Consider the following 56836-nt stretch of genomic DNA (forward strand, 5'->3'; position numbering starts at 1 on the left):
AAGACCTCGGCACGAGGTTCCACGACCTGATGGAAGTCGTGGTGAGGCGGCTGCCGTTCGGCCTGTCCCGCGTCGTGGCGCCGAGCCTCCTCGGGTTCGCCCTGATCAACGGGTTCACGTTCGGCGTCGACCTGCTGCTGCTCACCGCGTTCCGCAGCGGCCTCGGCCTGCCGGTGCCGCTCGCGTTCACGATCGCCTACGTGCTCGCGTTCGGCCTGAGCTTCGTGCTCAACCGGGCGCTGAACTTCCGCTCGCACGCACCGGTCGGACCGCAGGCGGGCCTGTACGCCGTCGCGATCCTGATCAACTACCTGGCGTTCATCCTCGGCGTCGGCAGCGCGCTGACCGAGATCGGCCTGCAGTACCACCTGTCCCGGATCGTCGCCGGCGCGTGCGAGGCCGCGTTCATGTACAGCGTGATGCGCTGGATCATCTTCCGCGACGCGAAGGACTGACCTACTGCAGGTAGCCCTCGACCTCGCCGACCGAACGGGCCGGGACCTCCTCCGGGTCCTCGCCCTGCGACCGGGCCGAACGACGCCGCCGCAGCAGGTCCCAGCACTGGTCGAGGGCCTCTTCCAGGGACCGCAGCCGGGCGTGCTCCTCATCGGTGGAGATCTCGCCGGACGCGAGCTGCTCCCGCAACCTGTGCTCCTCGTCGACCAGCTCGTTGATGCGGCCCAGCACGTTCTCGTCGCTCATCTGCGCCCGTCCCGTCTCAAAGCGGCTGATCTTCCCGACTCTACGACGGTCGGACGGCGTTCGCCCGGGCCCGCGGCAGCGCTGCCAGCGACAGGCTGTTGCCGTCCGGATCCAGCACCTCGACGTGCCGCACCCGTTGGAGTACTTCTCGCGCTCCGAACTCATCGCACCAGGGGCGATTCGTCCGCTTGGTCCAAGCGACTGGTTCAACCAATTGTTTACCCTTGTGAACAGGGCCGCCGACCCGTCACGCGCACCACCTCCCCTGGGAAGTGGTCGCCACCTCCGCCTGCCAGGAGGCGTTGTGAAGACACGTGCCCGGCTAGCCCTAGCAAGCCTCTCCGCCACCACCGCGGTCGTCGTCGCGTTCATCGTCCCCACCACGCCCGCGATCGCCCACGGCACGATGTCCGATCCGGCCAGTCGGGTCTACACGTGCAAGAACGAGGGTCCGGAGACCCCGAAGTCCGACGCGTGCAAGGCGGCCGTGGCCGCCGGCGGCACGCAGGCCTACTACGACTGGAACGAGGTCTCGCTGCTCGAAGCCGGCGGGCGCCACCGCCAGCTCATCCCGGACGGCAAGCTCTGCAGCGCGGGCCGCGACAAGTACCGCGGTCTCGACCTGCAACGCGCCGACTGGCCCGCCAAGCGGGTCTCGCCCGGACCGCTGACCGTGACCTACCACGCGTCGGCACCCCACTCGAACAGCAACTTCGAGTTCTACATCACCAGGGACGGCTGGCACCCGACGCAGCCGCTGCGCTGGTCGGACCTCGTGCACGTCCAGACGTTCAACGGCCAGAACCCCAGCACGTTCACTAACTGGACGCTGACCCTCCCGAACCGCTCGGGCCGCCACGTCCTCTACTCGATCTGGCAGCGCGTGGTGGGCAGCAACGAGGCGTTCTACACGTGCTCGGACGTCGACTTCGGCGGCGGCACCACCACCCCGCCGACCACCACCACGACGACCCAGCCGCCGACGACCACGACCACCACCCAGCCGCCGGTGAGCGGGACGTGGGCCGCGGGCACGACCTACTCGGTCGGCAACCGCGTCACCTACAACGGGGTGAACTACGAGTGCCAGCTCGCGCACACCGCGATCGCCGGCTGGGAACCGCCCGCCACGCCCGCCCTGTGGCGACGCCTCTGATGAGGTTTCTCCTGCTGGCGCTCGCCTTCGTGGTGTCCGGCTGCGCGGCCACGCAGCCGGACGCCGTGTTGCGCGGCGATCCGCTGGACGTGATGTTCCTGCAGATGATGCTGCCCCATCACCAGCAGGGAGTGGAGATGGTCGCCCTCGCGCAGGACCGGGCGCAGAACCAGGAACTGCGCGTGCTGGCGGCCGCGATCGCGCAGACCCAGGCGACCGAGGCCGACACGATGAAGGGCTGGCTGACGGCGTGGGGTGAACCGCTGACGGCACCGCCGGACTCGCACACGGGCCACGGCGGTATGCGGCAGTCCGATCCCGAGGAGGTCGCGAGACTGACCGCGTTGCGCGGCGCGGAGTTCGACCAGCGCCTGCTCAACGTCATGATCGCCCACCAGGACGACGCCGTGCAGATGGCGCGGTGGGAGACGGGCAGTGGCGCCGATCCGGAGGTGAAGGACCTCGCGGACCGGATCGACAAGTCCCGCACCGCGCAGATCGGCATGATGAAGAAGTTCCTCGACCGGGCATGACGGGGTACCCCGTGGCGGACCGAAGGAGGCCGACATGCAACCCGTCCCGTTCGTCCCGTGGGTGTGGCGCGATGCTTCCTGGGCCGATGAGCCGGACCAGGATCAGGATCAGGACCAGGACCTCGCGGATCGCCCCGACACCGGCCTGATCGGCTACGAGGTCGAGGCCACCGACGGCGGCATCGGCAAGATCGACCAGGACAACGCCAAGGTGCCGCACGACTGCCTGATGGTCGACACCGGACCGTGGATCTTCGGCCGCAAGGTCGTGCTCCCGGTCGGCACCGTGCGGCACGTGGACCACGCGGAACGCAAGGTCCACGTCGACCGCACGAAGGAGCAGATCAAGAACGCGCCGGAGTACGACCCGGACGACCACGACAACTACCGCAAGCGCACCGACGAGTACTACACCGACAGCTATCGCCTGATGCCACCCATGCTCTAGGCGATCGGGAAGTCGAAGTACGTGTCCGGATAGGGCTCGTCGATCAGCGTGTAGTGCCACCACTCGCTGTCGTAGCGGCGGAACCCGCAGGCTTCCATGATCGAGCAGAGCTGCTGCCGGTTCGCCGCTGCGACCTCGCCGACCGCGGCACCGTGGTGCGAGATCGGGTCCATCAGGTCGTGGCCGCCGCCCATCTGGGCGAGCTCACCGGTGTCGAGGTGGTAGAGCGTGAGGTCGACGGTGCTGCCGCGGGTGTGCCCCGACCTCGCGGCCACATAACCCTGTTCGAACATCTCGGCCCTGGTGATGCGCGGGTGGTGGCGCGCCTTCGTGCGGCCGTCCTCGGGCTGTTCGGCCCAGCGCAGGAAGCAGTCGACGGCGCGTTGCGGGCGGTAGCCGTCCCACAGCAGGAGACCGAAACCGAGCGACTCGGCTTTCTCCTGCGCCATCGTCAGGGCCGCGACCAACGCCTTCGTGCCCACGATCCGGTTGACGAGGTAGCCGTCGACGGGCTTGCCGGTGAAGTTGTCCCACGTGGCGTACTTGGCGTCCCAGCGGATTCCGGGCACGTCCACGAAGACGAAGTCGGCGTTCACTGGAGCTTTCCCGTCAGCGCCAGGGACACCAGGCGGTCGATCACGTCGCCGAGGGACAGCCCTGCGGCAGCCATCATCCGCGGGTAACGGCTGTAGGAGGTGAGGCCGGGCATCGTGTTGACCTCGTTGAGGACCACCTTCCCGTCCGGGGTCAGGAACATGTCCACCCGCGCGAGGCCCGAGCAGCCCAGCGCGCGGTAGACGACCCTCGCCGTCTCCTGGACGAGCGCACGCGCCTCCGCCGTGATGTCCGCGGGCACGATGAACGTCGAGTTCTCCGACCCGGTCTCGGGAGTGCTCTCCTGGTGGATCCGGAAGAAGCCGTGGGTCAGCGCGACCCGGTCCAGTTCGCCGACGACCAGGTCGTCCCCCGTGCCCAGGATCGAACAGCCGATCTCGCTGCCCGTCACGGCCTCCTCGATCAGGACCTTCGAGTCGTACTGCCGGGCGACTTCCAGCGCGACGGGCAGTTCGTCCTCAGTGGACACCCTGGTGACGCCGAACGACGAGCCCGACCGGGCCGGTTTGACGAAGACCGGATAGGCGGGCGAGTCCGGCGTGCCGGTCCAGAACGCCGGCGTCGCGACCCCCGCGCTCCGAGCGACGACGTACGTGAGCGACTTGTCCATGCACAACGCGGAACTCTGGACGTCGCACCCGATGTACGGGATGCCCGCCAGCTCCAGCAGGCCCTGCACCGCGCCGTCCTCCCCCTGCCTGCCGTGCAGCACCGGGAACACGACGTCCAGGCCCATCGCCTCGAACCGGCCGTCGCCCAGGACGAGCAGGCCGCCGGGTGAGAGCGCGACCGGGCGGCCGTCCTGGGCGTCCGGGCCTGAGCAGAGCTTCCAGTCGCCGCTGCGCGTGATCTTGATCCAGCACGGGTCGTACTTCGCGGGGTCGAGGTTCCGCGCGACCTCCCCCGCGGACTTCACCGAGACTGGATGTTCCTCGAACGTCCCGCCGAAAATGATCCCGATCTTCACCTTGGTCACCGCATTCCCCCGTTCGCAAAGCTCAGACAATTGATGAGACTGTTTTCCACGGTGTCGCTCAGGGCGTGGTCCGTGTAATAGGCGGTGTGCGGAGTGATCAGGACGTTCGGCAGTCTGCGCAGTCGTAGCAGTGCCTCGCAGCCGATGTCGCGAGCCCGGCAGTCGGTGTAGAAGATTCCTTCTTCACCTTCGACGACGTCCAACGCGGCTCCGCCGAGATCGCCGTTTTCCAACGCCTCGACCAGAGCTTTGGTGTCGATGAGCGGGCCGCGTCCGGTGTTGATGACGACCGCGCCGTGTTTCATCAGCGCGATGCGGTCGCGGTCGAGGAGGTGATGTGTTCCCGGGTTCAGCGGGGTGTGCAACGTGACGACGTCGCTCACCCGCAGCAGTTCGTCCAGGGGCACGTAGTCGGCCGAATTGCGGGGCCTGCTGTCGTGCGCCAGCACGCCGCAGCCGAAGCCGCGCAGCCGGTCCATCACCGCGACGCCGATGCGCCCGGTGCCGATCACGCCGATCGTCAGGTCGCGCAACTCCCTGCCGCGCACCGCGTTCAGGCGGTAGTCGAGCAGGTCGGCGCGCCGGAGGACGGACCTCACGTCGCGCACGACCATCAGCATCAACATCACCGTGTAGTCGGCGACGCTGTCAGGCGAGTAGGCGATGTTCCCGACGGTGATGCCGAGGCTTTCGGCGTATTCGACGTCGACGTGGTCGAAGCCGACGCTTCTGGTGGAGATGTACCGGACCCCCACGCGCCCGAGCGCCAGAAGAGTGGACTCGGTGATGCGGGATTTGTGGCCGACGCTGACGCACTGGTTTCCGCGGGCCAGTTCGGCGTTGGCCTCGGACGCCGGTTCCTCGGTGATGGTCGGCGTCACTCCGCAATGGGGTGCCATTCTCCGGAACAGGGCGGCCTCGTCCTGCTCGCACCCGTAAATCGTGATGCCTGTTGCCATGCCTCCCAGTCAAGAAGACACGGCGTTGCCGGCCCGTATGCGGTTTTTGATATCTCCGCGATACGCGCCGTTATTCGGCCTTGGTCACCAGCAGGTCGATCACGGTGGGCAGCTCGGTGCGCAACCGGGCCACGGCGTCGGCATTTCCGGTGAAGTGGTGCAGCAGCGCCCGCTGGAAGATGCCGTCGAGCGTCACGTAGGTGGTGCCCGGCGAGGCGGCAGGCGTGCCTCCGAGGAGCTCGGCGTAGCGGGTGACGACCCGCCACACCATGTCCTCGCGGTGGCCGTCGATCTCCAGCACGTCGGCGCGGAACGACCCGTCGAACAGGCTCTGGTTGCGCAGGTCGTACCAGAGGCGGTGCAGCGGCGCGTCCCGGCCGAGGGTGTCGAAGAACATCGCCACGAACTCGGCGCGCAACTGCTCCGCCGTCGTCGACGTGGCCACGACCTCGTCGTAGCGCGTCACGCAGACGACCTCGTACTGGCGGACCGCCTCGGTGATCAAGTCGCGCTTGTCCTCGAAGTAGTAGTGCAGGACCCCGTGCGAGAACTCGGAGTTCTGCGCGATCTCCCGCAGGCTCGTGCGCGCGTAGCCCAGCTCGGCGAGGGTGTGCAGCGTCGCCACGGCGAGCTCGGTCCGCCGGGCGTCGAACTTGTCGACCTGCCGGCGGGCGAGGCGGTCCTGCTTGCGCGAAGCGACTTCTGTCACGCCTCGGATCGTAACGCGCACGGCGACAAATCTTGACCATTCGTCCAAAAAATCTTGGACAGTCGTCAAAGAAAAACTTGACGACTGTCAAGGAGTAGCTAGGGTGTGAGCCATCTCACCAAGGAGGCGACTCAATGACGAGTTATCAGCTGAGCGGGCGGAAAGCGCTGGTCACCGGGGGTGCACGAGGACTGGGCGCAGGCATGGCGCAGGCTCTCGCCGCGGCCGGGGCGTCGGTTCTGATCGGCGACGTCCTGGAGGACGAGGGCAAGCAGACCGCCCAGGCGCTGCGTGACTCGGGGGCCACGGCGGAGTTCGTGCCGCTGGACGTCACCGACGACGCGAGCTGGGCCTCAGCGGTGAGCACGGCCGTTGACGCGCTCGGCGGCCTCGACATCCTCGTGAACAACGCGGGCATCGAGATCACCAGCCTGATCACCGAACTCGAGCCCGCCGACGTCCGCAAGATGCTGGACGTGAACGTGCTGGGCACCGCGCTCGGCATGAAGCACGGCTTACGCGTGATGCGTCCGGGAGGAGCCGCGGGCAACGGCGGCTCGATCATCAGCGTCGCGTCCGTCGCGGCCACCATCGCCTTCCCCGGCATCAGCGTCTACTCGGCGACCAAGTCCGCCATCGACCGCCTGACCAGGGTCGCGGCCGCGGAGTCCGGCAAGCTCGGCTACGGCGTGCGGGTCAACTGCATCTACCCCGGCCTCACGCCCACCGCGATGGGCAACCAGCTGGCCGTCGACTGCGCCCAGCTCGGCCTCTTCCCCTCGGTCGAGGCCGCCGTCGGCGCGGTCGTGGAGCTCACGCCGCTCGGCCGGCTCGGGCAGGTCGACGACATGGCCGACGCCGTGGTGTTCCTCGCGTCCGACGCCTCGAAGTTCATCACCGGGGCGGGCCTCCCGGTCGACGGCGGAATGGGGATTTGACGCGATGCCCACGGACAAGCCTGTAGTCGTCTACGGGGCCTCCGGCTACACCGGACGCCTGATCTGCGAGTACCTGCGCGAGTACGGGATCCCGTTCCTCGCCGCCGGCCGCGATGGCAAGAGGGTCGAAGAAGCCGTCGACGCCGTGCCCGGCATCGACACGGTCTCCTACGACATCGCGGAGGTGGAGCACACCGAGGAGGCGCTGACCGAGGCGTTCACCGGCACCAAGGTCGTGCTCAACACCGTCGGCCCCTTCTCCCGCTACGGCCACGAAGCCGTGCGGGCGAGCCTGAACGTCGGCGCGCACTACACCGACACCAACGGCGAGCAGGACTGGATGATCGACGCCGACGCCCAGTACGGCGCCGAGTTCGCCAAGCAGGGCCTGCTGATCTCCCCCGGCATCGCGCAGATGTACACGGTCGGCGAGATCGCCGCGCAGATCTGCCTGGAGCAGCCCGGACTGGACACCTTGGACATCGGGGTGTTCTGGAAGGGCTATCCCACCGTCGCCTCCACCAACACCATCCTCACGAATGCCGCGTTCTCGAAGGCCTACTACCTGGAGCAGAACGAGTACGTGGAATGGCCGGCGGACGCGGGCCTCTACGAGCTCGTCGTGCCCGGCCAGCACGAACTGGGCCTGGCACTGCCGTGGGGCGGGACCGCGCATCCGGTGTGGTTCAAGAGGGATCCGCGCGTCGCGTCGGTGCGGGCGCTCGGCGGTGTGTTCAACCGGCCGCTGATGCTCGGTGTGCCGCAGATCGTCGCGGCGGCGCTGGAGCAGATGGAGGGCAGGTCGGACGCGGAGAAGTACGAGATCGTCGACGCGTTCTCCGCGCAGGTGCGCAGCGAGATGCCGCCGCGCGAGAACCCGCGGATCAACATCTCGCTCGACTCCGTGCACGCCTCGGGACCGCTGGGCCGCGCGCACTGCGTGATCCACGGCAACTGCAACTACAAGCAGACGGCGTTGCTGAACGTGCACGCCGCCGTGCACCTGTTGCAGGACGCGCCGCGCCGGACCGGGTTCGCGTCGGGCTGCCAGGCGTTCGGGCACCGGGAGCTGCTGGGCGCGCTGCGGTCGTTCGGGCTGGTGCTCGACCCGATCCTCGAAGTGCACCGCTGATGCGGCTCTGCGACTACCTGGACAAGGGGGCGTCGCTCGGAGGCGACGCCCCCTGTCTGACCATCGGCGGCTCCTCGCAGAGCTACGCGGAGGTCCAGCGGCTCTCCCGGACGATCGCGGGAGCGTTGCAGGGCAGCGGGATCGGCCCTGGCGACCGGGTCGCGGTGCTGTCGGCGAACGACCCGCTGGCGCTCACCTGCGTGTTCGGCATCTCGCGGGCCGGGGCGGTGTGGTGCCCGGTCAACCCCCGCAACGAGGCGGCGGAGAACCGCGAGCTGCTCGACCTGTTCGGGTGCCGTTGCCTGTTCTTCCAGGCCAAGTTCGCCCCACTCGTCGACCGCATCCGGGGTGACCTGCCCGCGCTGACCACGCTGGTGTGCCTGGACGGCGAGGTGGAGGGCGCGGTCTCGTTCACCGACTGGCTCTCGCGCTTCGGACGTGAGCCGGAACCGGTGACCGTGGCCGACGACGACCTCTGCGTGCTGGCGGGCACCGGTGGCACGACCGGGCGGCCCAAGGGCGTGCGGCTGACCGGCCACAACCTGGAGACCGCCACCGCGCTGACCCTGATGAGCTACCCGTTCGGCCACCGGCCGCGGTACCTGGCGCTCGCCCCGCTGACGCACTCGGCGGGCGTGCTGACGTTCCCGATCATGTCGCTGGGTGGCGAGACGGTGATCATGCCGGCGCCGGACCTCGGCGAGTTCCTGCGGCTGATCGAACACCACCGGATCACGCACGCGTTCCTGCCGCCGACGGTGATCTACGGCCTGCTCGACCACCCCGCTCTCGACTCGACGGACCTCGGTTCCCTGCAGTGCCTCTGGTACGGCGCGGCGCCGATGTCCCCGGTGCGGCTGACCGAGGCGCTGCACCGGATCGGGCCCGTGATGGGGCAGCTGTTCGGGCAGACCGAGGCGCCGAACATGATCGCCACGCTGGCCCCCGCGGACCACTTCCTGCCCGACGGCTCGATCGCGCACGAGCGGTTGTCGTCGGCGGGCAGGCCGACACCGCTGACCCAGGTGGCGATCATGGCCGCGGACGGTGCGCTGCTGCCGGCCGGTGAACGCGGCGAGATCGTGGTGCGCGGCCCGCTGGTGATGGCCGGGTACCACGAGAACCCGGCGGCCACCGCCGAGGTGAGCGCGCACGGCTGGCACCACACCGGTGACATCGGGTACCTCGACGCCGACAACTACCTGTTCATCGTCGACCGCGCCAAGGACATGATCATCACCGGCGGGTTCAACGTGAACTCGGCCGAGGTCGAGCAGGCGTTGCGGGCGCATCCGGCGGTCCAGGACAGCGCGGTGGTCGGGCTGCCCGACGCGAAGTGGGGTGAGCGGGTGACGGCGGTCGTGCAGCTGCGCGTGTCCGCTCATGCCGACGCCGAGGCGTTGATCGCGTTCGTCAAGGAGCAGCTGGGCGGGGTGAAGGCGCCCAAGCAGGTGGAGATCTGGCCGGACCTGCCCCGGTCCAAAGTGGGCAAGGTGCTGAAGGCCGAGATCAGGCAGCGACTTTTCGATTCGTGACAGCCCTCGCCGGGACCACGAGGACGACGGACACCACCACGAGAAGCCCCAGCAGCACGACGTTCAGCGCCCGGTCGAGCGGCTCGTACATGTGCAGCATCGTCAGGTGGTAGACGAAGTGCAGGGTGTTGAACACCAGCAGCGTGGCGCCTGCCAGCGGCACGACGGCCGGTTTCCCGGCGTGGGCCAGCGCCATCAGGCTCAGCGCGGTGAACGCGAGGTAGACCGCGCCGACGTCCTCGGCGAAGTGCTCGTTGTACGGACCGAGTTGCGGCAGCCAGCGCAGTCCGAACCCCGGGAACGTGTCGAACCAGGTCCTCGTGGCGAAGTAGGCGAAGATCCCGACGTACGCGGACGTGACCGCGATGAAGGCCAGGCTGATCCGGTCGAGCAGAAGTTTCACGAGACGGTCCTTTGTTCGCGTTGCGGGGCTTCGGCAGGTGGACGAGGTGGCGCTTCGATTCGTGACAGCCCCGCCCGAGATCACCGGGTAGCGTGCAGGCCGTGGAACCAGTCGCGCTGCCGTTGGGCCGTCCTCGCGAGGAGCGGGCCGATGCCGCGCGCAACCGTGCTCACCTGATCGAGGTCGCCCGCGAGATGGTCGCGGAACTGGGCGCCGACAAGGTCACGATGGACGGCCTCGCCGAACGCGCCGGGCTGGGCAAGGGCACGGTGTTCCGGCGCTTCCGCACCCGTGCGGGCATCTTCCACACCCTGCTGGACGAGGAGGAGAAGCTCTTCCAGCAACGGGTGCTGGCCGGGCCGCCGCCGCTGGGTCCCGGGGCGCCGCCGGCCGAGCGGCTGGTCGCGTTCGGACGGGCCCGGCTCGAGTTCCTGGTCGACCACATCGTCCTGGCACGCGCCTCGCTGGACCCCGGCCAGCCCGTTCCCGCCAGTGACAGTCCCTCGCTGTTCCACGTCCAGATGCTCCTGAGCGAGGCATGTCCGGACGAGGCCGCCAGCGGCAGCCTCGCCCTCCAGCTCGTCGCCGCGCTGGAAGGGCCGGTCCTGCTCTACCTGCGGACGCAGGACGGCGACGCGCCCGACCTGGGAGCCGTGGTGCACGACCTGATCACCAGCTGGCAGGTCCTGGTCGAGCGCGTCTGCGGCTAGGCCCTGGTGCGCACGGTGAAGCGGTCGATCGTCAGGGCGCCCGCGTCCAGCCGCAGGCCGAGAGCCGGTGCCCACCCCGCGACGACCGAGGGGTCCACGACGGACCCGATCGGTGCGGAGCGCAGCAACGTCCACCGGCCGGCGTGCTCCTGCCAGCTGGTCAGCTGACCGTTCTCGACCACGACGGCGAGCCGGTCGCCCGGCGCCCAGGCCAGGGTCGCGCAGCAGCCGCCGGTGGCCTCGTCACCACGGCGAACACCGGCCACGGTCACGTCCACGCCCGAGGCCCTGCCCGCGTTGTTGAACCAGGCCAGGGCGAAGTCGCGGTTCCCGGCGGTCTGGCCGAGGAACAGGCTGTCCTCCGGCGCCGAGCCCGCGAACGACCGCGGTTCGACGACGACCGCCGTGCCTCGGACGGCACCGGCGACCGGCGCGGCCAGCACCGCACCGGCACGCGCCCCGGCGCTCGCGGTCAGCACGCCGTCCGCGACCTTCAACCCCGGTGGCGGTTCGCCGAACGTGTCGTCCACTCGGTACGAGGCGAGGCGGTCCGTCTCGAACGTGTCGTCCCAGACGACGGAGGAGTAGGCGGCGGGATCGAAGACGGTCTGCGCGGAGCTCAACGCCGACGTGACGCCGCTGTCACCGGAAGCCGTTGCCAGCAACCGGATCGGGGCCCGTTCACCCAGTGCCAGGCCGTCAGGTGCCGTGACGCGCCACCGGGTGACGAGACTCCGGCCCGATCCGAGCTGGGCGGCGTAGGCCGGCGACAGGGGCACCGCACTCCACCCCGGCGGCACGGCCAGCGTCGCACGGACACCGCGCAACGGTTGCTGTGCCTGCAAGGTCGTGGTCGTCTCGACCGCTCCGGCGCGGACCGCGAGATCGTCCGGCACCGAGGCGCGCAGCCCTCGCACGGGTGACCGCCACGACGAGAACGACGTGATGCCGACAGCTCCGCCGTCCGCCCGGCGCGGCAGGATCCGCACCCGGCTGGTGGTCACCGCCGGTTCCACCAGGACGCGGTTCAGCTGACGCGCCACCGGTTGCGCGGGAGTTCGCCGCTGGCCGGGGACGTCCCGCCACTGGCCGTCCCAGTACTGCAGGTCGAACGTCGTCGGCACGCGCACTCCCCCGCCGTCGTCGTAGAACACGACGCGCAGATCGGAGATCGGTGCCGGCACGCCGAGGTCGACCTCCAGCCAGTCCGCGGAGTTCGGGCTGCCGTACGACGTCCAGCGCGTGCCGGGCACGTCGAGGTGGAAGTCCTGGCCGTCGATCGCCTTGGTCGGCGGGTCGGCGCTGTAGCTGTGGGACGCGCGGGCGGCCGGGAACCCCGTACGGCTGACGTTCGCGAAGTCGTCGACGAGCTCCGGCACGTCCGCGGAGGTGCGCGGCGGGATCGTCAGGCGCACCGGCGCCAGGCCGGCCTGGGAGTGCGTGAGCCTGCCGTCCAGCCAGACCCGCAGGCCCGCGCCCTTGCCGTAGCGGCTGCCGTCCCTGTCCCACAGCACGGTCAGGTTGTGCCCGTGGTACGGCACGTTCTCGGCGGCGAAGTGGGTCCAGGAGTCCGGCACCAGCGGCGCGATCGACACGGCGTTCCCGAGCTGCGGCCGGATGCCGAGCAGGCCGGACAGCACGTTGTCGTTGAACGTCGAGTGGTTGTAGTCCTCGCTGTGGCCCTTGCCGTCGTACAGCCAGCGGTTCTCGTCGGGGTGGTGCGCCTCGGCGACGTAGGGTTCGCCGTTCTTGCGTTGTGTCAACGCATAGCCGCGCAGCACCGCGAGGTAGTCGTCGCGGTCGACGTAGGACTGCGCCGGGTAGTCGATCAGCAGGTTCGCCAGCGCGGTCAGGGTCTGGCTGGTCGCGAACGGCCAGCTGGGGCCGTTCCAGCGGCAGCAGCCGTTCAGCGCGTCCCGCATGAACCACGGGCTGCGGCGTTCGGCGGTGGTCGGGCCGTACGGGGCGGCGAACCCCTGCGGGTCGGTCAGTTGTGTCCACGCCGCGCTGTTCGCCGCCGGTGGCATGTGGAAGTACCACGGCACGAAACCGATCGCCTCACGGTCGGCGAGTTTGGTGCGGCCGGGGTTGTCGTCGCGCATCACGTGCTTGTAGAACTTGCCCGCGTCGTCCCAGAGCCACCGCTCCTGGTTCGCCCGCAACGCATCCGCGGCCTGGTCGAACGGCCGCGCGCCGGCGGCGTCTCCCCGCGCCCTGAACAGCTGTGCGATCGCCCGCGCGTCGCCGTACTGGTAGGCGTTCAGCGTCGGCCGGAAGCCGTCGCCACCGTGGTAGGGATCGGGGCTCTGGTACGAGCTGACCGTGTACTCCATCGCGTCCCACACCGGCGTCTGCCAGTAGAGCCCCAGCTCCTCGTTGAACTGCGGCGACCAGCGCTGCCACTGCCGCACGAGCTCGGGCAGCCGGTCGGTGGCGAAGCGGGAGCGGCCGTCGACGGCGGCGCGTGCGGCCACCGCGTCGGCGGCCCAGAACGAGTACTGGTGGGCCCAGTCGGTGGTGTTCTCGTTGAAGAAGTCGGTCGCGGGCTTCGGACCGGCGCCGGAGCCGCGCAGCCAGTAGTCGACGTAGTCGTCCAGATAGCGGTGGTCGCGCAGCCAGCGGCCCTCGTAGACGTGGTGGCCCGCCGCGGCGACGATGCCGCCGTCCGGTGCCGAGTAGCCGACCGGGCCGAGGAACTCGGAGACGATCCAGCCGTCCTTCGGGCCGGTGTACTTGAGCGCCTCGCGGTAGGTCCGCCAGCGGTAGTAGTAGGTGTCGCGGATCTCCCGGTCCGGCAGGTCGACGAACGGGATGTTGGCCTCGTACCAGGCCGGCTCCGCGACGTTGCCCAGCAGCCCGGCGTGGTCGAGGAAGTTGGTGCCCGCACCCACCGCGGGGTACGGGTCAGGTGCCGCCGCGCGGTCCTGCCGTGCCACCGCGGGCCCTGCCGTCGAGATCGTCAACACTGCCACCACGAGCATCGTCATTGACACGCGCATGGACTCATTGAAGTGGGAGCGCTCTCAACGCGCAAGACTCAACGCAGTCCGACATACCTCCACAGGATCTCGAACATCGGCGATCGTCGCCGCTGCCAAAGCCGCCGCCGCGGCGAAGCCGGGGTCACCCAGCACCCTCGTCACGGCGTCCTCCAGGCCCTCCACAGTGGACGGCCGCACGACGAGTCCGCTCCCCTGCCGCTCGACCCGGCACGCCATCTCCCACTGATCGCCACCGCCAGGCACCACCACGACGGGAACGGCGGCCCGCAACGCCTTGACCAGCATCCCGTGCCCGCCACCGCACACCAGCACCGCGGCCTGGCGCAGCAGCGCGTCCTGGTCGCCAGGCCCGGACCGGGCCCACGGGGGCAGATCAGCCGGCGCGGGCGCGAACGTCGACACCACCGCCCGCACGCCCTTGTCCCGCAACGCCTCCAGCGTCATCTCCGCCATGCCCCGCGCCCCGGTCCACGCCGTTGACGGCGCGATCACCACCAGCGGTGCGTCCCCCGGCGGCGGGCTCAGCGTCTCCTTGCTCGCCTCCCACAGCAGCGGTCCGACGACGTGCGCGTCGCGCGGCCAGTCCGGCCGCGGCACCTCCAGCGCGGGCAACGTCGCGATCAACCGCGCCGCCGGGCCCGTTCCGCTGGCGTCGAGCCCGATCCGTTGCCGCACAACGGCACGCTGACGTTCACCCTGCCTGAGCGACCTCGCCGTCAGCACCCGCAGCACCGAGTCGCGCAGCCTCCCCCGCACGCCGGTCCCGGCGGCCAGCCCGCTTCCCATCGGCGGCAGCCACTTCGACGGTTCGTAGAGCGGATGCGGCGACAGCTGCACCCACGGCACGCCGGCCAGTTCCGCGGCCATGCTCGCGCCCAGGGCGAGGACGTCGCACACCACCAGATCCGGTTCCAGCGCGGCGAACTGCGGAGCGAGGGCCAGCGCCAGCGTCGCGGCCTGGTCGTGCAATGCGCGCCCGAGGTCCGGCGCTTCGTTCAGGTCGTCCAGCGACAGGCCGGGCACTCGCGACGCCGTGATCCCCTCGGCGAGGGCGGGCTCGACCCAGCGTTCCCCCGTCAGCAGGACCGGGGTGTCGCCCGCCTCCGTGAACCGCAGGCACAACGCGATGGCCGGCACCACATGACCGGGATCGCCCCCGGAGACAACCACGACTCGCACGGGGCAGATCTAGCCTTCTTCGCCCGGCCTGTCCAGTGTTCGTGTTGGCTGGACGGCATGGACGAGACCCGCTGGCAGAGGTACTGGGACCGCAAGTCGGCGAACTACGACGCGGAGATCGGCGTCCTGGACCGCCGGGTCTTCGGCGACTCCCGCCAGTGGACCTGTTCCCAGGCCACCGGGGAGGTGCTGGAGGTCGCCGTCGGCACCGGCCTCAACCTGCCGCACTACCCGGCTGGCGTCGCGCTGACCGGCCTGGACCTGAGCGAGCAGATGCTCGACCTCGCCCGGTCCCGCGCCGCGCAGCTCGGTTTGGACGCCGTGCTGCGGCAGGGCACCGCGCACGCCCTGCCGTTCGGCGACGCCTCGTTCGACACCGTCGTGTGCACGCTCGGCCTGTGCGCCATCCCCGACCACGAGACCGCGGTGGCCGAGATGGTCCGGGTGCTGCGGCCGGGCGGGCGGCTGATCCTGCTCGACCACGTCGCCGGCTCGTCCCGTCTCACGCGGGGTGTGCAGTGGCTCGTGGAGCGGATCACGGTTCCGATGGCGGGCGAGCACTTCCTGCGCCGCCCGCTGCACCTGGTCGAGGCCCGCGGCCTGGTCGTCGAGCAACGGCAGCGCTTCAAGCTCGGGGTGGTGGAACGACTCGTCGCCCGCAAGCCGGTCAGCAGCAGTGGTGACCCCGCCACGCCTCGCGACCTTCCCTGACCGCCACCGCGGCGATCACGAGCGCCGCCAGCGGATCGGCCCACCACCAGCCGAACAGGCTGTTCACCACGAGACCCACCAGCAGCACCGCGGACAGGTAGGTGCACAGCAACGTCTGCTTCGAGTCCGCCACCGCGCTCGCGGACCCGAGCTCACGACCGGCCCTGCGCTGGGCGTAGGACAGCCACGGCATGACCAGCAGCGACACCGCCGCGAGCACGATGCCGACCGACGAGTGCGCGGCCCGGTCCCCCTGCACCAGCGACAGCACGGACTCGACGCTCACGTACGCCGCGAGCGCGAAGAACGACACGGCGATCACCTTGAGCGCCGTCCGTTCGCGCTTCTCGGGGTCGCGCCCGGCGAACTGCCAGGCGACCGCGGTCGCCGACGCCACCTCGATCACCGAGTCCAGCCCGAACCCGATCAGCGCCGTCGACCCCGCCACCGTGCCGGCCGCGAGCGCGATGACCGCCTCGACCACGTTGTAGGTGATCGTCGCGGCCACGAACATCCGGACCCGCCGCTGGAGCACGAGCTTGCGCTCGTCCACGACGGGCGCGCAGCAGGCGTCACTCATCGACGCAGTCCGGTCCGGACTCGACGGCCAGCACGACGTCCAGGAGCTCGCTGATCGCACGCTTCAGGTGCGGGTCCGCCAGCTCGTAGCGCACCTGACGACCCTGGTAGGTCGCGACGACCAGGCCGCAGCCGCGCAGGCACGAGAGGTGGTTGGAGACGTTCGACCTGCTCAGCTGCAGGTTCTCGGCGAGCTGCGCGGGATAGCCGTGGCCGTCGAGCAGCGCGATCAGGATGCGGCAGCGCGTCGGATCGGCCAACGCGCGGCCGAGCCGCGCGAGGGCCGTTTCCCGCGTCTCACAGGTCAGCATGAATCGAACTGTACAGCCAGAGCTGAACAGTTCAGCGCACGCGGTCCGTTGCGCAGCCGACGAGGAGCATCACCAGGACGGCTGCGAGCGCGTGGTCACCGCTGAGCGCGCAGGCGCAAGCGAGTGTGAACCAGAGCACAAGCCTCATGAACCGAGGTTAGGGACCGTACGACGAAGACCGCATCTCATTTGGGCAAGGCTTGATGGTCCCTTAAGCAAAACTGAAAACGTGACGACACGGGAGTTCTGGGACCGCCACGCCGCTGCGTTCGACGACGAACCAGACCACGGGTTGCGCGATCCGCGAGTGCGCGACGCCTGGGCGCGGCTCCTCCTGCCACTCATCCCCTCGGCCTCCTCCGTTGTCGATCTCGGGTGCGGCACCGGCAGCCTGTCGGTCCTGCTCGCCGGAGCCGGCCACGAGGTGCACGGTCTGGACCTGTCCGAGGAGATGGTGAAAGCCGCGCGGGCCAAGGCGGCGGCCGCGGGCGTGGCCGCCGAGTTCAGCGTGGGCGACGCGGTTCACCCACCGCACCCGAAGGCCTCGTTCGGGGTGGTGCTGGCGCGGCACGTGCTGTGGGCCTTGCCGGATCCGGCCTCGGCGCTGGAGGAGTGGGTGTCGTTGCTGGCGCCGGGCGGCGTTCTCCTGCTGGTGGAGGGCCGGTGGTCGACCGGGGCCGGGCTGACCTCCTCGCAGACCCGCTCGCTGGTGCTCGGCGTGCGCGCGGAGGCCGTGGTCACCCCGTTGACGAGCGACGACCTGTGGGGTCGTCCGATCGAGGACGAGCGCTACCTCGTCGTGAGCCGGCGGTAGTCGGCGTCGACGTCCTCGCGCGTACCTCCGGTCGCGGAGCGCGCACTAGGCCGAATTACTCCAGAAAGTTCTTGCAACGCTTTGCCCGGTGTGCGCGCGGATGCTACGACCTTCAGTGAACCCCTGCACACAAGGAGACAACGTGGTTTCCTCGGCTTCGCGCACCCTTCTAGCGGTGCTGCTGATCGTCGGACTGTCCACACCGGTGCAAAGTCTTGCGGCGCCACCGGGCGCCAAGGACGTCACCGTCACCCTGTTCCAATGGCCGTTCGCCCGCGTGGCGGCGGAGTGCACGAACGTGCTCGGCCCCAAGGGCTACGGCTACGTCGAGGTCTCCCCCGCGACCGAGCACGTCCAGGGCCCGCAGTGGTGGACCAGCTACCAGCCCGTCAGCTACCGGATCGCCGGGCGGCTCGGTGACGAGAACGCCTTCCGCAACATGGTCAGCACCTGCCACAACGCGGGTGTGAAGGTCATCGCCGACGCGGTGATCAACCACATGAGCGCCGGATCGGGCACGGGCACCGGCGGTACCGGCTACTCCAAGTACAACTACCCCGGCGTGTACAGCGACTGGGACTTCCACTCGTGCCGCTCGCCGATCAGCAACTACCAGGACCGCTTCAACGTCCAGAACTGCGAGCTCGTCGGTCTGTCCGATCTGAACACCGGCAGCGAGTACGTGCGCGGGGCGATCGCCGGGTACCTGAACCGCCTGATCGCGATGGGCGTCGACGGGTTCCGCATCGACGCGGCCAAGCACATGGCCGCCGCCGATCTCGCCGCGATCAAGGGGAAGCTGAGCAACCCCAGCGTGTTCTGGGTGCACGAGGTGATCTACGGAGCGGGCGAGGCCGTGCAGCCCGGTGAGTACACGGGGTCGGGTGACGTGGACGAGTTCCGCTACGCCTACGACCTCAAGCGGATCTTCCAGAACGAGAACCTGGCCTACCTGAAGACGTTCGGGCAGCCGTGGGGCTTCCTGCCCAGCGGTCAGGCGCGGCCGTTCGTCGACAACTGGGACACCGAGCGCAACAACTCCACGCTGACCTACAAGGACGGTTCGACCTACACGCTGGCGAACGTCTTCATGCTGGCGTGGAACTACGGGGCGCCGCAGGTGTACTCGGGTTACGAGTTCAGCGACAAGGACGCCGGTCCGCCCGGCAACTCGGTCTGCTACAGCGGCTGGAAGTGCCAGCACGCCTGGACGCAGATCGCGAACATGGTCGCGTTCCGCAACACCGTGGCGGGCACCGACGTGAACAACTGGCAGGACAACGGGTTCGACCTGATCGCGTTCGGGCGCGGCAGCAAGGGTTTCGTCGCGATCAACCGCGAGACGTTCGCGGTGACCCGCACGTTCCAGACCGCGCTGCCCGCCGGGAGCTACTGCAACGTCCAGGAGAACGGCTGCGTGCGCGTGACCGTCGACTCCTCCGGCAGGTTCACGACGACGCTCGGCGCAGGGACCGCCCTGGCACTGCACGTCAACGCACGTTGAGACGAACCCCGGCTGTCCACCGCTTCACGCGGTGGACAGCCGGGCGTTCTCATCAGGCGGTGTGCAGCCTCAAGCCGTAGACGTTGAGGATCTCGTTGATCGGCTGGAACCACGTGCGACCGCCACTGGTGCAGTCGCCGTAGCCGCCGGACGTGACGCCCTGGGCCTGGTCACCGGTGATGAAGGAACCACCGGAGTCGCCGCCCTGGGCGCAGACGCTCGTGCCCGCCATCTGGTGCACGTCGCCCTGCGCGTAGCGGATCGTCTCGTTGCGGCTCTGGATCACGCCGCAGTGCCACTGGGTCGTCGAACCCGAGCGGCAGACCGAGGTGCCGACCGGTGCCTCCCACGAACCGCGCACCAGCGCGTCGGGCACCCGGCCCCAGCCGAGCACGACGGGCACGGTCCACCAGCCGCCGCCGGTGCGCACCCACGCGTAGTCGTTGCCGGGGAAGGAGGATCCGGCGAAGTTGCCCTGGTAGGAGCGGTCCCAGCCGTAGACGGCCGCACCGTTCCCGCCGCAGTGGCCCGCCGTGACGTAGCCGCCGTGCACCGAGAAGCCGATGGAGCAGCGGACGTTGCCGGTGTAGTACGGGTCGCCGCCGACCGTGCCGGCCGCGAACGGCTGCGGCTGCCGCACACCCTCGGTGCGCACGGTGATGGAGCCGAGCTGACGTGCCTTGTCCAGGAACGAGGCCACCTCAGCGGTCTGCTTGCCCGCCTCGACGTTCACCACGACGGTTCCGGTGCGCGGGTCGGGGTGCCAGCTCGCCACGGCGGACGGCACCGACCCGGACGCGGACAGGGCGTCGAGGCGGTTCTTCTGCGCCGTCATCGAGCCCGCCGAACGACCGACGACCACGGCTTCGGCACCGGTGGCCTCGACCTTGCGCGCGGCCGCCCGGTCCGTCACGGCGACGACCAGGCGGTTCTTCGTCTCGTCGAACCAGCTGCCGGCGAGCGCGGCACCGGCCTCGCTTTCGGCGCGCGGCGCGATGGCCGACGCGCGTTGTTCCTTCTCCAGACGCAGCCGCGCCTGGGCCTCGGTCAGCCCGAACGCCGAGCTCATCGCGGTGAGCAGGCCGGGTGACATCGCCTTCTCCGACGCCTGGGCAGGCACCGTGAACGTGGACCCGACCAGCACGAGTGCCAGCGCGGGCACGATTCTGGGCATGGTGAAGCGCATGCTCATCTCCTTGTCCGTACAGGGATCGCTGCCCGCCCCGTTGCGGGAAGCGGCGAACATGAGAGCGCTCTCACCGTGGCGCAGACAGCCTGCGGTGGTCAACAGGTGACACCGGAACTGTCCTGCCCGATTCGTGCCCGGACGGGCTGAACCGGGCATCACTCCATGACGACCACCTGACGGACGGCCTCTCCGGAAGCGAGCTTCGCGAACCCCTCGTTGATCTCGTGCAGTCCCAGCCGCCCGGACAGCAGGCCGTCGACGGGCAACCGTCCCGCGCGGTAGAGGTCGACGAACCGCGGCACGTCCCGGCGGGGCACGCACGAGCCGAGGTAGCTGCCCTTGAGCGTGCGCTCCTCGGCGACCAGGTTCAGCGCCGGGAGGCTCACGGTGCGGTCGGGGTGCGGCAGGCCGACGGTGACGGTGGTGCCTCCGACGGCCGTCGTGGCGTACGCCTGTTCGAGCACCGCCGCCACACCGGTCGTGTCGATGACCTTGTCCGCGCCGCCACCGGTCAGGTCCCGGACGTGGGTGACGACGTCCGGCCCGCCCGCGGCCTCGTGGGTCGCGCCGAGCGTCAGGGCCAGCTTGCGCTTGTGTTCGACCACGTCCACCGCCACGACCTGCGTCGCGCCCGCCGTCACGGCCGCGAGCACCGCCGCCAGGCCGACACCGCCGAGCCCGAACACCGCGACCTTCTCCCCCGGCTTCACCTCGGCGCTGTAGAACGCGGCGCCCGCACCGGTCAGCACGGCGCAGCCGAACAGCGCGGCGACGTCGAGCGGCAGGTCCTTCGGGACTCGGGTGGCCGACCGGCCGGAGACCACGGTGTACTCGGCGAACCCGGACACGCCCAGGTGGTGGTGCGGACGCGTGCCGTCCGGAAGGGTCCAGCGACGCTGACCGCTGAGCAGCGTGCCGTCGCGGTTCGCCGCGGCACCGGGCTCGCACAACGCCTGGCGGCCCGACGCGCACCGGCGGCAGGCACCGCACGCGGGCACGAACGACAGCACGACGTGGTCGCCCACCTCGAACTCGGCGTTCGGACCGGTCTCCACGACCTCGCCCGCGGCCTCGTGGCCGAGCACCATGGGCAACGGCCGGATGCGCGAGCCGTCGATCACCGACAGGTCGGAGTGGCAAAGGCCGGTGGCGTGCACGCGCACCAGCAGTTCGCCGGGACCGGGCGGATCGAGTTCGAGATCCACGATCTCGAGCGGCCCGCCGACTCCGGTCAGCACCGCGCCTCGCGTCTTCACGCCACCACCAGACCTTCCATCGCCGTGCGCAGGTGCGCGGGGATCTCCACCGGTTTGCGGGTCTCGCGGTCCACGAACACGTGCACGAAGTGGCCCTCCGCCACGACGTCCTCGCGTCCCTCGAAGAAGAAGCCGACCTCGTAGCGCACGCTCGACCGGCCGAGGTGCCCCACGCGCAGTCCGGCGTCGAGCGCCTCCGGGAACGACACCGAGGCGCGGTAGTTGCAGTGCGACTCCACGCAGAGCCCGATCTGCTGCCCGGCCTGGATGTCCAGCCCGGCGCCGATCAGCCAAGTGTTGATCACGGTGTCCATGAACGCGTAGTGCACGACGTTGTTCACGTGGCCGTAGACGTCGTTGTCCGCCCATCGGGTCGGAATCCGCTGCCAGTGCCGGTACTGCTCGCGCACGCGACCTCCATCGTCAATCGAGTCTCCTGGTGAGCTCGACCCTCGACCGCACGCCGAGCCGCGCGAAGATGTTGCGCAGGTGGTGCTCGACGGTGCGGTGGCTCAGGAACAACCGCGCGGCGACCTCGCGGTTCGTGGCGCCCTCGGCGACCAGCCTGGCGATCTGCGCCTGCTGCGGCGTCAGGCCGGGGTGGTCCTTGGGCTCGCTCGTGGAGTCGCCGGCCGCGCGCAGTTCGGCGCGGGCCCGCTCGACCCAGTGATCAGCCTGGTAGGACTGGAAGATGCGCACGGCGTCGCGCAGGTGTTCGCGCGCGGCCTTGGGCTTGCGGCCGCGCCGCAGCCGGTTGCCGTACAGCAGCTCGGTCTTCGCGAGTTCGAGAGCGGTGCCGCTGGCGCGGTGCAGCCGGATCGCTTCCTCGAAGTGCTCGTCGGCGGTGCCGCTCTCCAGCAGGCCGTGGCAGCGGTGCGAGAGCGCGAGGCGGGCCGCGCTCCCCGTCGTGCCGGCCCACTTCTCGAACGGTTGCAGCGCCCTGTCCGCGGTGGACGGCTTGCCGCACGCCACGGCGGCCTCGACCACGTGCGGTGCGGCCATCACCTTGATGCCGGCGTGTCCCGGTTGCAGCCGCAGCCGGTCCAGCGCGTCGGCGGGCCGGTCGCGGGCCAGGTCGACGCACGCGAACGCCCAGGCGCCGAACGTGCCGGGCCGCGTGAGACCGCGCTGGGTGATCTGCTCGGTGGCGGCGTCGATGCGGTGCAGCGCCGTGTCCGCGTCGCCCCTCAGCGCTGACAGCAGCGCGAGGATCGTCAGGTGGTCGACCACGGCGTTGTGCTGCCCGATCGCCGTCGCCGCGTGCACGCCCTCGGTCGCCGCGGTCAGCGCCGCGGCGTGCTGGTCCAGCAGCAACGCCGACAACGCCCGGTACACCAGCGCCCACGGGACCAGCGCGGTGAAACCGCTCTCCCGCGCGGCCGTGACCGCGCTGGTCGCCATCTCGTGCGACCTGGTGGCGTCCCCGAGCACGTAGGCGGCCTGGCTCGCCCAGATGCGCGCCTGCGGTCCGGGGACCTGGTCGGCCAGGTCGACGACGGTGCGCAGGGCGAGCAACGCCTCGTCGTGGCGGCCGTCGAACGTCGCCAGCATGCCGGTGAGGTGGTCGAGCGTGATCCGGGTGGCCGGCGGCTCGTCGCCGCGGCGGATCTCCTTCGCGAACTCGGCGACGGCGGTGTAGCGGCGGTGGTCCCCCGCGATGTTGGCCGCCTCACCCGCGAACCCCAGCGCGGCCACCGCGAGCTCCCGCCGGGTGCCGACCAGACCTTTCGCGGCGCGGATCAGCCGGTCCGCCGCCACGTCGGGGAGGCTCTCGCCGAGGTCGATGCCGCCGACGACCAGGTCCATCAACGCCCTGAGTTCCGGTGTGTGGGTCATCCTGGTCGCGGTGCGCAGGACGGCCCGCGACCGGTGCGGCGCACCGTGCGCCCAGTGGTCGGCGGCGGCCTTGAGGAGGTGGCGCGCCTTCTGCTCGGGATCGATCGTGAGGCGGGCCGCCCGGCCGTGGTCGCGGGCGGCCGTCGCGAAGTCGCCGCACCGTTGCGCGTGTTCGGCGTGGACGGTGAGCACGTCGACGAGCCCGGCGTCCTGCGTCGTGACCGCCTGGTGCCACGTCCGGCGCGCACCCGGCGGCAGGGTCTCCGCCAGAACGGCATGTGCCCGGCGCCGCAGCGGTAGCGGCACGTCCGCCTGCAGCGCGGACCGGACCAGCCTGCGCGAGTCGAACAACGGCCCTGCCTCGGTCACCGCGTCGAGGTCGAGCGTCTCGGCGTCGACCTCCTCGTCCACCGCCATCATCGCGACGACGTGCTGCGCCTCGGCGGACAAGGCGGCGAAGCGGGCTCGCCACCTCTGCCGCAGGGAGCTGGTCTCCGGCAGCACCTCCGGCGCGGGCGCGACGCCTCCGAGCTGCGCGGACGTGAGCGCTCCTGCCAGCTCGACCAGCGCCAGCGGGTTCCCGCACGCCAGCTCCACGAGGTCCGCGGCGAGGGCGGAGGGCAGGCCGGGCACGAGGTCGTGCAGCACGCGGACGCTCGTCACGGCGTCCAGTGGATCAAGCCTGACGCTCGGCAGCCCCCGTGGTACGCCCTCGGTGGCGATGAGCAGAGCGCCCTCCGTGCCCGCCACGTCCCGCGCAAGCTCCAGAAGATCGTCATCAAGCTCCGGGACGTCCACGCACAACAACGCGTCGTAGGTGTCTCTCACCGCGTCGAGCAGCGCAGTCTTGCCCGAACCAGCCTCACCACACACCACAAGCACTCCGCCGCGCCCAACGCGCGCACGGTCGACCAACGCGTCCACGGCGACGCGTTGCCGCTCTCGGCCACGCAGCATCAGACCAGTCTTACGGCGGTTGCGGCTCCTCCGGAAGGGGTAAGGGCCAAATTCACCTACCACCGTTAGTTTTGCCACCGAAGTTGTTCACCGAGACCGGTGGTTGCACCGATGCGCACTCGGAGGCCGTGGTTGCAGGGTCGAGTCGTTCCTCCCCCTGTTCCCTGCCGAATGAGGTGTACAGCGCTGTGCAACTCCGCACCCTGATCCCCATCGCGCTTTCCATGGTGCTGCTCGGCGGCACCGTGGCCCAGGCCGCCGACAACCCGTACGAACGGGGCCCTGCCCCCACCAACTCGAGCATCGAGGCAAGCCGCGGCCCGTTCGCCGTGTCGGAAACCTCGGTGTCGTCACTGGTGAGCGGCTTCGGCGGCGGCACGATCTACTACCCGACCAGCACCTCCGCCGGCACGTTCGGCGCGGTGGCCATCTCCCCCGGCTACACCGGGACCCAGTCGACCATGGCGTGGCTCGGCCCGCGCCTCGCGTCCCAGGGCTTCGTGATCTTCACGATCGACACGAACTCGATCTACGACCAGCCCGACAGCCGAGCCTCGCAGCTGCTCGCGGCCCTCGACTACCTCACCCAGCAGAGCTCGGTCCGCTCCCGGATCGACTCGTCCCGCCTGGGCGTCATGGGCCACTCGATGGGCGGCGGCGGAACCCTGCGCGCGGCCAGCCAGCGCCCGGCACTGCAGGCGGCGATCCCGCTGACGGGCTGGCACACCACGAAGAACTGGTCGTCCGTTCGCGTCCCGACCCTGGTCGTCGGCGCCGAGAACGACTCCGTGGCCCCGGTCTCGTCCCACTCGGAGCCGTTCTACACGAGCCTGCCGTCCACTCTGGACAAGGCGTACCTGGAACTCAACAACGCCTCGCACTTCGCCCCGAACTCGTCCAACACGACGATCGCGAAGTACAGCATCTCGTGGCTCAAGCGGTTCATCGACAACGACACCCGCTACGAGCAGTTCCTCTGCCCGGCGCCGGGACGCAGCACGTTGATCGAGGAGTACCGGGACACCTGCCCGCACTCCTGATCCGCTGAACTCGGGTCGCGGCGCTGACCGAGCGCGGGGCGCCGCGACCCGATCCAGGTCATTCGAGCACTCTCATCCGCGCGTAGGGCACGGACGCCTCTGCTGAGGTGTCCGTGCCCTACGCGCGGTCGCGGTACTTCTGACCACGCAGCACGGGCGACACCCAGGCCGTGACGACGCCTGCCGACAGCACCACGAGGCCGGCCCCGATCCCGGCTCGCGAATCACCGGCCGCGACCGACAGGGCACCGGCCAAGGCGGCGCCGAGAGGCCGGCCGAGACCCCATGCGATCATCCGCGCCGTGGTGTTGACCCGCGACTGCAGCTCCTCCGGACACACCTCCTGCCGGTAGGTGATCCCGTTGATCACGACGACGGCACCGGCGACGCCCCAGTAGGTCGCCGCCGCGCACGCCACCAGCCAGTGCTCGCTCACGAGCACGAGCACCCCGCCCAGCAGGGAGAGCGGCAAGGCCACGAGCGCCACCCTGGCGCTGCCCCAGCGAGCGGTCACCCGCGGCAGCAGGCGGGAGGCGATGATCGCGCCCAGTCCCCAGCAGCTGAACAGGGCCGCGAGCCTGGCGTCGCCTTTCGACGCCACGCCGAGCACCTGGTCGGCGAACGGCACGAGCAGGGCGATCCACGCACCACCTGCCACCGAGTGCGTCGCGCCGACCAGGGTGAGGATCCGGATGACAGGTTCGCGCCAGAGGAACCGCAGCCCTTCTCGCATGTCCGCGACGAGTTCCCTCCCGCCTCGCACCGGCCGTGGGGTGGCCATGCTGCTCGTGATGGCGCGCAACAACAGTGCCGACCCCACAGCCGTCAACGCGTTCACTGCCAGCAGTGCCGCCGGAGCAACGGCAACCACGAGCAGGCCGGTCACACCCGGCACCACAAGTTCCACCACGGTCGTGCGCCCGAAGACCTTCGAGTAGGCGGCGGTCAGCTTTTCCTTGCCCACCAACGCCGGCAGCGCGCCGAAGTTCGCCGCGTCGAAGAACACGAACGCCGTCTGCGACGCGAACCCCACCGCCACGACGTGCGGCGCGGTCAGTCCGCCCGCCAGCCACGCCAGAACTACGCTCAGCAGCACGGCGGCGACCGTGAAGTCCATCGCCACCATCATCGAGCGGCGATCCAGCCGGTCGGCGAGAGCGCCGGCCGGCAACCCGAACACCAGGTACGGCAACGCCTCCGCCGCCGTGACGGCCGACGTCCAGCCCGCCGAGCCGGTCAGCTGGTAGACGAGGACGGGCAACGCCACCGTGGACACCACGGCGCCGACGACCGAGAGCACCCGTGCGTTCAGGTACCGGCTGAAATCGCGCTCGATGCTCACCGGACCTCGCCGTACCGGGCGGCGACCGAGCCGGCCCGATCCCTCAACGCGGCACGCAACCACTGCGGTTCAAGGACTTCCGCGCTCGTGGAGAGCTGCCACAACGCCCACTCAGCGTGCCGCGCGTCCTGGAACGCGACCTCCATCCGCAGCCAGCCGTCGTCGGTCTCCTCGGCGAGCACGGCCAGTGCGGTGCCCACCAGTTCCTCCCGCCGCGCCGGGTGCACCCGCAGCACCACGGCGACCTGGTCACCACCGGTCCGGAACCGCGTGCTGCGTTCCTGCCAGGCCCGGTCGAGGTCGACCCGGTCCGGCCGCTGCGCGGGTTCGTCGAGTTCCTCGGCGGCCAGGATCCGCGACAACCGGTAGGTCCGGTCCTCCCCCGCCTTCGTGGCCAGCAGATATCCCTGCTCCCGCACGGTGACCAGACCGATCGGGTCCACCGTGCGCCACTCCGCCGCCTTTCCCTTGGCCTCGTAGTGGATTCGCAGCCGGTGCCCCGCGAACACCGCGCGACGGACCTCCGCCACCACCGCGTCCGGCAACTCCTCCTCCACCGCACGCCGGGAGAGTAGGTCGATTTCCGGATCGATGAGCAACCGTTCCACCGCACCGGCCGCCGTCTGCCGATAGCTCTCGGGCAGCGCGTCGACCACCTTGAGCACGGCCGAGGCGAGCGACGAGCCGAGCCCGAACACCTGCGCGCCACGTCGTGAGCCGGCGACGAGCAGGGCGAGCGCCTCGTCGTGGTTCAGGCCGGTGAGCTCCGTCCGGAAACCGGGCAGCAGCGCGAACCCGCCGTGCCGGCCGCGTTCGGCGTAGACCGGAACGCCGGCCGCGGACAGCGCCTCGATGTCGCGCAGGACCGTCCGGGTGGACACCTCGAGTTCGCGGGCGAGCGTGGTCGCCGACAACTGGCCGTGCCGCCGCAGCAGCAACACCAGCGAGACCAACCGGTCGGCACGCATGCGAAAACCGTACGGGAATACGTGACACAGGATGTCGTGTATTGCTTGCGAGGCTGACGGCACTGTCGAAGAGATCGAATGGAGCTGTCGTGGCTGTGGGACGAACGCCGGTCAACCCGTGGACGTGGTCGGCGGAGCTGGGCTACCACCAGGGCGAGGTCGTCACCGGGCAGACCAGGACGCTGTACTGCGCGGGCCAGACGTCGATGAACGGCGACGGCAAGCCCGAGCACGCCGGTGACATGGGGGCGCAGCTGGCACTGAGTCTCGACAACCTGGAGGCGGTGCTGGCCGAGGCGGGGATGTCGCTTGCCGATCTGGTGCGGCTCAACGTCTACACCACCGACGTCGACCTGCTGTTCCAGCACTACGGCGTGCTGGCGGCGCGGCTCGGCCGGGCGCGGGTGGCACCGCCGACGACGATGCTCGGGGTGAGCAGGCTGGCGCTGCCCGGCCTGATGGTGGAGCTGGAAGGGACGGCCGTGGCGTGACGCTCCGGGTGGTGACGATCGGCGTGTACGGCTTCGGCGAGGAGTCGTTCCTGCGCCGCCTGCGGGACGCGGACGTCCGGCTGCTGCTCGACGTGCGGCAACGGCGCGGTGTCCGCGGGCCCGAATACGCCTGGGCGAACTCGCTGCGGTTGCAGACGGCGCACGCCCGTGCCGGGATCGTCTACGAACACCACCCGGAACTCGCCCCGACGACCGAGTTGCGGCAGGTGCAGTACGCGGAGGACGAGCGGCTCGGTGTGGGCGAACGCAGTCGTCGCGTGCTGGCCGCGGAGTACGTCCGCCGGTACCAGGCGGAGATCCTCGGCAGTGCCGACCTGGCTCCCGTCAGGTCGGCGCTGCCGAGAGGCGCGGCGCTGCTGTGCGTCGAACGCGACCCCAGGGCCTGCCACCGCTCGTTGATCGCCGAGCGGCTGGGCGTGCCGGTCGAGCACCTGCTGCCGTAACGGGTCAGCCGAGGCTTATGGCGGCCCCAAGACGTCGACAGACACGCCCTTGGGCGCCATGCCCCGAAGTCCCGACCGGCCACTTCGGACGCCGGAGGTCATGCGGTCAGGGGTGCCGGTCGACACGTGCCGATGCGTCCCGGATCATCTCGTCGACGTGATCGGTCGCCACGTGCGCACGAGTCAGGAGCTTCCGGGCGCGGCGCAGACCAGTCAGCTCACCGTCCCGATCGTTGGCACAGCGGGCGAGCACGATCAGGGCTTCGGCTTGACCGGGTCTGGCTCCCGCCTGACCGAGGATCAGGTGCGCCGCCGTCGCGTGGGTCTGAGCGGTGGCGCGGTCACCGAGGCGGAGCATCGCGGCGGCCAGAGTCGTGAGCGCCTGGGCGTGGTGCAGGCGGTGGCCGGTCTGTCGGGAGCGGCCGGCCGCGGTGGCGGCGTGCCGGCGAGCGGTCTCGGCCTCGTCGTTGCGGAGGCAAGCTTCCGCGATGCCGACGAGCGCGTCGAGTTCAGCGCGTGCGTGGTGGCGGGCCTGGGCCAGTGAGGTGCGGTGTTCGGCCAGCGCCTCGTCGACGCGGCCGAGATGGCGCAGTGCCGTGCCCCTGTGGTTGCGCACGTCCGCGGCGAACAGCGGGTGGCCGTCCGCCAGTTCGGCGGCGCGGTCGAGCAGGTCGAGGGCCTGGCCGGGTTTACCGCGCAGCAGCGTCAGGCGCGCCCGCACCTCGAGCGCCAGGGCGTGGTCGTGGGCGTTGGGACAGTCGAGATTCCACTCCAGGGCGCGGTCGATCTGCTCGTCCGCGGCGGCGAGGTCACCCCGGAACAGGTGCACTTCGGCCAGGCACACCATCGCCAGCGCACCCGCGTTCGCCTCGCACGCTCCCTGGAAGCACTCGACGGCGTCGGCGAGGCGGGCCTGACCGAGCCTCGTCCCGCCGAGGTTGATCAGGATCGAACCGCGCAACCGGGTGTCGCCGGTGCGCGCCCCTGCCCGCATGGCCTCGACGAGGAGGTCCGCGGCCTCGTCGAGCGGGCCGGTGCTGGTGCGCACCAGGCCGAGGTTCGTGGCCGCGGTGATCTCACCGGGCGTCCACCCGGCTTCGCGCGCGTGGGACAGGGCCGCGCGCAGGTGTTCGTCGGCGGCGGCGAACCCGCCGCGCGTCCAGTTCAGAACACCGAGGCTGCTGTGCATCGCCGAGAGCGCGGCGGCGTCCCCGGCGACCTCGGCGGCACGCAGACCCGCGCCGGCGACCGCCTGCCAGTGGACGCCGTTGGTGCGCAGGAAGTAGCCCCTGAGCGCGTCGGCGATCAGCCAGGCACGGCCGTCCGGTCCGAGCAGGTCGGCGACGGCGGCGAGGTTGGGGCCTTCGGCGTCGAGCCACGCCGTCGCCGCCTCCGCGTCCGCGAACGCCCGCGCGATCGGCGCGGTGTCGCCGGGCAGTCTGGGACGTGCGGGGTCGACGGCGTTCGCGGCGGCGCGGACGGCCGTGGTGTACCAGTCGAGGAGCCTGTTCACGCAGGTGGCGACGTGGGCGGGATCGTCCTCGGCGGCGGACCGCTCGGCCGCGTAGAGGCGCAGCAGGTCGTGGAAGGTGTACCGGCCGGGCGCGTGCTCCCGCACCAGGTGCGCGGTGCACAGGCCGTCCAGGCCTTCCGCTCCGCCGGCGAGGACCGCCGCGGCCTCGGCGGAGATGTCGATGCCGGGCATGCGGCCCAGGAGCCGGAACAACGCCCTGGCGCGGCTGGGAAGAGCCGTGTAGGACAGCGCGAAAGCAGCCCGTACGGCGGTCGTGGCGTCTCCCGGCACCGCCAGCGCCACGAGCCGGTCGTTCTCGCGGAGCAGACGGTTGTAGTCAGCGATCGAACGGTCCGGCCGGGCGAGCAGGGCCGCCGCGGCGATGCGCAGTGCCAGTGGCAGCCGCGCGCAGAGTTCCACCAGTTCGGCGGCCGCGTCCGGTTCGGCGCCGACGCGGGCCGGTCCGAGAACACGGACGAGGACGGCGTGGGCGTCGGACGGCGTGAGGACGTCGAGGACGATCTGATCGGCACCCTCGCGGGCGACCAGCCCGTCGAGGCGCGCCCGGCTGGTGACCACGACCAGGCAGTTCGGCGTGCCCGGCAGCAGCGGGCGAACCTGGTCCGCGTCGAAGGCGTCGTCGAGCACGACGAGCACCCGGCGTCCGGACAGGACGGTGCGGTACGTCGCTGCCGCGTCGTCGACCTCGGCGCAGAGCGAGTCGCGGTCGACGCCCAGTGCCGTCGACAACCGGGTCAGGGCGTCCAGCGGTGTCACCGGCACGCCGTGGCCACGCAGGTCCAGGTACAGCTGCCCGTCGGGGAACTGCGAGCGGACGCTGTGCGCCCAGTGCACGACCAACGCGGTCTTGCCCGCCCCGGCCAGGCCCGCGACCACGCAGATCCCGCCGCGACCCGGCAGCCGGTCGAGCGCCGCCACGGCATCGGCGCGACCGGCGAAACCGGCCGGGGCGACGGGGATCTGGGCGGGCCGCCGGTGGTCCCGGCGCGCGTCCAGGTCCTGGGCCAGCACCCTGGCCTGCACCTCGCGGAGTTCCGCTCCCGGCACCAGTCCGAGGTCGCGGTCGAGCAGCGTCCTGCCCTCGTCGTAGACGTCGAGCGCGTCGACCTGACGACCCGCCTGGTAGAGCGCGGTCATCAGCAGGCCCCGCGACCGTTCGCGGAACGGGTGCTCGGCGACCAGCCCGCGCAACGCGGGCACCACTTCCTCGGCGAGCCCCAGCCCGATCCGTGCCTCGGCGAGGTCCTCCTGGGCACCCAGCCACTGTTCGGCCAGCCGCACGCGCGCGGGTTCCGCGTCGGCGAGGCCCAGACCGGGATACGGCTCGCCCCGCCACAACTCCAATGCCCCTTCCAGGGCCTGCGCGGCGTCCTGCACCCGACCGGCCCGCAACGCCTCGCGGCCGTCACGAACGCGGACCTCGAAGAGTGACGCGTCGAGTTCGTCCCGGCCCACGAGGATGCGATAACCGCCCGGCCCGGCCTCGATCCGGTCGCCGTCCAGGAGGCCGCGCAACGTCCACACGTACGTCTTGACGAGCCCCGGCGCCGAACGCGGCGGGCCGCCGGGCCACACGGCCTCGATCAACCGCCCCACCGGAACCCACTCGTTGGCGTTCAGCAGCAACGCCGCCAGCAACGCCCGCGGTTTGGCCGCCACGCCCAGCCCGCTGCCGTCGGAAGCGACTCGGTCGACAGCGCCGATGACCCGGAACATCCCCACCCCCGCCACGACCGTATCCCATGATCAGCAGCCTCGGCCCGGCCTGCTGAACCTCGTCTGGACCTCGATTGGACCCGCTCGTTCCAGTCTTTCCACCACAAAGACGCGTGCCAATGGACGTCTTTCACCGGAATTGCCCAGAAAGGTACCGAGATGTCTGAGATCACCACCTCGTCCGCGAGACAGAAAGCACCTCGGCGTTTGACGAAAGCAGTCGCGCTGTCGCTGCTCGCCGCGACCTTCTCCATTCTGACCAGCACGATCTCTCCCGTCGCGGTGGCCGGCGCGTCCGACACCACTTCGGTTCAGATGACCGAAACGCAGGTGCGCGCCGAGATCGCGGCGGTCACCAGGTGGCAGCTCGAGAACCCCCGGCCGTACAAGACGAACTGCACCAGCGGTGGCACGATCTACCAGAGCGTCCCCAGTCTTCCCTGGTACAACTACCTGGGCAGGAACGACTCCAACGCGAACTGCAACATCTGCAACGGTTACAACGGCCAGGAGTGGTGCGGTCACTTCGCCCGATTCGTGTGGGACAAGGGCGGTGCCTACGACGTCGCCCAGAAGCCGTCCAACTACGCCAGCTCTCAGGCATGGCGAACCGGTGTCGGCAACCGATTCCACGCGTACTCGACCTCGATTCTCCCCAAGCAGGGTGACGTGCTCGTGTGGAGCAACAACTCCGATTCGAGCCGAGGGCATGTCGCGGTCGTGGTCGCGGTCAACACCACCAACCGCGCCATCACCTACATCGGTGGCAACGAGGGCGTCAACGGCAACTCGGACAGCATCGTCCTGCACAGCGACTACTGGACCAACATGGACGTCTCGATGAGCGGCAAGACGTTCCGCGGCTTCGCGAGCCGCTTCTGAGATCTCCAGCGCGAACTTCGAAGGGGTGACGCTGCGGAGTGTCACCCCTTCGGCCTGTCTGCCTCAGCCGATGTCGTCGGCCTGCACACCGACGACCTTTCCGCCCTGCCGCACGGTTTTCGCTTTCACCGTTCCGGACACCTGGCCGGACCTGACGGTGCGCGCCAGGACCGCCGTCACCTCACCCGCGACGTCGTCGATCTCGACCTGGCCGAGAACGACGGGCCTGGACTCCGGACGCGGTTCCCCCTTGAGCGTCATGCGCTGGCCGTGAACGGCCTCGATGATCTTCCTCAGGGAATCGGTGGTCTCCAGCAACGCCGTGTTGGAGGCCTCGACGACTCCGATCCCCTGGGCGTAGGGACCCAACGCGCTCCACAGGGCCGGCAGTTCGTCCTTGAACTTCTCCACGACCTCGAAGTCGGCGGGCGTCTGCTCGACCTCTCCCTCGAACACGTCCGCGGGAGGTGCCGGCAGCACCGCTTGGCTCTCGTCCTTCTTCTCGCTGCGCTCACGACGTTTCTTCAGCAGTTCCCCCGCCTGCCCGTAGAAGAACTTGATCCCCTCGGTGACGACCGGCGCACTGACGACCGCGAGGCTGGTCGGCTCCATCTCGTTCGGTCCTCTTCTCTGTTTCCGGGAAGCCGGTGCCGCACCCGTCGTGGGGATGGGTGTCTTGAAAGCGGACGTCACGAGGCATCCCCGGTCTCACGCAGAATTCGGAGCCACCGCGCGGGTTCGACCGCCACCGCGGCCGACGGCGCGGCGAACACGAGGCGTGCCAGCGTCGTCGGCGCGGCGCCGCGTCGGCCGAGTGCGTTGGCGCACAACACCATGAGCATGTCCTGTCGCACGGGGGTGGCCGGCATTCGCTCCGCCACCTCGGCCGCGAGGGCACCGCGGTCGCGCGCGCCCGCCAGCAGGAACCGCAGCAGGTCACCGAAGCCGCACTCCGCGGCCGCCCGCGCGGAGATGAGCGTCCGGGTGTGTTCAGTGGCGCCCCCGATCGTCCACATCGTGTGCACGTGGTGCGGTAGGGACGTGCCGCCCAGCCCCGCCATGCCCAGCACGACGTCCCGGGCGACCTCCCGGGCCCCGCCGCGCACCAGCGCCACGGCGAGTTGCCGGTCCGCGTCGAGCACGGTGGCGGCGACGTTGTTCTCGAACGCGTCGTAGGCGGGGTCGTCGTGGTCGACGTTCAAGTACGGGTTGCCACCGACGGTGATGTTCATCCACCGGAACGAATCGACCAACTTCTCGTAGGCGGCAGTCGCCGCGTTGTGCGTCTTGAGCGCCGCTTCCGTCTGCCCCGTGCTCGCCCGCAGCCGAGCCAGGAGGTAAGACACCACCGCCTTGCTCCGCGCGTCGGTGCGCAGGCCCTTGATCCGTCGTGCCGCTTCGTCGATCGCCTCGCGGACCTGGCGCTCGAAGCGCTCGTCGCCGTCCAGGACCTCCAACGCGTCGTGCAAAAGCCCTGCGCGCGAAATGGGTTCGTTCGTCTTCGCGAACTCCAGGACAGCGGCGGCACCACCGGCCCGGGCGGCGGCCCTCATCCGAGCACTTCCCAGCGCCGCGGACCAGTCGAGTTCGCTGTGCGCGGTCACGGCTTCGGCCGCGGCGAGGTGGTCTTGTTCCGCCAGGCGATCGCGCAGTGCCAGTACGTGGTGGCGCGGAACTCGCTTCGCGCCGCTCTCTTCCAGCAGCGCGAGCGCCCTTCGTCCTCCCGCGGCGGTGCCGAGGAACTCGAAGGCCGACCAGTCGCCGTCGTCCTTCGCACCGCTGCCGGCGATCTTCACCAACTCGGCGGCGGTGGCGGGATCGGGGTCGAAGGCCTCCGTCAGGGCGGCGGCCAGCGCACGGATCGTCCAGCCCGGCTCTCCGGCTCCGCCCGGCAGGACGCGATCGACCAGCGCTCCGGTCATCACCCGCAGGCCACGGGCAGCGAGTGCGGTGAACCGCTCGGAGTCGCCCCGGAGGTCCCGCAGCGCGACTCCGGCGCAGAACAGCTGCGCACCCGCGTCCTCGCCGTCCAGGTGGTCGCCCAGCAACGCGGTGAGGCGAGCCAGCACCTCGTCGGCCAGGCCGTCTTCCTCCGCCGCCACCATCCGTTCGACGAGGTGCACGAGCACCGACCCGCCGTCGACCGCCCCGAACCGGATCAGCTCCGCGGCCAGGTCCTCCGCCAGGGCGAAGTCCCGCACGGTCGCGGCCTCCATCCCCATCAGCAGCACCAGTCCCTGCAGACAGGGACCGTGCACCGCGTCCAGGTGGTTGCCCGCGACGAACGCGCCGTCCGGGGCGGAGTCGAGCCGCGGCATCCGTTCGCGCAACGACCGCAGGATCCGTCGAGCCTCCACCGGATCTCCGTCCCTGCGCGCCGCGACGGCGCTGTGGTAGGAGATCCACTGGTCGTTCGGGTACGAGCTGTCGCGCAGCAGTCCGGCGAGTTCCGCCCGTGCCCTCGTCCTGATGTCCTGGTCTTCTGCAGCGTCCGGACGGCCCCGCGCGGCCAGCGCGTCCGCGTGCAGGACGCGGTAGTCGCTCAACCGGGCCAGTGCCTCCGCGACCCCGTCGACCGCGTTCCAGGACGCCGCCGCGCAGAAGGCCAGGTCCTCGAACAAGGTCGGGCTCGCCGACCGGTGCACGTGCCGGGCCACCTCCATCGCGCCGGCCGGGTCGCAGCGCTTCTCCGCCAGATCGACGGCGTAGCGGAGCACGCCGTAGCGGTAGTGGTGCGAGTCGCTGATCTCCGGCTCCTCCAGCGCGGCGGTCGTCGCCCCGCGTTCGAACAGGTGCCGCTTCAGGAAGCCGACGCCCACGTCGTCGAGCAACGCGTGGCACAGGCCGCGCACCGGCCCGTCCGGATCCGCGACCCGCAGGTGTGCCAGCAGGCCGCAGATCGGGTACTGCCAGTCTCCGCCGAGGCTGCGGGTGGCCCAGCCCGCCAGGTCGCGGAGCCTCGCGGCCGCGGCCGCGCGCTGTCCGTCTTCCACCTCCTGGCATGCCCGGACGAGCTGCCAGATGACGCTGACGTCGTAGTCGCCGAGCTGCACCAGGGCGTCGGCGGCGAGACGGTCGACGTCCTGGGCGGCCAGGTCCGGATCGGCGCCGTGCCGCTGCGAACGCAGTTCGAGGTCACGCACCATCAACCTGACCATGCACTCCGGGCTGTCCAGCGCGATGGCCGAGTCGCAGGCGGTGAGCAGCGTCGTGAACCGGACCGAGAGCAGGACTCCGGTGCGCTGCTCATGTTCCTGCCACCGGTCAGCGGACGTGGCGTACTCGCACAACTCGCGGTGCATGCCCGCGCCGTGGAGGTGGTACGCGAAGTTCTGGAGCAGGTACTCCGGTGCGCTAAGGGGGCCAGACGCGAGAAACGCCTCGCCCAGCACCTGATGCGCCTCCTCGGATCTGATCCGCAACGCGTCGTCGGCGAGCAGGAACGTGCGGAACGAGTCGTGGAAGATGCCCCACCGCGACGTGCGGGGGTCGGCCCGGAGGAACTCGCTCAGGTCGTCGACGGTGTCCTCCACCGCCGACTCGGGCAGCCGGAGCACGGCGACCAGGTCGCCGACGGTCAGGCCGGGTTCCCGTGCCACCGCGAGAAGTCCCAGCACGGGACGGTACCGGGCGCGCCAGTCCCGTCCGCCCAGGTCGTTCGCGACCCTCCTGGTCAGGTACTCGCGGTAGACGTCGCCCAGCCCGGCCGGCAGCTCCGCCGCGTCCAGTGCCGCGCCCGGCTCCCTGAGCAGGCCGATGGCGTACTTGGCGTACAGGTAGTTGCCCTCGGCCTTTGCCGCCACCAACTCGGCGCGGTCGTCGGGCTGGGAGCCGGTCGTCGCGAACCGTGACCGGCAGAAGAGCAGCATGTCGTCGCCCGCGCGCGGCTCGTCGCGAACGAGGTCGACCACCTCGGCAACGAGGTGGCGGAACTTGTCCTGCTCAACGGTCCGGCAGGTCAGCACGAGGCGGAAGTCGAGCGGCGAGTTCGCCAGTCCTCGCAGTGCGGCGGTGAGCAGCAGCACGAGCTCGTTGTCGAGGCCCGGCGAGTTCGTCTCGTCGACGGCGTCGACGATCAGCACGACCCGGGGCGGGTTCTCGATCGACTCCAACGGGGCCTGAACGCACCGGGAGAACATCGAGCGGGGCGATTCCAGGCCGAGCTGCAACGTGCCCACGGACACCGCGGAGATCTCGCTGCTCACCGCGTGGCCGACCGAGATGTCCGACCTGATCTCGACACGTCTGCCCAGCGTCGCCGCGAGGGCCTCCGCGTACGGGGCCGAGCGGGCGCACAACTCCCGGACGATCGTGTCGACCAACCGCCAGGGCAGCAGCGTGGCGTCGTCGTTGGCGTGGCATTCGTGCAGCACCGCGACGGCTTCCGCCGTGTCCAGCGACTGGTGCACGCGGCGGGCGAGCGTGGTCTTGCCGGAGGCGGGAGGACCGTGCACGAGAAGTGTCCGCCGTGCAGTCCTGACGGTGCGCAGGCACCGTTCCACCGCCCACTCGCGGCCCACGAATCCCTCGTCCGCAGGCGAACGCCCCGCGGGTTGCGCAGCGACCACGAAACTCCCCCTGTCCGGCCGGCAGTCACCATGTCGCTCGTCGACCTCGTTTGGCTAGCGATGCAGGTCGTGCGCAGGTCAGTTCTCGTGCACCTTCTGGACGGCAGGTACCGCAATCGACTCCATGGCGGCGGCCGCGAGAGGAGCCGCCGTCCCGGCGTAGCGGGTGGCCAGCGACTGGAACAGCCGCTCCGCCTCGATCGCGGGCCAGTCGCCGGCCAGCAGCTCGGCCGGCAGGTGGGGGTCCTGGCGCACGAGGTCCAGCCAGTCGCCGTGCAGCACCAGCTGGCGGGCCAGGTCGTCCGGCAACGAGGCGTCCGGCTCGCGCCACTTCGCGAGGAAGTCCTGGTAGCGCGCGGCGATGGCAGCCGTGTCGAACGCGCGGCGGGCCAGGTCCGCCGCCTCGGTCGGCTTGGCGTGCTGGGCTGTGAAGACCGTGACGTTCTCCGCGAGCCCCTCGACCAGCTCGGTCACGTCGCGGGCGCCAGGGGCGATCCACAGGCCGTTCTGCACGGGGCCGAAGCCCGCCCACTGCAGCTGCGAGCGCAGGTCGTGCCGTTCGCCGCGGCGGCCCTCCGGCAGGGAGAAGCCGACCAGGGTCCAGGTGCCGTCCCAGTCGCGGTTGACCGCGCCGCGCTGCCAGATGCGGCGCTCACCGTCCTGCAGCACGGCCGTCGCACGGGCGGTGAGTCCGAAGTAGACCTTGCGGCCGTTGCGGTGCTTGGCGAGCAGGCCGCGCGACGTCATGCGCGTCAACGTGGAGCGCACCGCCTCCTCCGAGACGTCCACGCGCCCGAAGACGTCGATCACGCTGCCCGAGTAGACCGCGATGTCGCGGCCCAGCACGTACAGGCCGAGGAAGTTCAGCATCAGGGACTGGGGCGTCACACCTCTCACGATACATGTTGGGCAGCATCTAGACGAGCGTCATGAATATGCCCTACTTTGGATCGCGACCCCCACGGAGAGGACTCGCCTGATGGAGCTGTCGGGAAAGGTCGCGATCGTCACCGGTGCCGGTCGCGGGCTGGGCCGGGCGTACGCGGAAGCGTTGGCGCGCAACGGGGCCCAGGTCGTCGTCAACGACGTGGACGAGGTCGTCCACGAGGTCGCGGCGAGCATCGGCGGACGCGCGGTGATCGCTCCGGTCGGGACGGCCGAGACCGCCCAGTCGCTCGTGGACGCCGCCGTCGAGGAGTTCGGCCGGCTCGACGTGCTGGTCACCAACGCGGGCGTCCTGCGCGACCGCGTGCTGTGGAAGATGAGCGACGACGACTTCGACACCGTGATCAACGTGCATCTGCGCGGCACCTTCACCTGCGCACGCGCCGCGGCCGTGCGGATGCGGGAGCAGGGAACGGGCGGCAGCCTCGTGCTGGTCTCGTCGCCCGCCGGGCAGCGCGGCAACTTCGGCCAGACCAACTACGCCGCCGCGAAGGCCGGGATCGCCGCCATGGCGCGGACCTGGGCGCTGGAACTCGCCCGGTCCGACATCGCCGTCAACGCGGTCGTCCCCGTCGCCGCCACCGAGATGACCCGCACGATCCCGGCGTTCGCGCCGTTGATCGAGGAGTCGGAACGCACCGGCGCGCCGCTGCCGGAGTGGGTGCGGCGCGACGAGGGCCTCGGCACCGTCGAGGACGTCGCCGGACTGATCGTCTACCTCGCCTCGGACGCGGCGAAAGGCGTGACGGGACAGGCGATCGGCATCGGTGGCGACCGGCTCGCGCTCTGGTCGCACCCCGCCGAGAAGCAGGTCCTGCTCGCGGACGGCGGCTGGCAGGCGGACTCGATCGCCGAGCGGTTCGGCGAGTTCGAGGCCGAGACCTACGGGATCCCGCAGCCGGTGGCGCGATGAACGCTCCCAGAATGGATGTGGACAGCCTCGTCGCCATCGACGTCCACACCCACGCAGAGGTCTCCGCCGACGGCCGCAGTTCGCTCAGTCCCGCGCTGCTCGAGGCGTCCGCCAAGTACTTCAAGGCCGCCCACCGCCAGCCGACGATCGCCGAGACGGCCGAGATCTACCGCGAGCGCAGGATGGCCGCGGTCATCTTCACCGTCGACGCGGAGCACGCCACCGGCCACCCGCGCATCTCCAACGAGGAGATCGCCGCGTCCTGCGCCGAACACGCCGACGTGCTGATCCCGTTCGCGAGCGTCGACCCGTGGAAGGGCCGCACGGCCGTCCGCGAGGCCCGCAGGCTCGTCGAGGAGCACGGCGTGCGGGGCTTCAAGTTCCACCCGAGCCTCCAGGACTTCTCACCGGACGACCGGATGGCGTACCCGCTGTACGAGGTGATCGAGGAGCTCGGCGTGCCCGCGCTGTTCCACAGTGGACAGACCGGGATCGGGGCCGGCGTGCCCGGCGGTGGCGGCATCAGGCTCAAGCACTCCAACCCGATGCTCGTGGACGACGTCGCCGTGGACTTCCCGCACCTGCGGATCGTGCTCGCGCACCCGTCGTTCCCGTGGCAGGACGAGGCGCTCGCGGTGGCCACGCACAAGCCGTTCGTGCACATCGACCTGTCCGGCTGGTCGCCGAAGTACTTCCCGCCGCAGCTCGTCCGCTACGCCAACACCCTGCTGCAGGACAAGGTCCTGTTCGGCTCGGACCACCCCGTCATCACCCCCGACCGCTGGCTGGCCGACTTCGCGAAGCTGGAGATCTCGGACGAGGTCCGTCCCAAGATCCTCAAGCACAACGCCGCCCGCCTGCTCGGACTCGTGAAGGAGGACGCGTGACCATCTCCGTCGAAGGAATCGCAGAACTCAGGGCCCTGTCGGGACAAAGCCTCGGGTGCACCGACTGGCTGCAGGTCGACCAGAGCCGCGTCGACACGTTCGCCGCCGCCACCGACGACCACCAGTGGATCCACGTCGACCCGGAACGCGCCGCCTCCGGCCCGTTCGGCGGCACGATCGCGCACGGCTACCTGACGCTGGCGCTGCTCATCCCGCTGATGACCGAACTCCTCGAGGTCTCGGGCGTGCGGATGAGCCTCAACTACGGGCTGGACAAGGTGCGGTTCCCCGCGCCCGTACCGGTCGGCGCCAAGATCCGGCTGCTCGGCCAGGTCGCGTCCGTCGAGGACGTGCCGGGCGACGGCGTGCAGCTCACCGTCGACTTCACCGTCGAGATCGAGGGTTCCGCGAAGCCCGCTTGCGTCGCACGTGCCGTCTACCGCCACTACACATGAGGTGAAGTCATGGCGCCAACAACGCAGTTACGCCGTGCAGTCGCGTCGAGCTTCCTCGGCAGCGTGATCGAGTACTACGACTTCCTGCTCTACGCCACGGCCTCCGCGGTCGTGTTCAACAAGGTCTTCTTCTCCTCGCTCGACCCGCTGGTCGGCACGATCGCGAGCTTCGGCACGTTCGCCACCGGCTACCTCGCCCGGCCACTCGGCGGAATCCTCTTCGGACACTACGGGGACCTGCTGGGGCGCAAGAAGATGCTCGTGCTGACCATGAGCCTGATGGGCGTGGCGAGCTTCCTGATCGGCCTGCTGCCCACCTACGCCCAGGTCGGCTGGCTCGCGCCGGCCGGGCTGATCCTGCTGCGCGTCGTGCAGGGCATCTCCGTCGGCGGCGAGTGGGGCGGCGCCGTGCTGATGTCGGCCGAGCACGCCACCTCCCGGCGCGGGCTGTGGGCGAGCTTCACCAACGCCGGGGCGCCGTGCGGCATGGTGCTGTCGACCCTCGCTCTGAGCGGTACCGCGGCACTGGTCGGCGAGCAGGCGTTCCTCGACTGGGGCTGGCGGGTGCCGTTCCTGCTGAGCCTGGTGCTGCTGGGCATCGGCCTGTTCGTGCGGATGAAGGTCGAGGAGACGCCGGTCTTCAAGGCGGAGCGCAAGCGTGGCTCGATGCCGTTGCTCGACGTGCTGCGCAACCACCCGCGCACGTTGGCGCTCGGCATCGGCGTCGGCCTCTCGGCGTTCGTCGCGCAGTCGACCCTGACGACGTTCGTGCTCGCCTACGGCGTGCAGGCGGGCAACAGCAGGCAGATGATCCTCAACGCGCTGACGCTGTCCTCGGCGCTCGCGGTGATCGGCATCATCGGCTGGTCGGCGATGTCCGACAGGGTCGGGCGCCGGCCCGTCGTGCTCGTCGGCGCCGTGCTCATGGCGGCGTTCGGGTTCGTGCTGTTCCCGATGGTGGACAACGGGTTGATCGTCGTCGCGCTCGTGCTCGGCCAGGCCGTGATCCACCCGATGATGTACGGGCCGCTGGCCGCGCTCTACAGCGAGCTGTTCAACACCGGCAGCCGGTACACCGGCGCCTCGCTCGGCTACCAGCTGGCGGGTCTGGGCGCGGGGCTCGCGCCGTTGCTCTTCGCGCAGGTGCAGAAGACCTCCGGCACGGGCGCGATCCCTTACATCCTCGCGGCGTTCTGCCTGCTCACCGTCGTCTGCACGGTGACGCTGCACGAGACCAGCCGGACCAGCCTGACAGGAGACAGGAATGCGCAACGCGGGACTGGGCAGCTGGCCGCACCGCCGAGCACGCATGGCGCCGAAGCGTGAGGCGTTCACCTACGACGGCGTCTCCACGTCGTACGGGGAGGTGGCCGTCCGCACGACCCGGCTGGCGTGGCGGTTGCGGGAGCTCGGGGTCCGGCACGGCGACCGGGTCGCGTACCTCGGCCCGAACCACCCGTCGTTCGCCGAGACCATGTTCGCCGCACACCAACTGGGCGCCATCTTCGTACCGCTGAACTTCCGCCTCACCCCAGCGGAGATCAACTACCAGCTGGCCGACTGCGGCGCGCACGTGCTGGTGCACGCGCCGTCACACCAGGTGGAGCACCCGCGGGCGGTGTCGCTGGCCACGTACGAGGATTGGCTTCTCCAGGGCTCCGACGAGCCGCTGGACGAGCCGGTCGGCATCGACGACACCGCCCTGATCCTCTACACCTCCGGCACCACCGGCAGGCCCAAGGGCGCGCTGCTCAGTCACGCCAACCTGCTGTGGAACACCTTCAACCTGATGATCGGCGTCGACATCGCCTCGGACGACGTCGCGCTGGTCAGCGCACCGCTGTTCCACGTCGCCGCGCTCGCCCAGACGTTGCTGCCGACGTTCGTCAAGGGCGGGCGCAGCGTGATCACCTCGCGCTGGGACGTCGCCGAGTGCGTCTCGCTGATCGAGACGCAGCGCGTGACGTGGATGTTCGGGGTGTCCACGATGTACGCCGACCTGGCCGCCTCCCCGTCGTGGCCCGCCGCCGACCTGTCGTCGTTGCGGGTGCTGCTGTGCGGCGGGGCGGCGGTGCCCGACGCGGTGATCCGCACCTACCAGGACCGGGGCTTGGTGTTCTGCCAGGGCTACGGCCTGACCGAGACCGCGCCCGGTGCCACGTTCCTGGAGGCCGCCGACAGCGTGCGGAAGGCGGGTTCGGCCGGTCCCCCGGTGTTCTTCGGTGATCTGCGGCTCGCCGACACCGGCGAGATCGAGGTGCAGGGCCCGAACGTCACGCCGGGCTACTGGAACGACCCGGTCGCCACCGCGGCCGCGTTCACCGAGGACGGCTGGTTCCGCACCGGCGACCTGGGACGGCTCGACGACGGGCACCTGCACGTCCTCGACCGGCTCAAGGACATGTACATCTCCGGCGGCGAGAACGTCTACCCGGCGGAGGTGGAGAACGCGATCACCTCGCACCCGGACGTGGCCGAAGTCGCCGTCGTCGGGGTGCCGGACCCGCGCTGGGGCGAGGTGGGGCGGGCGTTCGTCCGGCCTCGCGACGGTGCGCTGGTGGACGCCGCGGGGCTGCGGGAGTTCCTGGTGCCGCGCCTGGCGAAGTACAAGATCCCGGTCCACGTCGAGGTGGTCGCCGAACTGCCGCGCACGGGGTCCGGGAAGGTCCTCAAGCCCGCGCTGCGCCGGTTGCCGCTGTGACCGCGTGGCGGGCCAGGACCGTCTGGACCGCCTCGTCCACCGAGTGGGCCATGGCCTTCTCGGTGGGCGCCCAGTTCACCAGCAGCATGCGGGGCCAGAACGCGAAGTTCGAGATCATGCCGAGGAACTGCGTGGCGGCCAGGACCGGGTCCTCGACGGTGAGCGTGCCGGCCTCGTGTTCGGCGGCCAGGTAGTCGCGCACCGCGTCGAAGAACGGTTGCTTGCCCAGCTTGAACTGGGTCTGCCCGAGTTCGGGGAAGCGGGGCGCCTCGGCGATGACGATCCGGAACAGGGCGACCATGCCCGGCCGTGTCAGCAGCGCCACGTACCGGTTGCCGAGCGCGGTCAGGCCCTTCTCCGGGTCGCCGGGCCGCGGGGTGAGCGCGCCGTCCTCCGTGCGCCAGTAGTCGGTGACGATCGCGTCGAACAGCTCGGCCTTCGTCGGGAACTGCTTGAACAGCGTCGCCTTCGACACCCCGGCCGCGTCGGCGATGCGCGCCAGTGAGGTCTTGTCGTAGCCGGACTCCAGGAACAGCCCGGTGGCGGCCTCGACGATCGCCGTCCGCTTCTGCTCCGCCATGCGCTCGTGGTAGGTCGGCACGCCCTCCAGTATGCCATGAGGTGAGTCACTTGACTCACCATGCCGTTCGTGTCTACGGTTCCGAGGCGAGTCACTCAACTCACCTCTGGAGGACATGATGGGACGCTTCGACGGCAGGACGGTGTTCGTCACCGGCGCGACGAGCGGGATGGGAGCGAGCCACGTGCGGGGCTTCCACGCGGAAGGCGCACGGGTCGTGATCGCCGCACGCGACCTGGACGCGGGCTCGAAGGTCGCCGACGAACTCGGTGAGCGGGCGTTCGCCGTGCGGCTCGACGTGACGGACGAGGACGCCTGGGCCGAGGCCGTCCTGGCCGTGGAGGAGCGGTTCGGGCCGGTGTCGGTGCTGGTGAACAACGCGGGCGCGCAGCACGCGGCCGCGCTGATCGAGGACACCTCGCGCGAGGTCTGGGACCGGACCCTGGCGGTCAACCTGACCGGGCAGTTCCTCGGCATCAAGCACGTCGCGCCATCGTTGCGCAGGGCGGGCGGCGGGTCGATCGTCAACATCGCCTCGACCATGGGCAACGTGGGTTCGCCGTTCTACGCGCCGTACGTCGCGAGCAAGTGGGCGCTGCGCGGGCTGACCAAGACCGCCGCGCTGGAGCTCGGCAGGGACGGGATCAGGGTGAACTCGATCCACCCCGGCGTCGTGTCGACGCCGCTGATCAACGAACCGGTCGCGGCCGGTCAGGCCGCGATCGGCGACCTCTACTCCCCCGCACCGTTCGCCGTGCCGCGTCTCGGCGAGCCCGGCGAGTTCACCGCACTGGTGCTCTACCTGGCCTCGCAGGAGGCGGCGTTCGCGACCGGGTCGGAGTTCGTGCTGGACGGCGGTCTGCTGCTCGGACCGGCACTAGCCGCTGTCTGACAATTCCGTCGGACGACACCGCCCGCGGATCTCTCACCCGCGCCTCTCACCGAACGAAACTGTCAGACACCGCCTAGCCGCGTAGGTAGTCCTTCACCGGGCCGAAGGTGAACAGCCCGGTACCCGCCACGAGCTCGTTCTCGGCGGGCAGGAGCAGCGCATGTGCGCGCTCCGCGAGTTCGTCGTCCCGCAGCCTGGTCGCCGCCATCGCCAGCAGGCAGGCACGGACCTCCGTGAGCAGGTCCGCCGGCCCGTCGGGAAGAGCACGTGCGGCCTTCACCGCCTCGCCGTGCGGCAACGCCAGCGGGCGCACCCACTCCAGGTGGGGACCCCAGTCATCGGTGAGGTCCACTGTGGACGGGCCGTGCAGGCTGAGCAGTGCCAGCGGCAGGAGTCCGCGTTCCATGCCCCACATGCCGGTGCCCTTGACGCGGCCGGCCGCGGCCCGGTACGCGCTGTCGGCTTCGGCTGTCTTCCCGGCTGCCGCGAGCTTCAACGCCGCGTACCAGTCGGTGAAGAGGCCGACCAGCGGCAGGTCGTGTCGTCGTGCCAGATCGTCGGCCGCGGCCGCGTGCTGGTCGGCGGTGCCGAAGTCGGCCAGCGCGGAGCAGGCCTGGACGAGGATCAGGTGGCCCAGCACCTCGTGGGTCACCAGGCGGCCGGACGCGACCTCGAGGAGTTCCCGGCCGATCGCGGCACGTTCCGGAGCCAGGCCGGTGCGGTCGAAGGTGTGCATGAAGCGGGCGTTCAGCGCGAATGCCAGCAGTTCGGGGTCGCCGAGGGCATGAGCCGCTGCCTCGGCTTCCCGCGCTTCACCGAGGCGGGCGCCGGTGCCCCGGTCCTCCATCGCGATGGTGGCGAGCAGGCGGGCACGGGTGGCGGTCGGACCGGGGAAGGCGGGCAGGATCCGTTCCGCGGCGGCGACGAGTTCGGCGGAGTGGGCCGGGTCGTCGTTGGTGGTCCAGATGCCGGGGACGTCGAACGACCCGATCACCTCGGCGACCTCCCGCGGGCCGGCGGCGATCCGCAACGCGGCCGAGCGCTGCGCGCGGGCCGCTTCCAGGTCCCCGCTCACGGCCAGCGCCCTGGCCAGGCCGGTCAGCAGGCCGACCCGCGCCGAACCGGCGGCCTCGACCGCCGCACGCCACAGCGTCACCGCCTCGCGCGGTGAACGGGTGACCTCGGCGGCACCCGCCAACGCGCGGACCGCGGACTCGCTGCGCACGCCCGCGAGCCGGTAGTGGTGAGCGAGCAACGGCACGTCCTCCGGATGCGCCGACTCCACCGCCGACGCCGCGAGCGCGTGCCACCGCGCCCTCCTGGTCAGGGACACCTCCTCGTACAACGTGTCGCGCACCAGCACGTGGGTGAACCGGGCGAGACCGGGCGCCACCTCCACGAGGAAGCCGGCTTCCAGCCCGAGGTCCAGCGCGTCGAGCACGTCGGCACCGGCGATCGCGGCGAGCAGGTCCACCTCGACGTCCCGCCCGAGCACCGATGCCTGGTGCAGCACCGTCCGCGCCGCCGGCGGCAGTCCGGCGAGCCGGTGGCGCAGCACGTCGCGCACACCCGGTGGAACGGCACCGAGGTCACCGCCGGACTCGACCAGCCTGACCAGTTCCTTGACGTAGAACGGATTGCCGCCGCTGCGCTCGTGGATCGCTCGCGCGTCGAGGGATCCCACCAGAGCGGCGACCGACTCCTCGTCCAGGCCGGCCAGCTCGACGCGGACGGGTTCCGCCCGCGCCAGCGCCTCCAGCGGCACGGCGGTGCGCGAGGTCGCGACGATGAGCACCCGGCCGGACAACCGGCCCGCCGTGAACGCGGCCAGCACCGCGAGGGTCTCCTCGTCGGCCTGGTGCAGGTCGTCCAGCACCACGAGCACGGGCGCCGCCGACTCCACTGTGGACACGACCGCCCTGCGCAGGTGGAACCGGTCGGCCGCGACGAGCTCCTCCCCCAACGCCTCGACGACCTGTTGCCACGGCCACGCCACCGGCGCGTCCTCGGGACAGCGCGCCCAGACGGTCGTCCAGCCGCGCGCGCCGAGCACGGTGCTGAACTCCTCGGCCAGCGCGGTCTTGCCCACCCCGGCCTCGCCGGTCACCACCGCGATGCCCAGCCCCGCCTCCGGTACGGCGGCGTCCAGCGCGGCCAGTTCGGAGGACCGTCCGACCAGCCGTGACTCCGTGGCACCCAGCAGGCGGGGCGACTGGGCGAGGATGTCCGCCTCCAGCGCGCGGAGTTCCTCACCCGGATCGACCCCGAGGTTCTCCACCAGGGCGTGCCGCGCCTCGCGCACCGCTCCCAGCGCGTCGCCCTGCCGGCCCTCCCGGTACAGCGCCAGCGCGAGCAGGCTCCAGGCCTTCTCGCGCCACGGGTGTCCGGCCAGGTGCGCGCGAAGGTCGGCGACGACCTCGGCGGAACGGCCCAGCGCAAGGGCAGCGGCGGCGCGGCGTTCGACCGCGACCAGCCGCAACTCCTCCAGCCGGTCGATCTCGGCCCGTGCCCAGTGGAACTCGGCGAACTCGGCGTACGCGGGCCCGCGCCACAACGCGAGCGCACCGTCCAGCACGGACAGGTCGCCGCCGAGCATCTCCTCGAACCGCCACGCGTCCACGTCCGACGCGAGCAACGCGTAGCCCGCGCCCTCGGTCACCAGCAGCGTCGAGGGAGTCCGGGGTGGACGATCGGGTTCCAGTGCCTTGCGCAGCGCGCCGACGAACGTCTGCACCGTGCCGACCGCACCGTCGGGCGGGTCCTCCCACAGGTCGTCGACGAGCGTGCGCACCGGCACGACCCGGCGCCGGGCCACCAGCAGGCGCGCCAGCACCGCGCGTTGCTTCGGGCCGCCGAGGCGGGCGGATCCCGCGGTCAGCGGGCCCAGCACCCCGAACGTCACCACCCGCTGACCCTAACGCTGATTCGTTGCTGATCGGGCACCCGCACAGTGGGCTCGTGAACAACACCGCATTCGACCACCAGCGCGTTCAGGTCTCCGAGGGCATCGAACTGAACGTGGCCACCACCGGCCAGGGCAGCCCGGTCGTGCTGCTGCACGGCTTCCCGCAGACCCACCTCATGTGGCGGCACGTCGCCGCCGACCTGGCCGCCGACCACACCGTGATCATGCCGGACCTGCGCGGTTACGGTGACAGCGACAAGCCCGCAGACACCGGCCTCACCTACGCCAAGCGCACGATGGCCGCCGACGTCGTGGAGGTCGCCCGAGCGCTCGGGCACGACACGTTCGCACTGGCCGGGCACGACCGGGGCGCGCTTGTCGCGTTCCGCACCGGGCTCGACCACCCGCGGCACGTGACGCACCTCGCCTCGCTCGACGTGCTGCCGACGCTGGACATGTGGGACGTCATGCGCGGCACGTCCGCCGCCGTCGGGTTCCACCTGTTCCTGATGGCCCAGCCGCCCGGCCTCGCCGAGCAGATGATCAGCGCGACGCCCGACGCGTTCTTCGGCCACTTCCTCGACGTCTGGGGCGCCGGACCGTTCCCCGCGGACGTCCGGGCCGAGTACCTGCGTGCGAGCCGCGAGGCCGTGACGTCGATCGTCGCGGACTACCGGGCCTCGGCGACGATCGACGTCGAGCACGACACCGCGGACAAGAACGCGGGGAACCAGCTGGAGATGCCGGTCACCGTGCTGCAGCAGGACTGGGGCGCGGCGCTCGGCTTCGACGCCAAGGCGCTGTGGCAGGCCTGGGCACCCGACCTCGACCACCGCACGGTCTCCTGTGGACACTTCATGGCCGAGGAGGCACCGGACGTCGTCGCGACGGCGATCCGCGACCTGCTGAAGCGCTGATTCCTGTTGCCACCGGACGGCCTCAGGCCGCCCTGACGCGGCCCTTGGTGGTCCACATCCGGTAGCCGGCCGACACGGCGTCGGCTTCCGAGGCGAACGCCATGTCGCCCTTCATCCGCCGGTAGTACGGGGAGTCGGGCGTGTGGTAGACCATCGTCTTCGAATTGCCCTTGACCGGCAACGGTTCCTGCCTGGCCGGCTTCGGGTCGGCCGGTGCCAGGGGCTGTTCGGCGATCACCACCTGCTCCGCCGCCGGGCGGGGTGCGGGCAGGGCGATGCGCGTCTTCGGGCGTTCGGGCTGCAGGCGAGCGCGGACCGACAGCCACGTCACCAGCGAGCCGACGGCGAACGACACCAGGCACAGCAGGAACATCTGCGAGAACAACCAAAGCACAGCGAACTCCTAACGAACTACGACGTCGACCTGGCGTGTGGCCGGGTCGTACTCGCCACCGGGGGCGGGACGGGTCTCGATGGCGATCAACGCGGGCGCCACGCCCTGGCCGACGAGGACGTCGCGGACCAGTTCGCCGCGCTTCGCCGCCATCGCCTGGTCCGTGCCGTGCGCCACCAGCGTGATCGAGGCGCGCGGGGCGACCAGCAGCATGCGGCCGACGCGCTCGATGAGCACAGGGCCGTGGCCCTCGTACGCCGTGGTGCCCTGCACGAACCGGATCGCGCCGTTGCCGTTGACCAGGCGCGAGATCGAGTCGTGCAGGGCCTCGACGTTCAGGTCACCGGCCGTCGCGGACGAGCCGATCTCGATGCGGTCGGTGACCTGCAGGCCGTTCGCCGCCTCCCGGACGGCGTCGCGGACCGCGGTCGCCCTGGCCTCGTCGGGCACGCGGGCGGCGATCGCGACCTGTCCGTTGTGGACGGTCGTGGTCACGTCCGACACCTTCGAGGACAGCGCGGCGGAGAGCACCCGCCCGATCACGGCCGGCGGGATCGGCAGCAGGCCGCCGAGCCGGAGCGCGGCCGTGACGCGGTGGTCGTCGGACCGCACGGCTTCCAGCAGCGCACGGCGTTCCGCGTCGTCGGCGACCGCGCCGGACACCAGGATCTCGCCGCCGCGGACCGCCAGGAGGAACTGCTCGGGTTCGGCCGCGCGCACGTCGGTGTCGCCGACGCCGCCGACGTCGGACACCACGGCGCGCACCGCGTCGACCGAGCGCGGCGAGACCTCGCTGACCACGACCGATCGGCCTTCCACGGCCACCACGCCGTGGTAGCCGGCCTTTCCCAGCGCTGTACGCACCTCGGAGTGCAGCGTCCGTTCGACACCACCGCCGTGGACGAACACGCCGGTGGTGGCGAGCAACGCGGGCACCAGGAGCCCGCCGATCCAAACCGCGTGAGGCAAGCGCACGGCGAACTGGGTATCTGACCGGGTCGCCGAAAATCCAGCCGGCCCAGCCATTCGGACCGAACTTCACCCGGTCAGGTGGCCGGGTGAAGCTCGGACCTCATCTGCTATTCGACCGCGGCGCGCGTCCGCCGCCAGGCGACGACGATCAACGCGATCAGGCCGAACAACGGGATCGTGCTGATCGCCCAGGACAGACCCATCGGCGGCCCCGGCTGCTCCATCACCTGGAGGTTCTTCAGCTCCCCCGTGCCCGCGCCCGCCGGGCCGTCCACGTCGAAGCGCATCGTCCACGTCCCCGGCTCGGGCAGGGCGAAGATGTCCAGGCCCCACACCTCGCGCTTGCGGGGGTGCCGCGCCAGCGGGCTGTCGTCGCTCTCCACGTCGCCGCGCAGCAGCGTCAGCTTGCCCTTCTTGCCCTCGATCCCGTTCTCCGGCGCGAAGGTGAAGTCCAGCGACTGCATGGCCTTCACCGGCCACGTGCTGAAGCCGATGGTCAGGTCGTACGGTCCCGCCTGCACCTTCTCGGTGTGCACGACGTTCACCGGCTCGAAGGCCAGTGCGGGGGCGGTCAGTCCGAGCAGCAGCGCGACCGTGCCCGCGAGTCCCAGCAACGTCTTACGCATGGCTGTCTTCCTTTGCGGGTGCGAGGTGGCGGAGCATGTGACCGAACCGCCGGCCGAGCATTCCGGCGAGGGCGCCGAGCACCGCACCCGCCACGACGGTGGCCAGGTACCGTTCGAGAGCCGGGAAGTTGCTGCCCTGCACGAGCATCCGCTGCAGGGGCGCGCAGGCCGTGATGATCACGCCGCCGATCGCTCCGGTGAGCCAGGCGGGCAGTCCCCGCAGCAGTTCCACGGCGACCGCGACGAGGATGAGGCTCATCGGGATCATGTTGGGCAGTCCGGGGATGCCGTCGGCGTAGTCGCGCAACGGCAGGCCGGTGGCGTCCGCGTAGACCTCGGTGGCCCACGGGGAGAACCACCAGAACACGGCTTGCAGCGCCGCGACGACGATTCCGACGGCCAGCGCACCGCCGCGTCGCTTCTGGACGTACGCGCCCATGAACAGGATCATCACCGAGAAGAACGCACTACCCGCGTTGACCGTGTTCACGGCACCGCCGGGCAACGCGCGCAGGCCGAGCACGGTCACCATGCTGAACGCGAGCAACGTGCCCGCCGCGGCGGCGACGCCGTACGTTCCCCAGCGCTGGTCACGCGCGACCGCGAAGATCATGACCGCGCCGACCATCGTGATCGAGATCGACAGCAGCAGCCCGATGTGCGGCGGCGAGTCGATCACGGCGTCGAAGCCGTACAGGCCGTGCCACCACTGGTCCCACAGTCCGTAGACCAGGAACAGCGCCGCGCCGATGCCGGAGATCAGGTACCCGACGGGGGCGGCGAACGTGCGGCCGAACACGCCGACCGCGCGGCCGCCGACCACCGGGTCGACCGTCTTGCCGCGCTTGGAGTCCGCCGTCGTCAGCAACACGACGGCGAGGCTCGCGAGGCCTGAGATCGCACTGCCCGCGTACAGGAACAGGTGCGGCAGGGTGAAGAACGTGTCCGGGCCGACGTCGGAGTGCCACTGGATGTCCCAGGTCAGGCCGATCAGCGAGATCAGGGTGCCGCCGACCACGACGCTCGCCGGGACCAGCCCCCTCGGGACCGTCCTCGCCGACGACGCTGCCGTCGCCGTGATGTGCACAGTCATTCCTCCTCCTTCTTGTGCCGTGACCGGCAGCCTTTGCCCCGTGTTCCGGTGGTCGGACGGGTGCATCGTGGTGCCGGCCCCGCGTCCTCGTCCTGGTTGGAATCGGGCGTGGGGCCGGCGCCGCGAGGCGCCCTGCTGAGCGCCGGAAGACGCGGCGAAGGTTGCCGGTCACGGCACTAGGTGAGCAGCAGCGGGATGACGACCCGCTCGCCGCGCAGTGACAACGTGATTTCCCACTGACCCGCCATGAACAGGTCGACTCCCGCGATCTCGTACCGGCCGGGCGCACGCGGTGCCGCCGTGATCGGGGCGAGCGCGTGGCCCATCTGCGGCATCGCCGGTTCGACCGTCACGTCGCCGTCGGCGGCGTTGCCGGACCGGTCGGTGATCCTCAGGTCGAACGAGTTGCCGCCGGACCGCGTGCTGGCGGGCGTGAGCTCGAACCGGAGCTGTGCGCTCTCCGCGAGGTGGGGCCGGGCCTCGACCCCACGCGGCCACAGCACCAGCAGCGCCGCCACCACCGCGATCACCGCGGCCACGACGGCCGTCGTCGAACGCTTCACTTCGAGGCCACCTTCCCGGCTGGGACGTCGACGACCTTCGGCACGGTGACGACCGAGTAGTCCCGTTCGACCTGGATCCACACGAGGTACCTGCCCGGCAACGGGAACGAGTAGGTGAACGGCACGTCCGGCCCGTAGGCGGCGACGCTCTCGTCGGGCCTGTCGGGCAGGCCGGGGGTCTGCGGGAGCATGGAGTGCACGTGCGCCCAGATCGGGGCGTCCACAGCGGTGCCGGTGACCGGGCCGACGACGATCATGTGCCCGAGCATGCCGAGCCACGGTTGCAGGTCGCGCTCGCCGAACTTCGCGGTGATCGTGCTCGGCCGGCCCGCCTCGCGGATCTCCATCGCCGTCTCGGCTTCCCCGTCGTGCCGGGGTGCGGCCGTGCCGGAGACCTCGACGCTCGACCGCAGGAGTTGCACTCCCCCTCCGCGCCGGGAGATCTCGGCGGCGACCGCGTGCGTGCCCTGTTCGGGATCGTTCAGGCGGGCGCGGAACTCACCCGGCGCTGTGCGGACCGGGTGCAGGTGGCGCAGGTGCCCGGACGGCGACACCACGACCAGGTGGATGAACGCGCTGTCGTGCACGAGGAGGTCGTCCACCGGCCGTCCCGACGAGCCGTCGGTCAGGCTCAGCACGAGGTCCGTGCCGTCCATGCCGGGCACCATGTTCACCGGCGGCCGCGAGAAGTCCACAATGGACGTTCGCTCGTAGGGGTTCATGACGTTGTCGTACGTCGGATCGAGGTGCGTGCCGGGTGCCGCGACCGGCGGGATGCTCGGTGCCAGCAACGCGGCCGTCACGCCGACTGCCACCGCGGCGACCATGCCGGCCGTGGGCACGAGCGCGAGGCCGATCTTGCCGAACACCGCCAGCAGGAGTGCCGCCAGCAACAGCACCCCGGCCGCGATGAACCCTCCGTAGGTCGCGTTCTCCCACGGTGACGGCACGAGCGCCGGCACGACGAACGGAATGGTCGCCTCGTCGACCGCGAGCTCCCACGGACCGGGCCGGTCCACGTGCAGCAGCCCGGAGTGGAACCCTGGTGTGGCACCGAGAACCACCTTGGTGGTGCTGCCGGGCGCACCCGCCGCGCGCAACGTCAGCGTCAGCTCGCCCGGCGGCGTGCCGGTGTGCGTCACCACGTCGACGTGCACCGGCCCCGGCACCTCCGCGACCCGCCGGATGATCACCGTGAGGTCGCGGTCGCCGAGGCTCTGCGCGACGTGGATGTCGGCGCCGGACTGGGCACCGTCGGCCAGCGCGGGGGCGGCGATCCCCAGGAGCGCCGCCAGCGCGAGCAGGAAGGTCACGACACGTCGTTTCATCGCGACCGAACGTAGCGATCACCGCCTCACCGCCGCGTCACTGCGAAGTCGGAAATCGCATCCCCCGCGCGGGGGATCTCCGACCCCTGCGAAGCGGGAGGTTCTCAGGGGCGCCATCGGGCAGGATTGCGCTCGATGGATCTGATCAAGCTGCCCCTCAAGCACCAGTCGTGGCTGGTCGCGACCGTGTGCATGGTCGTGGACGGCGGGTTCGTGCTGCTCGACCGCGAACCGTTGCCGCAGACTGTGATCGTGCTCCTGATGACGCTGGCCGTGGACGCGATGCTCGCCGGTCCGGCCCGGCTGTCGCTGTGGGTGGCGGCGGCGCAGGCGGCCGTGCCGGTGATCGTCCTCGTCGTGATGCACAACGGGATCGACGCCAACGACGCCGGGCTGCTGATCGCCGGCTACCGGGCGGGCGCGTGGCTGCGCGGCACACCGGCGTACACCTCGCTCGGGCTGCTCTCGGCCAGCCTGATGGCCTGCATGATCGTCAACGGCTACGGCCCCCTGTACGCGGTGCTGGTGGCGGCCAAGGGCGCGCTGCTGCCGTGGCTCGTCGGCCGCTACACGACGGCGCGCCGCGCGTACCTGGCCGAGCTGGAGAAGCGGTCGGCGATGGCCGAGAAGGACGCGAAGGCGGCGGTCACCAAGGCGATCACCGAGGAACGCGGCGCGATCGCCCGCGACCTGCACGACGTGATCATCCACCACGTGAGCGCGATCAACCTGCACGCCGGCGCCGCCCGTCTCGGTCTGCCCGACGGCAATCCGAAGCTCACGAACTCGTTGCGCGCGGTCGAGACGTCCAGTCGCGCGGCCATGGTCGACCTGCGGCACCTGCTCGACCTGTTGCACGGCGACAAGTCCGAGGGCGTGCGGCAACCGGGGCTCGACAACCTCGACGAACTGCTCGACGGCGTGCGCGCGGCGGGCCTGCCCGCCCGGCTCGAGGTGCGCGGGCAACGGCGGGACGTGCCGGAGTCGTTGGACATCACGGTCTACCGGATCATCCAGGAGATGCTCACCAACGCCCTGCGGCACGGCGACGCGTCCGGCGTGACGGTGACGCTGGAGTACGCAACGGACTCGCTCACCATCGCGTCCTGCAACACGGCGGGTTCCGGCGAGGACTCCGGCTCGGTGCGCCGCGGTCTCGTCGGCATCCGCAACCGCGCGGGCATGTTCGACGGCCGGACGAGGTCCGGGCTCGACGAGGACGGCCGCACCTGGCGCACGACGGTCACGTTCCCCCTGGAGGCGTCATGACGTTGACGGTGCTGCTGGCCGACGACCACGCGATGCTGCGCTCCGGCATGCGCGCCATCTTCGACACGCAGGACGACCTCCGGTGCGTCGCGGAGGTCGCGGACGGCAGGGCCGCGGTGGCGGAGGTCGCGCGGCTGCGCCCGGACGTGGCCGTGCTCGACATCCGGATGCCCAAGCTGGACGGGCTCGGCGCGACGGAGATGATCCTGGCCGCCCCGGCGAACCGCACGAAGGTCCTGCTGCTGACGACCTACGACACCGACGAGTACGTCTACCGCGCGCTCAAGGCCGGGGCCAGCGGGTTCCTGCTGAAGTCGCTGCCGCCGGAGGAGCTGATCTCGGCGGTGCGGGTGGCGGCGCGCGGGGACGCGTTGATCGACCCGTCGGTGACGCAACGGCTGATCGCGCGGTTCGCCGTCAGCCTCGCCCCTCCCCCGACGCCGCCGGAGCTGGAACTGCTCACCGCGCGCGAACGGGAGGTGCTGCAGCTCGTCGCGGCGGCCTGCAGCAACGCCGAGATCGCCGCGCGGCTGCACGTCGGGGACGAGACCGTGAAGACGCACGTGTCGCGGGTGCTGGCCAAGCTCGGGTTGCGGGACCGGGTGCACGCCGTGGCGTACGCGCACATCAACGGGCTGGTGCAGAGCGGCCGCTGACCCGCGGGGACCCCTCGTCGACCCCGCGGACCGGCGAGTCAGCTCTGCCAGACGACCGGCGACTTGACGTAGTCGTCGCCGCGGTTGTACTCGGCGCCCGCGACCTTCAAGCCGTCCTGCGCCGCGCTCAGCACGCACGTCTCGTACGTCTCGCCGGCGGCCTTGAACGTCTTGGGCGCGCTGGTGGAGTCGCACTTCGGGGTGTCACCGCTGATGATCACGCCGGTGCCCTTGCCGTCCTCACCGAGGCCGCGCAGGCCGATCGAGGTGAAGCTCAGGTCGGTGCCGCTGAGGTTCTCGACCTTGGCCCGCAGGTAGAACGGCGTGATGTGCTTGGCCTTGTCACCGAACTTCGCCAGGTCCTCCTTCGGGCCCGCCTCGATGGTGACGGTGATGGCGATGGTGCCGGTCTTGTCACCGGTGGCGACGGGGATCACCGCGCGGGCGCCGACCTTGAGCTTCGTGCCGGGAGCCGTGACGTCCCCACCGGCCGGGACCGGCGGCGCCTCCTTCGAGGTGGAGGTCTCCCTGGTGCTCGTGGTGGTGGATGTCGTCGTGTCCGTGGCGGGTGTCGCGGTCCCGCCGGTCTCGGAGCCGCAGGCCGACAGCAGCAGGCCCGCCGTCGCGACGGAGGCGATGAACAGGGGGCCACGGGCGTGCGTCACTGCGGAACTCCTCGGACTGCGGGACCTGGGTTGTCCAAGACGCTAGGCCGAACGCACGAGTGGCGGTATCGGTCGTTCACACCACACGCCGGGCTCAGAGGTCGTCGAGGCCGATCAGTCCGTCCTGGATGGCCCGCGCGACGAGCGCCGCCTTGGTCGGTGCCTGCCTGCCGATCGCCGCGTACTTGACCCTGATCCGCTCCAGGTGGGAGTTCACCGTGCTGAGCGTGATGTTGAGCCGTTGCGCCACGAACTCCTTCGACTCGGACTGGAACCACTCGACCAGGACCTCGGTCTCGCGCGGCGAGAGGGCGGGCCTCGTGTCCGACCGGTCGCCCGCCAGCGCGCCCGCGAGTGCCGGCGGCGTGTACGACTGCCCCTCGGCCGCCGCCTTGACGGCCTGCACGAGGTGGTCGGCGCCCTCGGCCTTGGTCAGGTAGCTGAGCGCGCCGATCTCCAGGCACTGCAGGACGATGTCGTCGTCGGCGCGCATCGAGTAGACGACGACCTTGCGGCCGTCCTCGACGAGCTTGCGCAGTGCGGACGTGGCGGGCGCGACGCCGCCGAGGTGCAGGTCGAGCACGACGACCGAGGCGCTCGCGCCGGGACCGGTCCAGGCCACCGCGGGGTCCTCGCCGCTCGCCACGAGCTCGATGTCCGCTGTGGACAGCCAGTGCGCGACTCCCGCCCGCACGACGGGATGGTCGTCGACCACGACCGCCGTCACGTCGTCCGCCATCGCGCCTCGCTCCTCACCAGTCCGCTGTGGACGCTCGTCTCGACGAAGACCGCCCCTGTCCTGCCCGGTGCCGGCAGTGTTTCGGGCGCGTCCGCCACCACCGCCACGCGCACCTCCGTCGCGGTGCGCAGCAGGCTCACCTTCGCACGTCCGTCCGCGACGGCGAGCGCCTGGGCC

At 70.7% G+C, this 56836-nt stretch carries 55 protein-coding genes (2 of these 55 cut by a window edge); 24 read left to right on the forward strand and 31 right to left on the reverse strand.

What is annotated here, in order from left to right; all coding sequences use genetic code 11:
- On the forward strand, positions 1-455 hold the 3' portion of the coding sequence (locus tag AB0M48_RS00840) for a GtrA family protein (RefSeq protein WP_319984022.1). 10 nt of this gene lie to the left of the window's left edge; the window shows 455 of its 465 coding nt (coding positions 11-465); the start codon falls outside the window, past its left edge; the stop codon is at positions 453-455.
- Between the two features lies 1 nt (position 456).
- On the opposite strand, the gene AB0M48_RS00845 is transcribed toward AB0M48_RS00840, so the two are convergent.
- Positions 457-702, reverse strand: coding sequence for a DUF2630 family protein (locus AB0M48_RS00845; RefSeq protein ID WP_363834960.1), 246 nt, complete (start codon positions 700-702; stop codon positions 457-459).
- A gap of 304 nt (positions 703-1006) precedes the next feature.
- On the opposite strand from AB0M48_RS00845, the gene AB0M48_RS00850 reads away from it, so the two are divergent.
- Genes AB0M48_RS00850 through AB0M48_RS00860 form a run of 3 tightly spaced genes read left to right on the forward strand, consistent with a single transcriptional unit; the run spans position 1007 to position 2839 of the window.
- Positions 1007-1858: a lytic polysaccharide monooxygenase gene (locus AB0M48_RS00850; RefSeq protein WP_363834962.1), complete on the forward strand. Its 852-nt coding sequence runs from the start codon at positions 1007-1009 to the stop codon at positions 1856-1858.
- Entirely contained in the window at positions 1858-2391 is a 534-nt protein-coding gene (locus AB0M48_RS00855; RefSeq protein ID WP_363834964.1) for a DUF305 domain-containing protein, read from the forward strand. Before AB0M48_RS00850 ends, AB0M48_RS00855 begins: the two co-directional genes overlap by 1 nt.
- A gap of 34 nt (positions 2392-2425) precedes the next feature.
- On the forward strand, positions 2426-2839 hold the full coding sequence (locus AB0M48_RS00860) for a PRC-barrel domain containing protein (protein WP_363834967.1): 414 nt from the start codon (positions 2426-2428) through the stop codon (positions 2837-2839).
- Here AB0M48_RS00860 and vanX read toward each other — a convergent pair.
- The 4 genes from vanX to AB0M48_RS00880 all read right to left on the reverse strand — a co-directional run bounded on the left by vanX (position 2836) and on the right by AB0M48_RS00880 (position 6098).
- Positions 2836-3435, reverse strand: a complete 600-nt coding sequence (vanX, locus tag AB0M48_RS00865) for a D-Ala-D-Ala dipeptidase VanX (protein ID WP_363834971.1) — start codon at positions 3433-3435, stop codon at positions 2836-2838. The two genes, AB0M48_RS00860 and vanX, sit on opposite strands and share 4 nt — an antisense overlap.
- A complete protein-coding gene (locus AB0M48_RS00870; protein WP_363834974.1) occupies positions 3432-4430 on the reverse strand; it encodes a D-alanine--D-alanine ligase family protein in 999 nt (332 codons plus the stop codon). The genes vanX and AB0M48_RS00870 overlap by 4 nt, the downstream gene beginning before the upstream one ends.
- The gene (locus tag AB0M48_RS00875; protein WP_363834977.1) at positions 4427-5389 is read right to left on the reverse strand and encodes a D-isomer specific 2-hydroxyacid dehydrogenase family protein; all 963 of its coding nucleotides are present in this window, start codon (positions 5387-5389) and stop codon (positions 4427-4429) included. Before AB0M48_RS00875 ends, AB0M48_RS00870 begins: the two co-directional genes overlap by 4 nt.
- Positions 5390-5459: 70 nt before the next feature.
- A complete protein-coding gene (locus tag AB0M48_RS00880) occupies positions 5460-6098 on the reverse strand; it encodes a TetR/AcrR family transcriptional regulator (RefSeq protein WP_363834980.1) in 639 nt (212 codons plus the stop codon).
- Between the two features lie 134 nt (positions 6099-6232).
- Here AB0M48_RS00880 and AB0M48_RS00885 point away from each other — a divergent pair, with 134 nt between their 5' ends.
- The 3 genes from AB0M48_RS00885 to AB0M48_RS00895 are packed head-to-tail and all read left to right on the forward strand — an operon-like array spanning position 6233 to position 9703.
- Complete coding sequence (locus tag AB0M48_RS00885) at positions 6233-7036, forward strand: SDR family oxidoreductase (protein ID WP_363834983.1); 804 nt, start codon at positions 6233-6235, stop codon at positions 7034-7036.
- Between the two features lie 4 nt (positions 7037-7040).
- Positions 7041-8168: a DUF5938 domain-containing protein gene (locus tag AB0M48_RS00890; protein WP_363834986.1), complete on the forward strand. Its 1128-nt coding sequence runs from the start codon at positions 7041-7043 to the stop codon at positions 8166-8168.
- Entirely contained in the window at positions 8168-9703 is a 1536-nt protein-coding gene (locus tag AB0M48_RS00895; RefSeq protein WP_363834988.1) for a long-chain fatty acid--CoA ligase, read from the forward strand. Before AB0M48_RS00890 ends, AB0M48_RS00895 begins: the two co-directional genes overlap by 1 nt.
- Here the strand turns inward: AB0M48_RS00895 and AB0M48_RS00900 are convergent.
- On the reverse strand, positions 9678-10106 hold the full coding sequence (locus tag AB0M48_RS00900) for a hypothetical protein (protein WP_363834990.1): 429 nt from the start codon (positions 10104-10106) through the stop codon (positions 9678-9680). The genes AB0M48_RS00895 and AB0M48_RS00900 overlap by 26 nt on opposite strands.
- Positions 10107-10207: 101 nt before the next feature.
- On the opposite strand from AB0M48_RS00900, the gene AB0M48_RS00905 reads away from it, so the two are divergent.
- A complete protein-coding gene (locus AB0M48_RS00905; protein ID WP_363834993.1) occupies positions 10208-10816 on the forward strand; it encodes a helix-turn-helix domain-containing protein in 609 nt (202 codons plus the stop codon).
- Here AB0M48_RS00905 and AB0M48_RS00910 read toward each other — a convergent pair.
- Positions 10813-13797, reverse strand: coding sequence for a discoidin domain-containing protein (locus AB0M48_RS00910; protein WP_363835881.1), 2985 nt, complete (start codon positions 13795-13797; stop codon positions 10813-10815). The two genes, AB0M48_RS00905 and AB0M48_RS00910, sit on opposite strands and share 4 nt — an antisense overlap.
- Before the next feature lie 42 nt (positions 13798-13839).
- Positions 13840-14997: a nucleotide disphospho-sugar-binding domain-containing protein gene (locus AB0M48_RS00915; RefSeq protein WP_363834996.1), complete on the reverse strand. Its 1158-nt coding sequence runs from the start codon at positions 14995-14997 to the stop codon at positions 13840-13842.
- A 57-nt stretch (positions 14998-15054) separates the two neighbouring features.
- Here AB0M48_RS00915 and AB0M48_RS00920 point away from each other — a divergent pair, with 57 nt between their 5' ends.
- On the forward strand, positions 15055-15708 hold the full coding sequence (locus AB0M48_RS00920) for a class I SAM-dependent methyltransferase (protein ID WP_363835000.1): 654 nt from the start codon (positions 15055-15057) through the stop codon (positions 15706-15708).
- On the opposite strand, the gene AB0M48_RS00925 is transcribed toward AB0M48_RS00920, so the two are convergent.
- Both AB0M48_RS00925 and AB0M48_RS00930 read right to left on the reverse strand, forming a co-directional pair.
- Complete coding sequence (locus AB0M48_RS00925; protein WP_363835002.1) at positions 15665-16288, reverse strand: cation transporter; 624 nt, start codon at positions 16286-16288, stop codon at positions 15665-15667. The two genes, AB0M48_RS00920 and AB0M48_RS00925, sit on opposite strands and share 44 nt — an antisense overlap.
- A complete protein-coding gene (locus AB0M48_RS00930) occupies positions 16281-16598 on the reverse strand; it encodes a metalloregulator ArsR/SmtB family transcription factor (RefSeq protein ID WP_363835004.1) in 318 nt (105 codons plus the stop codon). Before AB0M48_RS00930 ends, AB0M48_RS00925 begins: the two co-directional genes overlap by 8 nt.
- Before the next feature lie 229 nt (positions 16599-16827).
- Between AB0M48_RS00930 and AB0M48_RS00935 the strand changes: the two genes are divergently transcribed.
- The gene (locus AB0M48_RS00935) at positions 16828-17412 is read left to right on the forward strand and encodes a class I SAM-dependent methyltransferase (RefSeq protein WP_363835006.1); all 585 of its coding nucleotides are present in this window, start codon (positions 16828-16830) and stop codon (positions 17410-17412) included.
- A 142-nt stretch (positions 17413-17554) separates the two neighbouring features.
- On the forward strand, positions 17555-18916 hold the full coding sequence (locus AB0M48_RS00940; RefSeq protein ID WP_363835008.1) for an alpha-amylase family protein: 1362 nt from the start codon (positions 17555-17557) through the stop codon (positions 18914-18916).
- A gap of 52 nt (positions 18917-18968) precedes the next feature.
- Here the strand turns inward: AB0M48_RS00940 and AB0M48_RS00945 are convergent, their stop codons facing one another.
- The 4 genes from AB0M48_RS00945 to AB0M48_RS00960 form a co-directional block, all read right to left on the reverse strand.
- A complete protein-coding gene (locus tag AB0M48_RS00945) occupies positions 18969-20102 on the reverse strand; it encodes a S1 family peptidase (RefSeq protein ID WP_363835010.1) in 1134 nt (377 codons plus the stop codon).
- Between the two features lie 158 nt (positions 20103-20260).
- Positions 20261-21361, reverse strand: a complete 1101-nt coding sequence (locus tag AB0M48_RS00950; protein ID WP_363835013.1) for a zinc-binding dehydrogenase — start codon at positions 21359-21361, stop codon at positions 20261-20263.
- A complete protein-coding gene (locus AB0M48_RS00955) occupies positions 21358-21771 on the reverse strand; it encodes a thioesterase family protein (protein ID WP_266036750.1) in 414 nt (137 codons plus the stop codon). The genes AB0M48_RS00950 and AB0M48_RS00955 overlap by 4 nt, the downstream gene beginning before the upstream one ends.
- 13 nt (positions 21772-21784) lie before the next feature.
- Positions 21785-24154, reverse strand: a complete 2370-nt coding sequence (locus tag AB0M48_RS00960; RefSeq protein ID WP_363835017.1) for a LuxR C-terminal-related transcriptional regulator — start codon at positions 24152-24154, stop codon at positions 21785-21787.
- Between the two features lie 224 nt (positions 24155-24378).
- On the opposite strand from AB0M48_RS00960, the gene AB0M48_RS00965 reads away from it, so the two are divergent.
- Positions 24379-25194, forward strand: coding sequence for a dienelactone hydrolase family protein (locus AB0M48_RS00965; RefSeq protein WP_363835882.1), 816 nt, complete (start codon positions 24379-24381; stop codon positions 25192-25194).
- A gap of 118 nt (positions 25195-25312) precedes the next feature.
- Here the strand turns inward: AB0M48_RS00965 and AB0M48_RS00970 are convergent, their stop codons facing one another.
- Together AB0M48_RS00970 and AB0M48_RS00975 are read right to left on the reverse strand one after the other, a co-directional pair.
- The gene (locus AB0M48_RS00970; protein ID WP_363835019.1) at positions 25313-26536 is read right to left on the reverse strand and encodes an MFS transporter; all 1224 of its coding nucleotides are present in this window, start codon (positions 26534-26536) and stop codon (positions 25313-25315) included.
- On the reverse strand, positions 26533-27504 hold the full coding sequence (locus tag AB0M48_RS00975; RefSeq protein ID WP_363835023.1) for a WYL domain-containing protein: 972 nt from the start codon (positions 27502-27504) through the stop codon (positions 26533-26535). The genes AB0M48_RS00970 and AB0M48_RS00975 overlap by 4 nt, the downstream gene beginning before the upstream one ends.
- Positions 27505-27599: 95 nt before the next feature.
- Between AB0M48_RS00975 and AB0M48_RS00980 the strand changes: the two genes are divergently transcribed.
- Both AB0M48_RS00980 and AB0M48_RS00985 read left to right on the forward strand, forming a co-directional pair.
- Positions 27600-27995, forward strand: coding sequence for a RidA family protein (locus AB0M48_RS00980; RefSeq protein WP_363835883.1), 396 nt, complete (start codon positions 27600-27602; stop codon positions 27993-27995).
- A complete protein-coding gene (locus AB0M48_RS00985; protein WP_363835026.1) occupies positions 27992-28459 on the forward strand; it encodes a DUF488 domain-containing protein in 468 nt (155 codons plus the stop codon). The genes AB0M48_RS00980 and AB0M48_RS00985 overlap by 4 nt, the downstream gene beginning before the upstream one ends.
- 106 nt (positions 28460-28565) lie before the next feature.
- Here AB0M48_RS00985 and AB0M48_RS00990 read toward each other — a convergent pair whose 3' ends face one another.
- Positions 28566-31724, reverse strand: coding sequence for a BTAD domain-containing putative transcriptional regulator (locus AB0M48_RS00990; RefSeq protein WP_363835029.1), 3159 nt, complete (start codon positions 31722-31724; stop codon positions 28566-28568).
- A 192-nt stretch (positions 31725-31916) separates the two neighbouring features.
- Between AB0M48_RS00990 and AB0M48_RS00995 the strand changes: the two genes are divergently transcribed.
- On the forward strand, positions 31917-32591 hold the full coding sequence (locus tag AB0M48_RS00995) for a CHAP domain-containing protein (RefSeq protein ID WP_363835032.1): 675 nt from the start codon (positions 31917-31919) through the stop codon (positions 32589-32591).
- Positions 32592-32654: 63 nt separating this feature from the next.
- Here AB0M48_RS00995 and AB0M48_RS01000 read toward each other — a convergent pair whose 3' ends face one another.
- The 3 genes from AB0M48_RS01000 to AB0M48_RS01010 form a co-directional block, all read right to left on the reverse strand.
- Positions 32655-33203 (reverse strand): hypothetical protein, encoded by a 549-nt coding sequence (locus tag AB0M48_RS01000; protein ID WP_363835035.1) that lies wholly within the window; start codon positions 33201-33203, stop codon positions 32655-32657.
- Positions 33204-33280: 77 nt separating this feature from the next.
- A complete protein-coding gene (locus AB0M48_RS01005; protein ID WP_363835038.1) occupies positions 33281-37111 on the reverse strand; it encodes an ATP-binding protein in 3831 nt (1276 codons plus the stop codon).
- Between the two features lie 126 nt (positions 37112-37237).
- The gene (locus tag AB0M48_RS01010; RefSeq protein WP_363835041.1) at positions 37238-38047 is read right to left on the reverse strand and encodes a PaaX family transcriptional regulator C-terminal domain-containing protein; all 810 of its coding nucleotides are present in this window, start codon (positions 38045-38047) and stop codon (positions 37238-37240) included.
- A gap of 91 nt (positions 38048-38138) precedes the next feature.
- On the opposite strand from AB0M48_RS01010, the gene AB0M48_RS01015 reads away from it, so the two are divergent.
- The 5 genes from AB0M48_RS01015 to AB0M48_RS01035 are packed head-to-tail and all read left to right on the forward strand — an operon-like array spanning position 38139 to position 43060.
- Complete coding sequence (locus tag AB0M48_RS01015) at positions 38139-39017, forward strand: SDR family oxidoreductase (protein WP_363835043.1); 879 nt, start codon at positions 38139-38141, stop codon at positions 39015-39017.
- A gap of 11 nt (positions 39018-39028) precedes the next feature.
- Positions 39029-39904, forward strand: coding sequence for an amidohydrolase family protein (locus tag AB0M48_RS01020; RefSeq protein ID WP_363835884.1), 876 nt, complete (start codon positions 39029-39031; stop codon positions 39902-39904).
- A complete protein-coding gene (locus tag AB0M48_RS01025; protein ID WP_363835045.1) occupies positions 39901-40359 on the forward strand; it encodes a MaoC family dehydratase in 459 nt (152 codons plus the stop codon). Before AB0M48_RS01020 ends, AB0M48_RS01025 begins: the two co-directional genes overlap by 4 nt.
- Before the next feature lie 9 nt (positions 40360-40368).
- On the forward strand, positions 40369-41685 hold the full coding sequence (locus AB0M48_RS01030) for an MFS transporter (protein ID WP_363835047.1): 1317 nt from the start codon (positions 40369-40371) through the stop codon (positions 41683-41685).
- The gene (locus AB0M48_RS01035; protein ID WP_363835049.1) at positions 41624-43060 is read left to right on the forward strand and encodes a long-chain fatty acid--CoA ligase; all 1437 of its coding nucleotides are present in this window, start codon (positions 41624-41626) and stop codon (positions 43058-43060) included. The genes AB0M48_RS01030 and AB0M48_RS01035 overlap by 62 nt, the downstream gene beginning before the upstream one ends.
- On the opposite strand, the gene AB0M48_RS01040 is transcribed toward AB0M48_RS01035, so the two are convergent.
- Positions 43029-43661, reverse strand: a complete 633-nt coding sequence (locus AB0M48_RS01040) for a TetR/AcrR family transcriptional regulator (protein WP_363835052.1) — start codon at positions 43659-43661, stop codon at positions 43029-43031. The two genes, AB0M48_RS01035 and AB0M48_RS01040, sit on opposite strands and share 32 nt — an antisense overlap.
- Positions 43662-43758: 97 nt before the next feature.
- Here AB0M48_RS01040 and AB0M48_RS01045 point away from each other — a divergent pair, with 97 nt between their 5' ends.
- Entirely contained in the window at positions 43759-44532 is a 774-nt protein-coding gene (locus AB0M48_RS01045) for a glucose 1-dehydrogenase (RefSeq protein WP_363835054.1), read from the forward strand.
- 73 nt (positions 44533-44605) lie between these two features.
- On the opposite strand, the gene AB0M48_RS01050 is transcribed toward AB0M48_RS01045, so the two are convergent.
- Positions 44606-47437, reverse strand: a complete 2832-nt coding sequence (locus AB0M48_RS01050; RefSeq protein WP_363835057.1) for a BTAD domain-containing putative transcriptional regulator — start codon at positions 47435-47437, stop codon at positions 44606-44608.
- Positions 47438-47490: 53 nt separating this feature from the next.
- Between AB0M48_RS01050 and AB0M48_RS01055 the strand changes: the two genes are divergently transcribed.
- The gene (locus AB0M48_RS01055; protein WP_363835060.1) at positions 47491-48354 is read left to right on the forward strand and encodes an alpha/beta hydrolase; all 864 of its coding nucleotides are present in this window, start codon (positions 47491-47493) and stop codon (positions 48352-48354) included.
- 22 nt (positions 48355-48376) lie between these two features.
- On the opposite strand, the gene AB0M48_RS01060 is transcribed toward AB0M48_RS01055, so the two are convergent.
- The 6 genes from AB0M48_RS01060 to AB0M48_RS01085 all read right to left on the reverse strand — a co-directional run bounded on the left by AB0M48_RS01060 (position 48377) and on the right by AB0M48_RS01085 (position 53330).
- Positions 48377-48748, reverse strand: a complete 372-nt coding sequence (locus tag AB0M48_RS01060; RefSeq protein ID WP_363835063.1) for a hypothetical protein — start codon at positions 48746-48748, stop codon at positions 48377-48379.
- 9 nt (positions 48749-48757) lie between these two features.
- Positions 48758-49723 carry a hypothetical protein gene (locus AB0M48_RS01065; protein ID WP_363835066.1) on the reverse strand — a complete coding sequence of 322 codons (966 nt, stop codon included), beginning with the start codon at positions 49721-49723 and terminating at the stop codon, positions 48758-48760.
- Between the two features lie 104 nt (positions 49724-49827).
- Positions 49828-50346, reverse strand: a complete 519-nt coding sequence (locus tag AB0M48_RS01070) for a hypothetical protein (protein ID WP_363835069.1) — start codon at positions 50344-50346, stop codon at positions 49828-49830.
- On the reverse strand, positions 50339-51439 hold the full coding sequence (locus AB0M48_RS01075) for a hypothetical protein (RefSeq protein WP_363835071.1): 1101 nt from the start codon (positions 51437-51439) through the stop codon (positions 50339-50341). Before AB0M48_RS01075 ends, AB0M48_RS01070 begins: the two co-directional genes overlap by 8 nt.
- 176 nt (positions 51440-51615) lie before the next feature.
- Complete coding sequence (locus AB0M48_RS01080; protein WP_363835074.1) at positions 51616-52002, reverse strand: FixH family protein; 387 nt, start codon at positions 52000-52002, stop codon at positions 51616-51618.
- Complete coding sequence (locus AB0M48_RS01085) at positions 51999-53330, reverse strand: hypothetical protein (RefSeq protein ID WP_363835076.1); 1332 nt, start codon at positions 53328-53330, stop codon at positions 51999-52001. Before AB0M48_RS01085 ends, AB0M48_RS01080 begins: the two co-directional genes overlap by 4 nt.
- 135 nt (positions 53331-53465) lie before the next feature.
- Between AB0M48_RS01085 and AB0M48_RS01090 the strand changes: the two genes are divergently transcribed.
- Entirely contained in the window at positions 53466-54599 is a 1134-nt protein-coding gene (locus AB0M48_RS01090; protein ID WP_363835079.1) for a histidine kinase, read from the forward strand.
- Positions 54596-55255 carry a response regulator transcription factor gene (locus AB0M48_RS01095; protein WP_363835082.1) on the forward strand — a complete coding sequence of 220 codons (660 nt, stop codon included), beginning with the start codon at positions 54596-54598 and terminating at the stop codon, positions 55253-55255. The genes AB0M48_RS01090 and AB0M48_RS01095 overlap by 4 nt, the downstream gene beginning before the upstream one ends.
- Positions 55256-55293: 38 nt before the next feature.
- Here AB0M48_RS01095 and AB0M48_RS01100 read toward each other — a convergent pair whose 3' ends face one another.
- The 3 genes from AB0M48_RS01100 to AB0M48_RS01110 form a co-directional block, all read right to left on the reverse strand.
- A complete protein-coding gene (locus tag AB0M48_RS01100) occupies positions 55294-55920 on the reverse strand; it encodes a hypothetical protein (protein WP_363835085.1) in 627 nt (208 codons plus the stop codon).
- A 94-nt stretch (positions 55921-56014) separates the two neighbouring features.
- The gene (locus tag AB0M48_RS01105; protein ID WP_363835090.1) at positions 56015-56659 is read right to left on the reverse strand and encodes a response regulator transcription factor; all 645 of its coding nucleotides are present in this window, start codon (positions 56657-56659) and stop codon (positions 56015-56017) included.
- Positions 56644-56836 carry the 3' portion of a hypothetical protein gene (locus AB0M48_RS01110; RefSeq protein ID WP_363835093.1) on the reverse strand. 860 nt of this gene lie beyond the right edge of the window, so 193 of the gene's 1053 nt are visible here — the last part of the coding sequence; the start codon falls outside the window, past its right edge; its stop codon occupies positions 56644-56646. The genes AB0M48_RS01105 and AB0M48_RS01110 overlap by 16 nt, the downstream gene beginning before the upstream one ends.

The organism is Lentzea sp. NPDC051208, assembly GCF_040682435.1.
Lineage (GTDB): Bacteria > Actinomycetota > Actinomycetes > Mycobacteriales > Pseudonocardiaceae > Lentzea > Lentzea kristufekii.

Bases quoted from the DNA above. Each gene is read 5' to 3' on its own strand.
- AB0M48_RS00845 (WP_363834960.1), bottom strand. From the start codon at position 702: ATGAGCGACGAGAACGTGCTGGGCCGCATCAACGAGCTGGTCGACGAG.
- AB0M48_RS00855 (WP_363834964.1), top strand. From the start codon at position 1,858: ATGAGGTTTCTCCTGCTGGCGCTCGCCTTCGTGGTGTCCGGCTGCGCG.
- AB0M48_RS00860 (WP_363834967.1), top strand. From the start codon at position 2,426: ATGCAACCCGTCCCGTTCGTCCCGTGGGTGTGGCGCGATGCTTCCTGG.
- AB0M48_RS00875 (WP_363834977.1), bottom strand. From the start codon at position 5,389: ATGGCAACAGGCATCACGATTTACGGGTGCGAGCAGGACGAGGCCGCC.
- AB0M48_RS00885 (WP_363834983.1), top strand. From the start codon at position 6,233: ATGACGAGTTATCAGCTGAGCGGGCGGAAAGCGCTGGTCACCGGGGGT.
- AB0M48_RS00890 (WP_363834986.1), top strand. From the start codon at position 7,041: ATGCCCACGGACAAGCCTGTAGTCGTCTACGGGGCCTCCGGCTACACC.
- AB0M48_RS00895 (WP_363834988.1), top strand. From the start codon at position 8,168: ATGCGGCTCTGCGACTACCTGGACAAGGGGGCGTCGCTCGGAGGCGAC.
- AB0M48_RS00910 (WP_363835881.1), bottom strand. From the start codon at position 13,797: ATGCTCGTGGTGGCAGTGTTGACGATCTCGACGGCAGGGCCCGCGGTG.
- AB0M48_RS00920 (WP_363835000.1), top strand. From the start codon at position 15,055: ATGGACGAGACCCGCTGGCAGAGGTACTGGGACCGCAAGTCGGCGAAC.
- AB0M48_RS00925 (WP_363835002.1), bottom strand. From the start codon at position 16,288: ATGAGTGACGCCTGCTGCGCGCCCGTCGTGGACGAGCGCAAGCTCGTG.
- AB0M48_RS00930 (WP_363835004.1), bottom strand. From the start codon at position 16,598: ATGCTGACCTGTGAGACGCGGGAAACGGCCCTCGCGCGGCTCGGCCGC.
- AB0M48_RS00945 (WP_363835010.1), bottom strand. From the start codon at position 20,102: ATGCGCTTCACCATGCCCAGAATCGTGCCCGCGCTGGCACTCGTGCTG.
- AB0M48_RS00960 (WP_363835017.1), bottom strand. From the start codon at position 24,154: ATGCTGCGTGGCCGAGAGCGGCAACGCGTCGCCGTGGACGCGTTGGTC.
- AB0M48_RS00965 (WP_363835882.1), top strand. From the start codon at position 24,379: ATGGTGCTGCTCGGCGGCACCGTGGCCCAGGCCGCCGACAACCCGTAC.
- AB0M48_RS00975 (WP_363835023.1), bottom strand. From the start codon at position 27,504: ATGCGTGCCGACCGGTTGGTCTCGCTGGTGTTGCTGCTGCGGCGGCAC.
- AB0M48_RS01000 (WP_363835035.1), bottom strand. From the start codon at position 33,203: ATGGAGCCGACCAGCCTCGCGGTCGTCAGTGCGCCGGTCGTCACCGAG.
- AB0M48_RS01015 (WP_363835043.1), top strand. From the start codon at position 38,139: ATGGAGCTGTCGGGAAAGGTCGCGATCGTCACCGGTGCCGGTCGCGGG.
- AB0M48_RS01020 (WP_363835884.1), top strand. From the start codon at position 39,029: ATGGATGTGGACAGCCTCGTCGCCATCGACGTCCACACCCACGCAGAG.
- AB0M48_RS01030 (WP_363835047.1), top strand. From the start codon at position 40,369: ATGGCGCCAACAACGCAGTTACGCCGTGCAGTCGCGTCGAGCTTCCTC.
- AB0M48_RS01035 (WP_363835049.1), top strand. From the start codon at position 41,624: ATGCGCAACGCGGGACTGGGCAGCTGGCCGCACCGCCGAGCACGCATG.
- AB0M48_RS01045 (WP_363835054.1), top strand. From the start codon at position 43,759: ATGGGACGCTTCGACGGCAGGACGGTGTTCGTCACCGGCGCGACGAGC.
- AB0M48_RS01070 (WP_363835069.1), bottom strand. From the start codon at position 50,346: ATGCGTAAGACGTTGCTGGGACTCGCGGGCACGGTCGCGCTGCTGCTC.
- AB0M48_RS01075 (WP_363835071.1), bottom strand. From the start codon at position 51,439: ATGACTGTGCACATCACGGCGACGGCAGCGTCGTCGGCGAGGACGGTC.
- AB0M48_RS01085 (WP_363835076.1), bottom strand. From the start codon at position 53,330: ATGAAACGACGTGTCGTGACCTTCCTGCTCGCGCTGGCGGCGCTCCTG.
- AB0M48_RS01090 (WP_363835079.1), top strand. From the start codon at position 53,466: ATGGATCTGATCAAGCTGCCCCTCAAGCACCAGTCGTGGCTGGTCGCG.
- AB0M48_RS01095 (WP_363835082.1), top strand. From the start codon at position 54,596: ATGACGTTGACGGTGCTGCTGGCCGACGACCACGCGATGCTGCGCTCC.
- AB0M48_RS01105 (WP_363835090.1), bottom strand. From the start codon at position 56,659: ATGGCGGACGACGTGACGGCGGTCGTGGTCGACGACCATCCCGTCGTG.